The 55,001-nt window shown below is 57.8% G+C and carries 57 protein-coding genes (2 of these 57 running past the window's edge); 30 read left to right on the forward strand and 27 right to left on the reverse strand.

Annotated elements, in window-relative coordinates; all coding sequences use genetic code 11:
- The 8 genes in view from AB5Y73_RS14810 to AB5Y73_RS14845 are tightly spaced (at most 14 nt apart) and all read left to right on the forward strand, a layout consistent with a single transcriptional unit that may run on beyond the window.
- Window positions 1–681, forward strand: partial view of an SDR family NAD(P)-dependent oxidoreductase gene (locus tag AB5Y73_RS14810; protein ID WP_118854232.1) — the 3' portion only. It extends 54 nt beyond the left edge of the window; only the last 681 of its 735 coding nucleotides appear in the window; its start codon lies off the left edge, out of view; the stop codon is at window positions 679–681.
- Complete coding sequence (locus AB5Y73_RS14815) at window positions 678–1,937, forward strand: NAD(P)/FAD-dependent oxidoreductase (RefSeq protein WP_368148168.1); 1,260 nt, start codon at window positions 678–680, stop codon at window positions 1,935–1,937. Before AB5Y73_RS14810 ends, AB5Y73_RS14815 begins: the two co-directional genes overlap by 4 nt.
- The gene (locus AB5Y73_RS14820) at window positions 1,934–2,716 is read left to right on the forward strand and encodes a DUF1365 domain-containing protein (protein WP_107682466.1); all 783 of its coding nucleotides are present in this window, start codon (window positions 1,934–1,936) and stop codon (window positions 2,714–2,716) included. The genes AB5Y73_RS14815 and AB5Y73_RS14820 overlap by 4 nt, the downstream gene beginning before the upstream one ends.
- A complete protein-coding gene (locus tag AB5Y73_RS14825) occupies window positions 2,716–3,972 on the forward strand; it encodes a cyclopropane-fatty-acyl-phospholipid synthase family protein (RefSeq protein ID WP_107682465.1) in 1,257 nt (418 codons plus the stop codon). Before AB5Y73_RS14820 ends, AB5Y73_RS14825 begins: the two co-directional genes overlap by 1 nt.
- 2 nt (window positions 3,973–3,974) lie before the next feature.
- Entirely contained in the window at window positions 3,975–4,451 is a 477-nt protein-coding gene (locus tag AB5Y73_RS14830) for a DUF2878 domain-containing protein (RefSeq protein ID WP_118854231.1), read from the forward strand.
- Window positions 4,448–4,669: a TIGR02450 family Trp-rich protein gene (locus tag AB5Y73_RS14835; RefSeq protein ID WP_005338671.1), complete on the forward strand. Its 222-nt coding sequence runs from the start codon at window positions 4,448–4,450 to the stop codon at window positions 4,667–4,669. The genes AB5Y73_RS14830 and AB5Y73_RS14835 overlap by 4 nt, the downstream gene beginning before the upstream one ends.
- Window positions 4,626–5,168, forward strand: a complete 543-nt coding sequence (locus AB5Y73_RS14840; protein WP_181294855.1) for a chalcone isomerase family protein — start codon at window positions 4,626–4,628, stop codon at window positions 5,166–5,168. The genes AB5Y73_RS14835 and AB5Y73_RS14840 overlap by 44 nt, the downstream gene beginning before the upstream one ends.
- 14 nt (window positions 5,169–5,182) lie before the next feature.
- Complete coding sequence (locus AB5Y73_RS14845; RefSeq protein ID WP_181497534.1) at window positions 5,183–5,722, forward strand: DUF3833 domain-containing protein; 540 nt, start codon at window positions 5,183–5,185, stop codon at window positions 5,720–5,722.
- Between the two features lie 73 nt (window positions 5,723–5,795).
- Here AB5Y73_RS14845 and nqrM read toward each other — a convergent pair whose 3' ends face one another.
- The 9 genes from nqrM to AB5Y73_RS14890 all read right to left on the reverse strand — a co-directional run bounded on the left by nqrM (window position 5,796) and on the right by AB5Y73_RS14890 (window position 13,656).
- Entirely contained in the window at window positions 5,796–6,020 is a 225-nt protein-coding gene (gene nqrM / locus AB5Y73_RS14850; RefSeq protein WP_005338668.1) for a (Na+)-NQR maturation NqrM, read from the reverse strand.
- Window positions 6,021–6,029: 9 nt separating this feature from the next.
- The gene (locus AB5Y73_RS14855; RefSeq protein WP_107682463.1) at window positions 6,030–7,067 is read right to left on the reverse strand and encodes an FAD:protein FMN transferase; all 1,038 of its coding nucleotides are present in this window, start codon (window positions 7,065–7,067) and stop codon (window positions 6,030–6,032) included.
- A gap of 3 nt (window positions 7,068–7,070) precedes the next feature.
- Entirely contained in the window at window positions 7,071–8,294 is a 1,224-nt protein-coding gene (nqrF, locus tag AB5Y73_RS14860) for an NADH:ubiquinone reductase (Na(+)-transporting) subunit F (RefSeq protein ID WP_005338656.1), read from the reverse strand.
- Between the two features lie 32 nt (window positions 8,295–8,326).
- Window positions 8,327–8,923: an NADH:ubiquinone reductase (Na(+)-transporting) subunit E gene (gene nqrE, locus AB5Y73_RS14865; RefSeq protein WP_005338645.1), complete on the reverse strand. Its 597-nt coding sequence runs from the start codon at window positions 8,921–8,923 to the stop codon at window positions 8,327–8,329.
- Window positions 8,924–8,926: 3 nt separating this feature from the next.
- Window positions 8,927–9,559, reverse strand: a complete 633-nt coding sequence (locus AB5Y73_RS14870; protein WP_005338644.1) for an NADH:ubiquinone reductase (Na(+)-transporting) subunit D — start codon at window positions 9,557–9,559, stop codon at window positions 8,927–8,929.
- Entirely contained in the window at window positions 9,552–10,340 is a 789-nt protein-coding gene (locus AB5Y73_RS14875; protein ID WP_005349682.1) for a Na(+)-translocating NADH-quinone reductase subunit C, read from the reverse strand. The genes AB5Y73_RS14870 and AB5Y73_RS14875 overlap by 8 nt, the downstream gene beginning before the upstream one ends.
- Window positions 10,330–11,559, reverse strand: coding sequence for an NADH:ubiquinone reductase (Na(+)-transporting) subunit B (locus tag AB5Y73_RS14880; protein ID WP_005338642.1), 1,230 nt, complete (start codon window positions 11,557–11,559; stop codon window positions 10,330–10,332). Before AB5Y73_RS14880 ends, AB5Y73_RS14875 begins: the two co-directional genes overlap by 11 nt.
- Before the next feature lie 3 nt (window positions 11,560–11,562).
- Window positions 11,563–12,906, reverse strand: coding sequence for a Na(+)-translocating NADH-quinone reductase subunit A (locus AB5Y73_RS14885; protein ID WP_005349684.1), 1,344 nt, complete (start codon window positions 12,904–12,906; stop codon window positions 11,563–11,565).
- A gap of 435 nt (window positions 12,907–13,341) precedes the next feature.
- The gene (locus tag AB5Y73_RS14890; RefSeq protein ID WP_162895395.1) at window positions 13,342–13,656 is read right to left on the reverse strand and encodes a BolA family transcriptional regulator; all 315 of its coding nucleotides are present in this window, start codon (window positions 13,654–13,656) and stop codon (window positions 13,342–13,344) included.
- Window positions 13,657–13,860: 204 nt separating this feature from the next.
- Here AB5Y73_RS14890 and AB5Y73_RS14895 point away from each other — a divergent pair, with 204 nt between their 5' ends.
- The 5 genes from AB5Y73_RS14895 to AB5Y73_RS14915 all read left to right on the forward strand — a co-directional run bounded on the left by AB5Y73_RS14895 (window position 13,861) and on the right by AB5Y73_RS14915 (window position 18,717).
- The gene (locus tag AB5Y73_RS14895) at window positions 13,861–14,994 is read left to right on the forward strand and encodes a methyltransferase (RefSeq protein ID WP_107682462.1); all 1,134 of its coding nucleotides are present in this window, start codon (window positions 13,861–13,863) and stop codon (window positions 14,992–14,994) included.
- A gap of 17 nt (window positions 14,995–15,011) precedes the next feature.
- Window positions 15,012–15,596 (forward strand): YajG family lipoprotein, encoded by a 585-nt coding sequence (locus AB5Y73_RS14900; protein ID WP_005349692.1) that lies wholly within the window; start codon window positions 15,012–15,014, stop codon window positions 15,594–15,596.
- A gap of 2 nt (window positions 15,597–15,598) precedes the next feature.
- Complete coding sequence (locus AB5Y73_RS14905) at window positions 15,599–16,186, forward strand: peptidylprolyl isomerase (protein ID WP_042053243.1); 588 nt, start codon at window positions 15,599–15,601, stop codon at window positions 16,184–16,186.
- A gap of 173 nt (window positions 16,187–16,359) precedes the next feature.
- Window positions 16,360–17,739 (forward strand): MFS transporter, encoded by a 1,380-nt coding sequence (locus AB5Y73_RS14910; protein ID WP_107682461.1) that lies wholly within the window; start codon window positions 16,360–16,362, stop codon window positions 17,737–17,739.
- A gap of 156 nt (window positions 17,740–17,895) precedes the next feature.
- The gene (locus AB5Y73_RS14915; RefSeq protein ID WP_005338635.1) at window positions 17,896–18,717 is read left to right on the forward strand and encodes an outer membrane protein OmpK; all 822 of its coding nucleotides are present in this window, start codon (window positions 17,896–17,898) and stop codon (window positions 18,715–18,717) included.
- Between the two features lie 107 nt (window positions 18,718–18,824).
- Here AB5Y73_RS14915 and AB5Y73_RS14920 read toward each other — a convergent pair whose 3' ends face one another.
- A complete protein-coding gene (locus AB5Y73_RS14920; RefSeq protein WP_005338634.1) occupies window positions 18,825–19,307 on the reverse strand; it encodes a YajQ family cyclic di-GMP-binding protein in 483 nt (160 codons plus the stop codon).
- A 200-nt stretch (window positions 19,308–19,507) separates the two neighbouring features.
- Here AB5Y73_RS14920 and AB5Y73_RS14925 point away from each other — a divergent pair, with 200 nt between their 5' ends.
- Window positions 19,508–20,461, forward strand: a complete 954-nt coding sequence (locus tag AB5Y73_RS14925) for a ketopantoate reductase family protein (RefSeq protein ID WP_107682460.1) — start codon at window positions 19,508–19,510, stop codon at window positions 20,459–20,461.
- A gap of 37 nt (window positions 20,462–20,498) precedes the next feature.
- Window positions 20,499–21,059 carry a DJ-1 family glyoxalase III gene (locus AB5Y73_RS14930; RefSeq protein WP_107682459.1) on the forward strand — a complete coding sequence of 187 codons (561 nt, stop codon included), beginning with the start codon at window positions 20,499–20,501 and terminating at the stop codon, window positions 21,057–21,059.
- Window positions 21,060–21,169: 110 nt separating this feature from the next.
- Here the strand turns inward: AB5Y73_RS14930 and AB5Y73_RS14935 are convergent, their stop codons facing one another.
- Window positions 21,170–21,376: a hypothetical protein gene (locus tag AB5Y73_RS14935; RefSeq protein ID WP_005338629.1), complete on the reverse strand. Its 207-nt coding sequence runs from the start codon at window positions 21,374–21,376 to the stop codon at window positions 21,170–21,172.
- 131 nt (window positions 21,377–21,507) lie between these two features.
- On the opposite strand from AB5Y73_RS14935, the gene dinB reads away from it, so the two are divergent.
- The 6 genes from dinB (at window position 21,508) to rlmM (ending at window position 28,123) form a co-directional block, all read left to right on the forward strand.
- On the forward strand, window positions 21,508–22,563 hold the full coding sequence (gene dinB / locus AB5Y73_RS14940) for a DNA polymerase IV (RefSeq protein ID WP_107682458.1): 1,056 nt from the start codon (window positions 21,508–21,510) through the stop codon (window positions 22,561–22,563).
- Between the two features lie 66 nt (window positions 22,564–22,629).
- Window positions 22,630–24,771 carry a methyl-accepting chemotaxis protein gene (locus AB5Y73_RS14945; protein WP_021230315.1) on the forward strand — a complete coding sequence of 714 codons (2,142 nt, stop codon included), beginning with the start codon at window positions 22,630–22,632 and terminating at the stop codon, window positions 24,769–24,771.
- Window positions 24,772–25,055: 284 nt separating this feature from the next.
- On the forward strand, window positions 25,056–25,976 hold the full coding sequence (locus AB5Y73_RS14950; protein ID WP_005338622.1) for a transcriptional regulator GcvA: 921 nt from the start codon (window positions 25,056–25,058) through the stop codon (window positions 25,974–25,976).
- Window positions 25,969–26,598: an alpha/beta family hydrolase gene (locus AB5Y73_RS14955; RefSeq protein WP_047435531.1), complete on the forward strand. Its 630-nt coding sequence runs from the start codon at window positions 25,969–25,971 to the stop codon at window positions 26,596–26,598. Before AB5Y73_RS14950 ends, AB5Y73_RS14955 begins: the two co-directional genes overlap by 8 nt.
- Before the next feature lie 51 nt (window positions 26,599–26,649).
- Window positions 26,650–27,036: a DUF423 domain-containing protein gene (locus AB5Y73_RS14960; RefSeq protein WP_019445902.1), complete on the forward strand. Its 387-nt coding sequence runs from the start codon at window positions 26,650–26,652 to the stop codon at window positions 27,034–27,036.
- Window positions 27,029–28,123 (forward strand): 23S rRNA (cytidine(2498)-2'-O)-methyltransferase RlmM, encoded by a 1,095-nt coding sequence (gene rlmM, locus AB5Y73_RS14965; protein ID WP_005338617.1) that lies wholly within the window; start codon window positions 27,029–27,031, stop codon window positions 28,121–28,123. Before AB5Y73_RS14960 ends, rlmM begins: the two co-directional genes overlap by 8 nt.
- An 82-nt stretch (window positions 28,124–28,205) precedes the next feature.
- On the opposite strand, the gene AB5Y73_RS14970 is transcribed toward rlmM, so the two are convergent.
- The 7 genes from AB5Y73_RS14970 to queF form a co-directional block, all read right to left on the reverse strand.
- Window positions 28,206–28,664 carry a hypothetical protein gene (locus AB5Y73_RS14970; RefSeq protein WP_118854227.1) on the reverse strand — a complete coding sequence of 153 codons (459 nt, stop codon included), beginning with the start codon at window positions 28,662–28,664 and terminating at the stop codon, window positions 28,206–28,208.
- A 117-nt stretch (window positions 28,665–28,781) separates the two neighbouring features.
- A complete protein-coding gene (locus tag AB5Y73_RS14975; protein ID WP_118854226.1) occupies window positions 28,782–29,789 on the reverse strand; it encodes an isocitrate dehydrogenase in 1,008 nt (335 codons plus the stop codon).
- A 159-nt stretch (window positions 29,790–29,948) separates the two neighbouring features.
- Window positions 29,949–30,749 (reverse strand): flap endonuclease Xni, encoded by an 801-nt coding sequence (gene xni, locus AB5Y73_RS14980; protein WP_107682454.1) that lies wholly within the window; start codon window positions 30,747–30,749, stop codon window positions 29,949–29,951.
- A gap of 135 nt (window positions 30,750–30,884) precedes the next feature.
- Complete coding sequence (gene ppnN, locus AB5Y73_RS14985; protein WP_019445906.1) at window positions 30,885–32,240, reverse strand: nucleotide 5'-monophosphate nucleosidase PpnN; 1,356 nt, start codon at window positions 32,238–32,240, stop codon at window positions 30,885–30,887.
- A 148-nt stretch (window positions 32,241–32,388) separates the two neighbouring features.
- Entirely contained in the window at window positions 32,389–34,005 is a 1,617-nt protein-coding gene (locus tag AB5Y73_RS14990; RefSeq protein WP_118854225.1) for a diguanylate cyclase, read from the reverse strand.
- 95 nt (window positions 34,006–34,100) lie between these two features.
- On the reverse strand, window positions 34,101–36,371 hold the full coding sequence (locus tag AB5Y73_RS14995; RefSeq protein WP_118854224.1) for a hypothetical protein: 2,271 nt from the start codon (window positions 36,369–36,371) through the stop codon (window positions 34,101–34,103).
- Window positions 36,372–36,581: 210 nt separating this feature from the next.
- Entirely contained in the window at window positions 36,582–37,430 is an 849-nt protein-coding gene (queF, locus tag AB5Y73_RS15000; RefSeq protein ID WP_181497532.1) for an NADPH-dependent 7-cyano-7-deazaguanine reductase QueF, read from the reverse strand.
- Window positions 37,431–37,634: 204 nt separating this feature from the next.
- On the opposite strand from queF, the gene syd reads away from it, so the two are divergent.
- Window positions 37,635–38,183 (forward strand): SecY-interacting protein, encoded by a 549-nt coding sequence (syd, locus tag AB5Y73_RS15005; RefSeq protein ID WP_118854223.1) that lies wholly within the window; start codon window positions 37,635–37,637, stop codon window positions 38,181–38,183.
- A 92-nt stretch (window positions 38,184–38,275) separates the two neighbouring features.
- Here syd and AB5Y73_RS15010 read toward each other — a convergent pair whose 3' ends face one another.
- The 5 genes from AB5Y73_RS15010 to AB5Y73_RS15030 form a co-directional block, all read right to left on the reverse strand.
- The gene (locus tag AB5Y73_RS15010) at window positions 38,276–39,061 is read right to left on the reverse strand and encodes a Zn-ribbon-containing protein (RefSeq protein WP_110303303.1); all 786 of its coding nucleotides are present in this window, start codon (window positions 39,059–39,061) and stop codon (window positions 38,276–38,278) included.
- A 3-nt stretch (window positions 39,062–39,064) separates the two neighbouring features.
- Window positions 39,065–39,361 (reverse strand): DNA-binding protein, encoded by a 297-nt coding sequence (locus AB5Y73_RS15015; protein ID WP_005343755.1) that lies wholly within the window; start codon window positions 39,359–39,361, stop codon window positions 39,065–39,067.
- 84 nt (window positions 39,362–39,445) lie between these two features.
- Complete coding sequence (locus AB5Y73_RS15020) at window positions 39,446–39,682, reverse strand: DUF2789 family protein (RefSeq protein WP_005338602.1); 237 nt, start codon at window positions 39,680–39,682, stop codon at window positions 39,446–39,448.
- 74 nt (window positions 39,683–39,756) lie between these two features.
- Window positions 39,757–40,056, reverse strand: coding sequence for a DUF3301 domain-containing protein (locus AB5Y73_RS15025; RefSeq protein ID WP_005338600.1), 300 nt, complete (start codon window positions 40,054–40,056; stop codon window positions 39,757–39,759).
- A 111-nt stretch (window positions 40,057–40,167) separates the two neighbouring features.
- On the reverse strand, window positions 40,168–41,208 hold the full coding sequence (locus AB5Y73_RS15030; protein ID WP_103251461.1) for a DUF3549 family protein: 1,041 nt from the start codon (window positions 41,206–41,208) through the stop codon (window positions 40,168–40,170).
- 276 nt (window positions 41,209–41,484) lie between these two features.
- Here AB5Y73_RS15030 and AB5Y73_RS15035 point away from each other — a divergent pair, with 276 nt between their 5' ends.
- The 6 genes from AB5Y73_RS15035 to ptsG all read left to right on the forward strand — a co-directional run bounded on the left by AB5Y73_RS15035 (window position 41,485) and on the right by ptsG (window position 47,850).
- Window positions 41,485–41,820 carry a YqcC family protein gene (locus AB5Y73_RS15035; RefSeq protein WP_005338596.1) on the forward strand — a complete coding sequence of 112 codons (336 nt, stop codon included), beginning with the start codon at window positions 41,485–41,487 and terminating at the stop codon, window positions 41,818–41,820.
- Window positions 41,817–42,590 (forward strand): tRNA pseudouridine(65) synthase TruC, encoded by a 774-nt coding sequence (gene truC, locus AB5Y73_RS15040; protein ID WP_041202291.1) that lies wholly within the window; start codon window positions 41,817–41,819, stop codon window positions 42,588–42,590. The genes AB5Y73_RS15035 and truC overlap by 4 nt, the downstream gene beginning before the upstream one ends.
- 90 nt (window positions 42,591–42,680) lie before the next feature.
- Window positions 42,681–43,121: a flavodoxin gene (locus tag AB5Y73_RS15045; RefSeq protein ID WP_019445214.1), complete on the forward strand. Its 441-nt coding sequence runs from the start codon at window positions 42,681–42,683 to the stop codon at window positions 43,119–43,121.
- A gap of 542 nt (window positions 43,122–43,663) precedes the next feature.
- Window positions 43,664–44,926: a maltoporin gene (locus AB5Y73_RS15050; protein ID WP_042081112.1), complete on the forward strand. Its 1,263-nt coding sequence runs from the start codon at window positions 43,664–43,666 to the stop codon at window positions 44,924–44,926.
- A 77-nt stretch (window positions 44,927–45,003) separates the two neighbouring features.
- Window positions 45,004–45,996 carry a MalM family protein gene (locus AB5Y73_RS15055; RefSeq protein WP_181294854.1) on the forward strand — a complete coding sequence of 331 codons (993 nt, stop codon included), beginning with the start codon at window positions 45,004–45,006 and terminating at the stop codon, window positions 45,994–45,996.
- Between the two features lie 423 nt (window positions 45,997–46,419).
- A complete protein-coding gene (gene ptsG / locus AB5Y73_RS15060; RefSeq protein ID WP_005338586.1) occupies window positions 46,420–47,850 on the forward strand; it encodes a PTS glucose transporter subunit IIBC in 1,431 nt (476 codons plus the stop codon).
- Between the two features lie 278 nt (window positions 47,851–48,128).
- On the opposite strand, the gene AB5Y73_RS15065 is transcribed toward ptsG, so the two are convergent.
- From AB5Y73_RS15065 to map, 4 genes are all read right to left on the reverse strand, one after another.
- Window positions 48,129–48,512 (reverse strand): DUF3461 family protein, encoded by a 384-nt coding sequence (locus tag AB5Y73_RS15065; protein ID WP_005338583.1) that lies wholly within the window; start codon window positions 48,510–48,512, stop codon window positions 48,129–48,131.
- A gap of 126 nt (window positions 48,513–48,638) precedes the next feature.
- On the reverse strand, window positions 48,639–49,466 hold the full coding sequence (dapD, locus tag AB5Y73_RS15070; RefSeq protein ID WP_005338581.1) for a 2,3,4,5-tetrahydropyridine-2,6-dicarboxylate N-succinyltransferase: 828 nt from the start codon (window positions 49,464–49,466) through the stop codon (window positions 48,639–48,641).
- Between the two features lie 174 nt (window positions 49,467–49,640).
- Window positions 49,641–52,289: a bifunctional uridylyltransferase/uridylyl-removing protein GlnD gene (gene glnD, locus AB5Y73_RS15075; protein WP_019445217.1), complete on the reverse strand. Its 2,649-nt coding sequence runs from the start codon at window positions 52,287–52,289 to the stop codon at window positions 49,641–49,643.
- Between the two features lie 86 nt (window positions 52,290–52,375).
- Window positions 52,376–53,164 carry a type I methionyl aminopeptidase gene (gene map / locus AB5Y73_RS15080; protein WP_005338579.1) on the reverse strand — a complete coding sequence of 263 codons (789 nt, stop codon included), beginning with the start codon at window positions 53,162–53,164 and terminating at the stop codon, window positions 52,376–52,378.
- Window positions 53,165–53,535: 371 nt separating this feature from the next.
- Between map and rpsB the strand changes: the two genes are divergently transcribed.
- Both rpsB and tsf read left to right on the forward strand, forming a co-directional pair.
- Window positions 53,536–54,264, forward strand: a complete 729-nt coding sequence (rpsB, locus tag AB5Y73_RS15085; RefSeq protein WP_005303470.1) for a 30S ribosomal protein S2 — start codon at window positions 53,536–53,538, stop codon at window positions 54,262–54,264.
- A 104-nt stretch (window positions 54,265–54,368) separates the two neighbouring features.
- A protein-coding gene (gene tsf, locus AB5Y73_RS15090) for a translation elongation factor Ts (RefSeq protein ID WP_005338578.1) crosses the window boundary here: on the forward strand, window positions 54,369–55,001 show its 5' portion. The gene runs 249 nt beyond the window's last position; only the first 633 of its 882 coding nucleotides appear in the window; its start codon is at window positions 54,369–54,371; the stop codon falls past the right edge of the window.

The following is a 55,001-nucleotide window of genomic DNA, read 5'->3' on the forward strand; positions in this document are numbered from 1 at the left end:
GCGCTCGATTACCGGCGGGCAGGCTGGCAGGTGTGGGGTTGTGGTCGCGATGGTGAACGGCTGCAGGAGCTGGGGCTTGCTGGCATCACGCCGCTGCAGTTCGATGCCCGGGATCTGGCCGTGATGAGCGGGGTAGCTGCTACGCTGCCATCCCTCGACCTGCTGATCCTCAACGCAGGCAACTGCGAGTACATGGATGTCGGCGATGGGTTTGACAGCGAGCTGTTTGCCCGTGTCATCGACACCAATCTGACCGCTACCGGCCATGCTTTGGCCGCCTTCTTGCCGTTGCTCGGGGCTGGGTCACGGCTGGCCATCGTCAGCTCGTCGGTGAGCTGGCTGCCACTGCCGCGAGCCGAGGCCTATGGCGCCTCCAAGGCGGCCCTCGACTATCTGGCAGATACCTTGCGCCTCGATTTGGCCAGCAAAGGGATCGGGGTGACCCTGATCCGCCCCGGCTTTGTCCAGACGCCGCTGACCGCCAAAAATGATTTTCCCATGCCCTGTCTGGTGACGGTGGAGCAGGCCTCCCGCGCCATCATGGACGGGCTGACCGCTGGTCGTCACCAGATCCACTTTCCCCGCCGTTTCATCTGGTTGCTGCGCCTGCTTGGTGCGCTGCCGGTGGGGCTCTGGCTGCGCCTTGGCCGCGCACTCGTATCGAAAGGAAGCCATTCATGAAGAAAAAGATCGCCATCGTCGGTTCAGGGATCTCGGGGCTCACCGCCGGTTTTCTGCTCCACAAACTCCATGACATCACCCTGTTCGAGGCGGCGCCGACTCTGGGCGGTCACACCGCCACTGTCGATGTGAATCAGGCTGGTCGCAGCTATGCCATCGACACCGGCTTTATCGTCTTCAATGATCGCACCTACCCCAACTTCTTGAAGTTGCTGGCACGGATCGGCATGGCGCGGCAACCGGCCGAGATGAGCTTCTCGGTGAAGAGCCCGGAGGGGCTGGAGTATAACGGCCACAATCTCGACACCCTGTTTGCCCAGCGCAGCAATCTGTTGAGCCCCCGTTTCTACGGCTTCGTCGCCGAGATTTTGCGGTTCAACCGCGAGGCGCGGGCCTGGCTGGCGGATGGTCAGCATCAGGGGGCTGGTCCCGAGCTGACCCTGGGGGATTTTTTGCTGGCGGGGGAGTTTAGTGACTACTTCGCCCGCCACTACATCTTGCCGATGGGAGCGGCGATCTGGTCATCGACCCTGGCCGATATGCGCGCCTTCCCCCTTGGCTTCTTCCTGCGCTTTTTTGCCAACCATGGCCTGCTGGATGTGGCCAATCGCCCTCAGTGGTACGTGATCCCGGGTGGCTCGCGGGAATATATCGGCCCCCTTACCGCGGGTTGGCAGTCGCAGATCCGCCTCGCCTGTCCGGTGCAGAGCGTACGGCGGGACGCGGATGGCGTGGTGATCCAGAGCAGTTACGGCGAGGAGCGGTTTGACGAGGTGATCTTCGCCTGCCACAGCGATCAGGCGCTGGCGCTGCTGGCGGATCCCGGCGAGCGGGAGCAGGCTATTCTCGGCGACATGCCCTATCAGGCCAACGATGTCTGGCTCCATACCGATGCTCGCGGCCTGCCCACCCGCCGCAAGGCATGGGCCAGCTGGAACTATCAGCTCGATGGCAACGACGAGGCGAGGCCGCTGGTGAGCTACAACATGAACATCCTGCAGGGGGTGAACTCGCCGGAGCCTTTCTGCGTCAGCCTCAATCCCAAGGGCAAGGTGGATGAGAGCAAGGTGCTGCGTCGCTTCGTCTACCACCATCCGGTGTTCAATCAGGCCTCTATTGCCGCCCAGCAGCGGCGCGCGGAGATCTGCGGCCAGCAGCACACCCACTTCTGTGGTGCCTACTGGTACAACGGCTTCCATGAGGATGGGGTGCGCAGCGCGCTGGATGTCGCCAGGCGCTTCGGAGCCGAGCTATGAACGGCGCCACCGTGGCCACCGAACATGAGCGTACAGACGAACTGGCTGGCGTCATCAGCGCCATCTGGCAGGGCTCGGTGCGCCACCGCCGTTTTGCACCGCGGGCTCACACCTTCTCCTACAGCCTCTTTATGCTGGGACTGGATCTCGACGAGCTGCCACAGCTCGATCAGGGGCGCTGGTTCGGTGTGGATCGCTCGGGGCTGCTCTCGTTTCACCGCCATGACTATCTCAAGGGGAGTGAGGGAAGCCTCAAGCAGGCGGTGTGGCAGAAGGTGAGCGATCTGGGTGGCGATGCCGAGCCCGATGGGCGGGTACTGCTGCTCGGTAATGTGCGCTGTTTGGGGTTCTACTTCAGCCCGGTCAACTTCTACTTCTGCTACCGGCAGGGCGAGGCGCGCTATCTGCTGGCAGAGGTGTCGAACACTCCCTGGAACGAGCGTCACTACTACCTGCTGGATCTGGCGGCGCTGGCCCCCCATGACAAGGATTTTCACGTCTCCCCCTTTATGGGGCTGGCGATGCGTTATCACTGGCGGATCAGGCCGCCCGCGCAGGAGACTCTGATCCATATCGAGAGTCATCCCGTATCCGGTGAAGCCAAGCTGTTTGACGCCACCCTGGCGCTCACTCGCGAACCCTTGTCGCGCAAGGGGTTGGTGGCCCTGCTGGCCCGCTGGCCCTGGATGACCATGAAGGTGCTGCTCGGGATCTACTGGCAGGCACTGCGTCTATTTATAAAACGAACCCCGATTTTTACCCATCCGGAGAGCCGCTAATGGAACTTGCTCAATCAACCCTCTCTGCCTCTTTCATCGACAAGGGGGCAAGACAACTGCTGCTCAATCTGCTGGGTCGCCTCGAACATGGCCAGCTGCTGCTGCGGGATGGCGGTGAGCGCCACAGCTTTGGCGTTGCGGGCACCGATCTGCATGCCGAGCTGATAGTGCAGGATCCTGCCTTCTATCGTCGCCTGTTGCTGGGGGGCAGTATTGCCGCCGGAGAAACCTGGGTGGAGGGGCTCTGGACCAGCCCGGATCCGGTGGCGCTGGTGCGGCTGCTGGCCCGCAACCTGACCCTGCTTGACTCCCTCGAGCGGCGCCTCGGTTGGCTCAGTTTCCCGTTCAACAAGGTGCGCCACTGGCTCAAGCGCAATACCTTGACCGGTTCGCGCTCCAACATCGCCGCCCACTACGATCTCGGCAATACCCTATATCAGGGTTTTCTCGACAGCCATATGCAGTACTCGAGCGCCATCTACCCGAGCGCCGATGCCACTCTGGAAGAGGGGCAGCAGGCCAAGCTGCGCACCATCTGCGAGCGGCTCGAGTTAGGGCCTGACGATCATCTGCTGGAGATCGGCACCGGCTGGGGCGGCCTTGCTGTCTATGCCGCCCGCCACTATGGCTGCCGGGTGACCACCACGACCATCTCCCGGGCCCAGCATGACTACGCCAAGGAGTGGATTGCGCGGGAGGGGCTGGGGGATCGCATCACCTTGCTGCTGGAGGATTACCGCAAGCTGGAGGGCACCTATGACAAGCTGGTCTCCATCGAGATGATCGAGGCGGTAGGCCACGCCTTCCTGCCCGACTATTTCCGCCAGTTGTCACGGTTGCTCAAGCCCGGTGGCCGACTGCTGATTCAGGCCATCACCATCGCCGATCAGCGCCATGCCCAGTATCTGCGCGGAGTCGATTTCATCCAGCGCTACATCTTCCCCGGTGGTTGCCTGCCGAGCGTCTCCCAGATGGCGGGGCTGTTGGCGCGGGAGACCGACATGCAGCTGGTGCGGCTGCATGATCACGGCCATCACTATGCCCGCACGTTGGCTCACTGGTGCGAGCGGTTTCTGGCGCTGGCGCCCGAGCTGCCCAAGCTCGGTTACAGCCAGGATTTCATCCGGCTGTGGCACTTCTACTTCGCCTATTGCGAGGGGGGATTCTGGGAGCGCACCATCAGTCTGGTGCAGCTGGAGGCCGCCAAGCCGGGGCCTGCTGGCTGGTCGGGTGATGTGCCAGTAAGCGGTCACTGACCATGTGGCAGTGGGCTCACCTGCTGGGGTTCAACCTCTACTGGTTGCTGGCGGTGAAGTGGCAGCAGCCGGGCCCGCTGCTGGCAATCTTGCTGCTGCACTTTCTCTTCTCACCCAGCCGCCAGCGTGACTGGCGGCTGCTCCCCATCGCGGTTGCTGGCTGTCTGCTGGATGTCCTGTTCTGGCAGCTCGGCCTGTTCCGGTTCCCGTCCGGTTTTCCCCTCTGGCTGGTACTGCTCTGGCTCGGTTTTGCCCTGACGCTGGCCCACGGTATGCGCTGGCTGCTGCGCTTGCCTCGCTGGCAGCAGGCGCTGTTTGGCGTATTTGGCGGTGCCTCCTCCTATGTGGCGGGGGCTGCCATGGGGGCAGTAAACTTACCTTGGGGCATCTGGATCAGTTCGGCGCTGCTGGCAGTGATCTGGATGTGGTGGTTACCCGTACTCCTGTGGGTAATGGTCAAGCTGGAGGGTGAGTCATGACAAACACCTTTTCGACCGACTCGTTGCTTTTTTCCAAATGGACCAAAGAGAGCCAGCATGAGCTGACTGATCGCTTCTATCTGGTGGTTGCCTGCCAGCGGGATGCGCAGGGGCAGCTGGTGCAGGTGGTGATGCAGGATATCAACACCCTGCAGGAACAGGAGATGGACTGGCATGAACTGGAAGACCCCAATCACTGGCATATGGGGTGGAATTAACCCGCTACTGCTGGCGTTTACGCTCTTTGCTGCAACCGAAGTGCAGGCTTCTGCCTCCCCCTGGCAGCAGCTGCGCCCGGTCGGGCAGGGGGAGATGAACTGGCTCTGGTTCAAGCTCTACGATGCCACCCTCTACAGTGAAAGCGGGCACTATCAGCCCGGTCACTATCCGCAGGCCCTGACCCTCACCTATGCCAGAGCCATCGAGCGGGAAGATCTGCTGAGCGCCACTGCTGCCGAGTGGCAGCGACTCGGTCTTGGCTCTGACGCCGAGCGTCAGCGCTGGCTCGGCCAGCTCGCTGCACTCTGGCCCGATGTGCAGGCAGGCGAGAAGCTCACCTTCTATGTCGACAAGGGCGGGGCAGGCCACTTCTGGTGGCAAGAAAAACCCCTCGGCACTCTGGCCGATCCGCAATTCTCGGCCGCTTTTCTCGCCATCTGGCTGGCTGACAACAGCCGCGATCCCGCCCTTACCCGCCGCCTGCGTGGCCAACCCTGAACATGGAGTTTCCAATGTTTTTCTATCGTGCATACCGCTGGTTGCTGTTGCTCCCTTTTTTGCTGCTGAGCGGCTGTGGTGCCAGTCTCGATGACTATCGGGGGCAGGGGCCAAACTGGGATCTCGCCCGTTTCTTCAACGGTAAATTAGTGGCTCACGGCCTGGTAACCGACCGCAGCGGCGAAGTGACCAGTCGCTTTCGGGTCGAGATGGTGGGTCGTTGGAAGGATGGCAAGGGAGAGCTGTTCGAGCAGTTCTACTTTGACGATGGCCGCCAGCAGACCCGTACCTGGTATCTGAGCAAGGGGGTTGACGGTCACTGGCGAGGTACTGCTTCCGATGTGGTGGGAGAGGCGGTGGGTAAAAGCGAAGGGTTCGCCCTCAACTGGCGTTATCAGCTCGATCTGGCGCTACCGGATGGCGAGGTTGTGCGGGTGAGCTTCGATGACTGGATGTACCTGCTGGACGAAGATCGTCTGATCAATCGTGCCGAGATCAGCAAGTTCGGTATCCATCTGGGTGAAGTGATCCTCTATATCGAACGTCAGCCCTGACCGTTAACGCAAGATAACGGCCAGTAAAAAGCGCGCCGATGGCGCGCTTTTGTTTACCGAAAAACCAGAGTCATCAGATGATGCGGTTCTCTTCCAGCATCTTGCGACGGGCCTCTTCCTTGGCCATCTTCTTCTTGCGGTTGTCGCAGGGTTCCGGGCAATCGCACTCTTTCTCGATGCCGACGCTACCCAGACCGCCACAGGAGCCGGAGATGGTCTTCTTCTGGAAGATGTAACCGATAGCCATGGCGGCTATCACCAGCATGAATACCCCGAAGGTGATCAGAAAAATCTGCATCTCTACCTCTTACTTCTTGACCAGATAGGGCTTGAAGGCATCGGAGTAAGCCTCTTCAAAGCCGTTGTCCGTCTTGGTGATCACGAAGATCGCCAGGCCGCGCTCGTTGGCATAGGCCAGGCTTTTCTCGGTCCCCATCACCATAAACACGGTGGCCAGCCCGTCTGCGGTCATGCAGGAGGGGTGGATCACGGTGACCGACACCAGACGGTGCTGAATCGGCTTGCCGCTGCGCGGATCTATGGTGTGGGAGAAGCGCTGACCATCCAGTTCATAGTAGTTGCGGTAATCGCCGGAGGTGGCTACCCCATTGTCACCGGGCACGATCACCTCTTGCACCGTGCCGGTGCCTGCGGTGGGCTTCTCGATGGCCACGCGCCAGGGGTGACCCTTGCCGTTGACGCCATTGATCCGCAGCTCGCCGCCAATCTCCACCAGATAGTTACGCGCACCCAGTGACTCCAGATACTCGGCTACCTTGTCCACACCAAAGCCCTTGGCGATGGCGGAGAGATCGACGTAGAGGTCCGGAATATCTTTTTGCAGGGTGTCGGCATCTACCGAGGTGATGACGTGCAGGTTGCCCAGACCGGTCTTCTGGCGAGTCTGGGTGATCAGCTCGTCGGAAGGGACCTTGGTCGGCTTCTTGTCCGGGCCAAAGCCCCACAGATTGACCAAGGGGCCAACGGTGACGTCCAGCGCCCCCTGGCTCTCACGGCCAATGTGAATGGCCTCTGTGACGACCCGTGCGGTATCGCGGGAGACCACTACCGGTTTGTTGTCACGGCTCTGGTTGAAGCGCGACAGTTCGGAATCGGGGCGATAGGTCGACATCTGATCGTTGACCCGCTCCAGCAACACATCCACCTCAGCTTGAAGCTTGGCCGGATCGTTGATGGCGCTGTCCGCCACCTTGATGGAGTAATAAGTGCCCATGGTGCTGCCGGTGATGTGGATCTCCGGTTTGGATTGGACCGTCTCCTGACCGCACCCAGTCAAGAAAAAGGCTAGCCCGAAGGCTAGCCAGGTCTTTACAACACTGTGCATGGATTAACCACCAAAGTCATCCAACAGGATGTTTTCGTCTTCAACGCCCAAGTCTTTGAGCATGTTGATGACGGCAGCGTTCATCACCGGAGGTCCACACATGTAGAACTCGCAATCTTCCGGTGCTTCGTGGTTCTTGAGATAGTTCTCGTAGAGCACGTTGTGGATGAAGCCGGTGTAGCCGTCCCAGTTGTCTTCCGGTTGCGGATCAGACAGGGCGACGTTCCAGGTGAAGTTCTCGTTCTCTGCGGCGAGCATGTCAAAGTCTTCGACATAGAACATTTCGCGCTTGGAACGGGCACCGTACCAGAAGCTCATCTTGCGCTTGGACTTCAGGCGACGCAGCTGGTCAAAGATATGGGAACGCATTGGCGCCATACCTGCACCACCACCGATGAATACCATTTCGGCATCGGTGTCTTTGGCGAAGAACTCACCGAATGGACCGGAGATAGTCACCTTGTCGCCAGCCTTCAGGCTGAAGATGTAGGAGGACATCTGTCCCGGAGGGGCAGTCCAGTTGCTCGGGGGCGGGGTCGCGATACGCACGTTCAGCATGATGATGCCGAACTCTTCCGGATAGTTGGCCATGGAGTAGGCACGGATGATCGGCTCATCGACCTTGGACTCCAGCTCAAAAATCTTGAAGCGATCCCAGTCACCGCGATACTCCTCGGGAATATCGAAGTTCTTGTAGTGCACGTGGTGAGCCGGGGCTTCAATCTGGATATAACCACCGGCGCGGAACGGTACGCTCTCGCCATCGGGGATCTGCAGCTTGAGCTCCTTGATGAAGGTGGCCTTGTTATCGTTAGAGATAACAGTACATTCCCACTTCTTCACCCCGAAGATCTCTTCCGGCAGTTCGATATCCATGTCGGAGCGAACGGTAACCTGACAGGCCAGGCGCTCGCCATGACGGGCTTCGCCCTTGCTGATGTGATCCAGTTCGGTCGGCAGAATGTCGCCGCCACCGGATTTCACCCGTACCTTGCACTGGCCGCAGGAGCCACCGCCGCCACAGGCGGAGGAGACGAAGATACCGCTGCCAGCCAGCACGCCGAGCAGCTTGCCACCGGCCGGGCTGGTCACAGCCTTGGCCGGGTCACCATTGATGCTGATTGTCACGTCGCCCGCGGTCACCAGCTTGGACTTGGCGAACAGAATGACTGCCACCAGTGCCAGCAGGATCACGGTAAACATGACCACACCCAAAATAATTTCCATCTATCGTTCCTTTCTGATTGCAGGAAAGCCGATTACAGGGAGATACCAGAGAAGGACATGAAGCCCAGCGCCATCAGACCGGCGGTGATGAAGGTGATGCCCAGACCGCGCAGGCCTTCCGGAACATCGGAATACTTCATCTTCTCGCGGATACCAGCCAGCGCAACGATCGCCAGCATCCAGCCTGCCCCTGAACCCACACCGTAGACCACAGACTCCATGAAGTTGTAGTCACGCTGCACCATGAAGGAGACGCCACCGAAGATGGCGCAGTTCACGGTGATGAGCGGCAGGAAGATACCCAGCGCGTTGTAGAGTGCCGGGAAGTACTTGTCCAGCGCCATCTCCAGGATCTGTACCAGTGCTGCAATCACACCGATGAAGGTGATGAAGCTCAGGAAGCTCAGATCCAGACCGGATACCAGAGCGCCATCTTTAAGCACGTAGTTGTAGATCAGGTTGTTGGCAGGAACCGCGATGGTCTGCACCACAATAACGGCAATACCAAGACCCATGGAGGTCTTTACCTTCTTGGACACCGCCAAGAAGGTACACATCCCCAGGAAGAAGGAGAGTGCCAGGTTTTCGATGAAGATCGATTTAATCAACAGACTCAGATAGTGTTCCATACCTTAATCCTTCGCCTCCACCTGCTTGGGATCCTTGGTGCGAACGCCCCAAATGATCAGACCAATGATGAAGAATGCACTCGGCGGCAGCAGCAGCAGGCCGTTGGGCACATACCAGCCACCGTTGTTCACCAGCGGCAGCAGCTCGATGCCGAACCAGGTGCCGGAGCCCAGCAGTTCACGCACGGTCGCGACACTCAGCAGAATGGCACCATAGCCCAGACCGTTGCCGATACCATCCAGGAAGGAGGGCAGCGGGGCACTCTTCATGGCGTATGCTTCAGCGCGGCCCATTACGATACAGTTGGTGATGATCAGACCCACGAAGACCGACAGTTGCTTGGAGATGTCATAGGCGTACGCCTTGAGCACCTGGTCAACCACGATAACCAGTGAGGCGATGATCGCCATCTGCACGATGATCCGGACGCTGTTCGGGATCTGGTTGCGGATCAGGGAGATGAACAGGTTTGAGAAGGCGGTGACCGCCATGACCGCGAGGGTCATTACAAACGCTGTCTTCATCTGGCTGGTAACCGCCAGTGCAGAACAGACGCCCAGCACCTGCAAGGCGATGGGGTTGTTGCCCAGCACAGGCGTCAACAGCAACTTCTTCATTTCGCTCTTGTCAGCCATTGTTGATTTCTCCTGCACGAACCTTGGCCAGGAAAGGACCGAAGCCCTTGGGACCCATCCAGAAGTCGAAGGTATGCTGTACGCCGTTACCGGTCAGAGTGGCACCGGAGAGACCATCGATCTCGTGCTCGGAGCCCGCCGGAGCATGGCCCTTGATGACGCGCAGCGCCGGCATGCCATTCTGGTCGAACAGTTTCTTGTCCTTGAACAGCGCCTGCCAGGCCGGGTTTTCGATCTCGCCACCCAGACCCGGGGTTTCACCGTGGTCATAGTAGGTGATGCCCTTGATGGTCTGGCCATCAGCGGCAACGGCGACGAAGGCATACATGGTCGACCACAGACCCTGACCGTAGATGGGCAGGATGATGCTGTCGATCTTGCCTTCGGCATCCTTGGCGAAGAATACCGGGATCTGCTTGGAGATCTGACGCAGGCTGGCCTTGTCGTCAGCGGCGGCAAGACGGATGCTGCGGGCCGGATCTTTGGCTGCCAGCTTGGTGTCGAAGTTGTCGGCATCGCCGTCAACAAAGTCACCGGTCGCCAGATCCACCAGACGGGCTTCGATCTTCTCGCCGTACAGTTTGGCCAGGTCGCGTTTGGCCACTTCGCTCACATCCACACCGGCTACGGCGAGAATGTTGCTCTGCTTGTCCAGCGCCTTGTTTTCCTGCTGGGTAGAACGCAGGCCCACGGCGGCAACGGATACCACGATGGAACAGGCCAGACACAGGCCGGTGACCACGCTGACGGTGCCGAGGGTTGAATCTTTATTAAACGCCACGAGCAATCCTCCGCTTGATGTTTGCCTGAGCGACGAAGTGGTCAAACAGGGGAGCAAACAGGTTCGCAAACAGAATGGCCAGCATCATGCCTTCCGGAAACGCAGGGTTGACCACGCGAACCAGCACGACCATTACGCCGATCAGGGCGCCGTACCACCACTTGCCTTTGTTGGTAAAGGCTGCGGAGACAGGGTCGGTTGCCATGAAGGCCATACCGAAGGCGAAGCCACCCAGTACCAGATGCCAGTGCCACGGCATGTTGAACATGGGGTTGGTATCGGAACCGATGACGTTGAACAGCAGGGAGGTGGCGATCATACCGATCATCACGCCGGCGATGATGCGCCAGGAGGCGATGCGCATGTAGACGATCATGGCCGCACCCAGCAGGATCATCAGGGTAGAGACTTCACCGATGGAACCCGGCAGGTTACCCAGGAAAGCGTCCATCCAGCTGATAGCCTGGCCGGTTGCACCGTTGATCAGCGCCATCTGGCCGCCTTGGGCCCACTGGCTCAGGGCAGTCGCGCCGGAGAAGCCGTCAACGGCAACCCACACGGCGTCACCGGAGATCTGGCCCGGGTAGGCGAAGAACAGGAACGCACGACCAGCAAGCGCCGGGTTCAGGAAGTTCTTGCCGGTACCACCGAACACCTCTTTGGCCATCACCACACCGAAGGTGATACCCAGCGCAGCTTGCCACAGGGGCAGCTCGGGCGGCACGATCAGGGCAAACAGAATTGAGGTTACGAAGAAGCCTTCGTTGATCTCGTGTTTGCGCACCATGGCGAACAGCACTTCCCAGAAACCACCGACAAAGAAGACGGTGATGTAGATCGGGAAGAAGTGGGTGGCGCCGATCAGCATCTTGCTGCCGATACCGGCTACAGCCGGATCGAGGGAGGCGCCCAGCATGGTAGCCAGGGCATATTGCCAGCTGCTGGCACCAGCAGCCGAGCCCATGTGGGCAATGGCGGCAATCGCCTGGTTACCAACGTTGTACATGCCCCAGAACATGGCCGGGAACACGGCCAGCCACACCATGATCATCATGCGCTTCAGATCGAGCGCATCACGAACGTGGGAGGCGTTGCGGGTAACGCTACCCGGGGTGTAGAACAGGGTGTACGCCGCTTCGAACAGGGCATAGTACTTGGCGTACTTTCCACCCGGTTCGAAGTGGTGTTCCATATTTTCAAGAAGTTGCTTGAAACTCATCGCTTAACCTTCCAGTTCAATCTTGGTCAGGCACTCACGCAAGATCGGGCCGTACTCTGTCTTGCCAGGGCAGACAAAGGTACAGAGCGCCAAATCTTCCTCATCCAGCTCCAGGCAGCCCAGCGCTTGCGCACCGTCGGTATCGCCGGAGACCATGTCCCGCAGCAGCAGGGTTGGCAGGATGTCGAGTGGCATCACCCGCTCATAGTTGCCGATAGGCACCATGGAACGGTCACTACCGTTGGTAGTGGTGGTGAAGTTGATCAGCTTGCCCTTCATCAGATGAGAGAGGGTGGTACGGGTGATAGAGAACTTGTTTGCGCTGGGGTTGATCCAGCCCAGGAACTCTTTCTCGCGCCCTTCACCCAGCACGCAAACCTGATTGTGGTAGCGGCCCAGGTAGTCGTGAACACCTTCGGCTTTGGCACCACTCAGGATAGAACCGGAGATGATACGGTTTTCGTCGGCACGCAGCTCATTGTTGGTGAGCTGGCTGATGCAGGCGCCCAGACGGGTACGCAGCAGACGCGGCTTGAGCACGTTCGGGCCAGCCAGCGCGATCACCTTGTCAGTGAAGATCTGACCGGTGGTGAACAGCTTGCCGAATGCAATCACATCCTGATAGTTGATGTGCCACTGCACCTTGGTGCTGCTGACCGGATCCAGGAAGTGGATATGGGTACCCGGCAGACCGGCAGGGTGCGGACCAACGAAAATCTCTTCCTTGACCTGAGCCAGCGGAGAGTGGGGCAGACTGCCTTCGCCTTTACAGACGTAGACGGCGCCGTCGGTCAGGCGGGTCAATACGGCCAGACCATCGAGGAAGGCCTGCGGCTGTTCCTTGATAATCAGCTCGGCATCGGCTGCCAGCGGGTTGGTGTCCATTGCAGTCACAAAGATGGCGCGCGGGGCAGACGCTACCGCGGGGACTTTGCTGAACGGACGGGTACGCAACGCAGTCCACTGACCTGATGCGACCAGGATCTCTTGCACCTTGCTGCGCTCGAGCTTGGCCAGCTCGGCAGAGGCAAAATGCTCAAACGTCACCTGTTCATCGGAACCGTCGAGGTCGATGACCACAGACTGGAGAACACGTTTGGCACCACGGTTGATCTCTGAAACCACACCGGTGGCAGGAGCTGTGAATTTAACGCCCGGATTCTTCTTGTCTTCAAAAAGATCCTGACCTTTGATGACGCGATCACCTACTTTGACGAACATAGTAGGTCGCATCCCCACAAACTCCTCGCCCAGTGTCGCAACACGGGTGATGGCGGGGCCATCGTAGATTACTTGCTCTGGCGCACCCAGCACGGGGATGTCCAGTCCTCTTTTGATTGTAATCATACTTACTTGCACTACCGTTACGGGAGAGGTTGGTTAGCGCCGAGAAATACATCACGACGGGTGGTTGAATGAGTCGATGTTGTAGTTGCGCCAGGTGGGCAGGCTCAACAATTATTCAACATGCAGGCTCACTCAAAAGCGCTTGAGTTTACCACTTAAGGTGCATTTTCTGCCATGCCAAATGGGCAAAATCCCCGTGCCATCACAAAATTAACCTGCAATGAATAAGCCCCTGACACCTTGTAAGTAGTGGTTTTAAAGGTTTTTTTATTTCGATACCTCGATGGGGGTATTTGCCGTTGTCTCCACTATCAGCAAAAAAGCCTTGATGCCGAAATATACCCCCTTGGATGTAGCCTTTTCGGGGTCAATGGGGGAAATTTGTTTAATTTTTGTTGGCAGGTTCTCGAGGGGAATCCTGTGGTACAACCGGTTTCAGGAGAGTGACGGTTTGCCAACGCAGCTCGGGGTGCGCGGGGCGTGGCCTTTTTCCTGCCACTCGCTCTCTGTGTAGGTATGCAGCGCCAGTGCATGAACGGCACCGGCCAGCTCGTCGGCCAGTACGGCATTGACCTGACGATGACGGGCCAGCAGCCGCTGCCCTGTAAATTGCTTGCTGACGATCACCACCTTGAAGTGGCTCTCAGATCCCGGTTCCACACGGTGCATGTGGCTCTCGTTGATCACCTCCAGCACGGTGGGGGAGAGGGCGGCGGTCAGCTTGGCTTCAATCAGTTGTTGGATGGTCATCGGATCAGCTTCCAGAGTGAATGTCGGGCCATTCTATCGGCAGTCGCGGGATGGAATAAGCCCCCGTAAGAGGGAAATCACCCGTCAGTTGCTCCCTTGATGCGCATCGAACTGGTGAAATTCCTGCTCCTCGCTAGAATAGCGCCACTTTGCGTCGCCCCTGGCGCCTGTATACACGAATAAAGCCGAGGTTGGACTCTTCTTATGCAAACCCTTCTCGACACTCCCCATTGCCAGCTCACGCTCTACCGCTATCCGCGCCAGAGTCAGGAGACCCTGCAAGCCTGGGATGCGGCTGACGAATATCTGATCAATACCCTGGCGGAGTCTCCCCTCGAGCAGGCGGGCCCCGTCATCATCATGAATGATGGCTTTGGCGCGCTGGCCGCCTATATGCATCCGCACTCCCCCTGCTGCGTCACCGACTCCTACATCAGTGAGCGGGCGACCCTGGCCAATCTGGCCGAAAATGGGCTGGATGCAGGCGGGATCCGCTTGCAGGATGCGCTGGCGCCGCTGCCCGATGCCCCTGCGCTGGTGGTGATCAAGGTCTCCAAATATCAGGCTCTATTGGAGCAGCAACTGCTGGCGCTGCGTGCGGTGGTGACACCGGCAACCCGCGTTATCGCTGCCGGCAAGGCGAAGGATATTCATACCTCAACCCTCAAGTTGTTCGAGAAGTATCTGGGACCTACCCATACCTCGCTGGCCTGGAAAAAGGCGCGTCTCATTCACTGCGAGCCGCAGGCAGAACGTCCCGCGCTGGCCAATCCCTTCCCGACAGTCTGGCCGCTGGAGGGGAGTGGCATGCTCATCCACAACCATGCCAACGTCTTCTCGCGCACCAGTCTCGATATTGGTGCCCGTTTTATGCTGGACAACCTGCCCATCCACAGTGCCCGCAAGGTGATCGATCTGGGCTGTGGCAACGGGGTGCTGGGTCTGTCGCTGCTCGCCAAAGACAGCGAGGTGGAGGTGACCTTTATCGATGAATCCTATATGGCGGTTGCCTCGGCACAGCTCAACGTCGAGCACAATCTGCCCGATGCACTGCCGCGCGCCCGCTTTATGGTCAATAACTGTCTCGACGGGGTGGCGGTCGGCTCGGCGGATCGGATCCTCTGCAACCCTCCTTTCCATCAGCTGCAGGCGATCACCGATCATATCGCCTGGCAGATGTTCAGCGATGCGCACCGGGTGTTGCCTCAAGGGGGTGAACTCTGGATAGTAGGCAACCGTCATCTGGACTATCACAACAAACTCAAGCGCTTGTTTGCCAACGCACAAGTCGTTGCGTCGAACAGCAAATTCGTTATTTTGAAAGCCATCAAACGCTAAAGCCAAAGGAAACCATGATGAAAAAGTCACTCTTGCTGCTGGCCGCCCTGATGCTGGGCGGGTGTGCCACTCATTGGCCGGAGACGGCGCTGCTCAATCCGCAGGTGATCCCCGCCAACCAGCAATACTACTCTGGCAATCGCATCACCATGGAAGGGGTAGACAAGCGTGAGGCTGCCTACGTCTTCTCTATCAAACATAAAGAGAAAGCCCCCGTGTTGGTCAACAGCGAACGTCCGCTCAACCTGCTGATGGCCGAGCGGCTGGCCGAAGGGTTGCGCAGCCAGGGTCTGGAAGTGGGTAACAGTGGCACCACCAACCTGACGCTGGTGATCTCCAACGCCGCAGTCAATGTGGAAGAGAAGACCTTTACCTATGTCACCAAGTCCCGCGTCAGCCTGCAGGTGATCGCCGATTTCCAGGGCAACCGTCTGACCAAGCAGTTCAACATGTCCTCCAGCAAGGAGAGCCCGAGCGAGCCAAGCATGGCCGACCTGGAGTCTACATTGAACCTGCAACTGGGTAGCGTGCTGCAGCAGATCATGGCGGATGATGCGCTGCGCGGTTACCTGAAAGGTCAACCGAACGGTGCAGGGGTCTGATGATGAAAAAACTCTGGTTGCTGGCCATGCTGATCGCCCCGCTGGCGTTCGCGGGCCCGAAAGTGAGAATGGAGACCAACCACGGCAATATCGTGGTGGAGCTGGCGTCCAAGCAGGCGCCCCAGACGGTGAAGAACTTCCTGCGTTACGTGGCTGATGGCAGCTATGACGGCAGTATCTTCCACCGGGTGATCCAGGATTTCGTGGTGCAGGGTGGGGGCTACAACCAGCAGTTCCAGCAACTGCCAACTTATGAGCCTGTGGTCAACGAGTCGCGTGGCGGTCTGCCCAACAAGCGTGGCTCCATCGCCATGGCTCGCACCCAGGCGGTCGACAGCGCTACTCGCCAGTTCTACTTCAATCTGGTCGACAACAATAACCTAAACGCCGGTGGCTCTGCGGGTTACACCGTGTTCGGTCAGGTGGTTCAGGGGATGGAGGTGCTGGACAAACTGGCTCAGGTACAGACCGGTTACAGCCCCATTCTGCGCGCCAACGATGTGCCGACCAGTCCCATCATTCTGAAGAAGGTGGTCTTGCTGGCAGAAACTCCGGCAGACAAGAAAGTCGACAAGAAAGCGGGCAAGTAACTCTCGCCGGACGCGGTTCGTCACCTCGCCCTCGTCAGGTCACAATACAAGGCTTATCCCGTTCAGGATGGGCCTTTTCTCTATCCGGACTTCTTTTGCCTATCTCTTTGCTCGCCTTGGCTATCTGCCATCAACCTGCCAAAATGACGCACTTTTCCAAAGTCGTCAGGTAGTTGAACATGATCCGCAAACCAAGCTGGAGAGAGTCCCTCGCCGTCTATCTCGAATTTCGGGTGTTTATTCTCTTTGCCATGGGTTTTTCATCGGGTCTGCCGCTGCTACTGGTGTTCGGTACCCTCTCATTCTGGTTGCGCGAGGCCGATGTCAGCCTGACCGATATCGGCTATATGAGCTGGGTGGCACTCGCCTATGGCTTTAAATGGCTGTGGTCGCCGCTGGTGGATCGCATGCCGCTGCCGTTGCTCTCCACGCTGCTGGGGCGTCGCCGCAGCTGGATGTTCTTCTCCCAGCTGCTGATTGCCGCCGCGCTGGTCGGCATGGCGTTCTGCGATCCCAAGACCGAGCTGGCCCAGCTGGCTATGTTTGCCCTGCTGGTGGCCTTTGCCTCGGCCACGCAGGATATCGTTATCGATGCCTATCGCATCGAATCTGCCCCCGAGCGGCTTCAGGCGGCGATGGCTGCTTCTTACATGACTGGCTACCGACTGGCGATGATCATGGCGGGCGCCGGTGCGCTGGCGCTGGCAGCCTGGTTTGGCAGCAACAGCGGCTATGACTATCGTGGCTGGCAGATTACCTATCTGGTGATGGCGGGTCTGATGTCACTCGGGGTTATCACCACGCTGTTTTGCCACGAGCCGGATATCGATCTGGCCGAGCAGGGCAAACAACAGGCCGAACGCAAGGCGCAGCTCCTAGAAAAAGGGTGGCCTGCGCTGCTGGCGAGTGCGGGGGCCTGGGGCTATGAGGCCGTCTGGTGTCCGTTTGCCGACTTCTTTCGTCGCTATGGCAGCTCGGCGCTGCTGATCCTGGCTCTGATCGCCTGCTATCGGGTTGCCGATGTGGTGATGGGGGTGATGTCCAACAGCTTCTATGTGGATATGCAGTTCAGCAAAACTGAGGTTGCCACCATTACCAAGGTGTTTGGCGTCATCATGACGCTAGTGGGAGCGGCGCTGGGGGGCGTGCTGGTGATGCGCTTCGGCACGCTGCGCATCCTGTTCTTGGGGGCGCTGCTCACTGCCAGCACCAACCTGCTGTTTGCCCTGCTCAATCAGGTTGGTCACAATCTGGAACTTCTGACGCTCATCATTTCCCTCGACAACCTCAGTGCCGGTATCGCGACCGCGGCCTTCGTGACCTATCTCTCCAGCCTGACCAATGTGGCATTTTCGGCCACTCAGTACGCCCTGTTCAGCTCGGTAATGTTGCTGCTACCCAAGTTGCTGGCCGGTTTTTCCGGACAGGTTGTGGAGCAGATTGGCTACAGTGCCTTCTTTGTCGGAACCAGTTTATTGGGCTTGCCCGTGTTGTTGTTGATTGTGCTTGTCGCCAGAAAAGGGAGTGAGTTGTTCTCAACGGCTGACAAATAGCAAGCGTTTGCGTAGAATCGGGGGTGATTAGATTCACACTTCCGGATAAAGTTCCCGAGAAGTTGTTTCACCCCCAATTTTATTTGATTAGAATCCCTCTCGCTCCTTGTGGGCAGGCTACGGAAAACCTCAACTAACGCACAAGAGACCAATAAAATGGCCAAATTTACCAAGACTCTGATCGCTGCCGGTCTGCTGGCTGCTGCCGCTACCCCGGCCTTCGCTGCTGACTACAGCGGTGATATCCACAAGAATGATTTCAAATGGATGCAGTTCAACGTAATGCATACCATTGACCAGCGTCCTTACATGGGCAGCGACTACAACGACACCTACCTGGAAATGGAATTCGGTGGTCGTTCCGGTATGTTTGATCTGTATGGCTATGTCGATGTGTTCGATATTTTCCAAAGCAGCCATAGCGACAAACACAATGGCCAGAACATCTTCATGAAGTTCGCCCCGCGTCTTTCTCTGGATGCCCTGACTGGTAAAGATCTCTCCTTCGGCCCGGTACAAGAGCTCTACATCGCTACCCTGAACAACGTTGATGACTCCATGATGGAGAACATGATCGGTCTGGGTGCTGATGTACAGGTGCCTTGGTTCGGTAAAGTTGGCATGAACCTGTATGCTCGCCATGCAACCGAAAGTGGCTTCAAGGCCGAAGAGGGTGACTGGAACGGTTATCAGTTCTCCATGAACTGGTTCAAGCCTTTCTATACCTTCTCCAACGGCAGCTTCGTCTCCTATCAGGGCTACTTGGATTATCTGTTTGATAAAGATATCCATGGCGACAACAACCAGAGTGCTAACGGTTTGGGTACTTTCCACGGTATCTACTGGCACTCCGACCGTTACGCAGTTGGTTACGGTCTGAAGTACTTCAACGAAATCTACGGTATCAACAATGGTGCCTTTGGTGGTCTGAACACTACCGGTTTCGGCCACTACTTCTCTGTTACCTACAAGTTCTAATAAAACTTGGGGTACAAAAAACCGGAGCATCTGCTCCGGTTTTTTTATGGCCGCGATTTAGATAGCGTGGCGCGAGTCATCAAGTGCGCCACCGCTGAGTGGATAAATCAGTCGCGGAAGTTCTGGAACTGCATCGGTTGACCCAGTTCGGCGCCACGGACCAGTGCCATGGTCTCTTGCAGATCGTCACGCTTCTTGCCGGTGACACGTACTTCATCACCCTGGATGGCGACCTGTACCTTGATCTTGGAGTCCTTGATCAGCTTGACCAGCTTCTTGGCGATCTCTTTCTCTATCCCCTGTTTGAACTTGACGGTCAGGTGGAAGCGTTTGCCGGAGTGAACGGAGTCACCCACTTCCATGGAGCTGTTTTCGATGTTGCGCTTGAGCAGGGCACCGCGCAGGATTTCGACCATCTGCTTGAGCTGGAAATCGGCATCGGCTTCCAGTTTTACCTCTTCCTTGTTCAACTCGAAGCTGGCTTCTACCCCACGAAAATCGAAACGGGTGGCCAGTTCACGATTGGCGTTGTCGACTGCGTTCAACACCTCGTTCATTTTGACTTCAGAGACAATATCGAATGACGGCATAGCCAAAGCTCCTCATGTTGCGTTATCGGGGGGCAAATCTACCAGAAAACGGGCAAATTTGCTGATTTTGATGGGGTTGCTCTGCTAGAATCCCCTGCGCACAGGACGGGTGGACCCGTTAGTGTCCACCAGCGACATCTTCACTTATCCCCGGTAACAGGTTGAGAGGATTGCAACCCTTACCCTGACAGAGTCACACCATGCCAAGCGGATTAAAAAATTCCCGACAGCCCGTTATTCCACCCGTTACTCCGAAGTGGTCACTGTTGGGTTGTGGCGCCCTCGGCGGCGTTTTTGCCTCCCTGTTGATCCAGAGTGGTCAATCCACCCGTGTCTTGTTGCGCGAACATCATAAGTCCACGCTCCATCCGGGGATCGATTTCACCTCGCTGGAGGGGCATGTTCAGTTGCTCAATATCGAGCGCGGATTTGTCAGCAAACCCGGCAAGATCCAGCGTCTGCTGGTGATGACCAAGGCCAGTCAGGTGATTGCCGCACTGACGCCGCTGGTGGGTAAGCTGGATGCCGGCGTGCCGATCGTGCTGCTGCACAACGGGATGGGCATTGCCGAGCATGTGGTCGAGATGTTCCCGCAAAATCCGGTGATTGCCGGTGTCACCAGCCATGGCGCCATGCAGTGCGGCCATTTTGTCTTCCGTCATACTGGCAAGGGTGAAACCTGGCTTGGCCCGATCAACGACGCAGCCAAGGCCCATGCTGCGCTCGCGGACGAGCTGGCGCTTGCACTGGGGCAGGCTGGCTGGGATGAGCAGGTATTGACGCGCCAGTGGCAAAAGCTGGCCATCAACTGTGCCATCAATCCCCTGACGGCTCTCTACAAGCTGAAAAATGGCGAGCTGGCTGGCCCCCGTTTTGCCGATGCCATGCAGCAGATCTGCGTGGAAGTGGCGGATGTGATGTGTGCCGAAGGGATTGCAACCACGGCAGAGGAGTTGCAACGCCGGGTGATGACAGTGGTGGAACTGACCGCTGACAATTACTCCTCCATGCATCAGGATATGGAGCTGGGACGCGAGACCGAGATTGAGGCCATCACCGGCTTCCTGTTGGCCAAGGCTGCCCGGCATGGCATTGCAGTACCGGTCAATCATGGTCTCTATCAGGCGATCAAAGAGAAGAGTCAGGCCGTCTGACCTTTTACATGGCAGAGCAAGCAGCAAGGAGGCGAACGTGAGTGTACTGGTGCTGGTGGCCCCCGGGTCGGAAGAGATAGAGACGGTCGCCATTGTCGATACCCTGGTGCGCGCCAGCATCGAGGTGGTGCTGGCCTCTTGTTGCCCTGCCGGATCGCGGCAGGTGAAAGCATCGCGCGGGGTACAGCTGGTGGCCGATTGTCATATCGACGAGCTGACCCGTCGGGACTTTGAAGCCATCGTGGTACCCGGTGGTCTGCCCGGCAGCGAAGTGATCCGCGATACCCCGCTGGCCATCGATCTGCTCAAAGAGCAGGCCGCTCTTGGCCGCTGGCGCGCTGCCATATGCGCCGCCCCTGTGGTGCTCTTGCAACATCACGCGCTGCTGGATGGTGCCATCGTCACCTGTCATCCCGGCTTTCAGCCCCGACTGTCGACATCGCAGCTGTCACGTGAGCGGGTCGTCAGGGATGAGGCTCATCGCCTTATCACCAGTCAGGGGCCGGGCAGCGCCATCGAGTTTGCGCTTGAACTGGTCCGGGTGCTGCGTGGGGATGAGGTGGCGGCCACTGTCGCTGGCCCTATGGTGCTGCCTTGAGCGCACTCTGCTGCAGAATCAAGCTGGCCATGCTTTGAAAACGGGCCCCGGTCATCTTGATCGGGGCCCGCTTGTTATCTGCCGTTGTCGGTCACGCCATCTTGTCCGGCTCAGTAGTCGTACTGTGAGCACTGTTTTTTGTTGTACTCAGTTTTCCAGCGTGCCAATTCTTGCTCTGTGCCTAGCTTGTCTCCTTTCTTGATAGCCTGTTCCAGTATCTCAATCCGGTCGTACAGCCAGCGGCACTCTGCCGTCGGGTTGTTCTTGCCGATGCCGGTCAACGGTAGCAAACAGAGTCCCAACCAAAGATATTTCATCCCGAACGCTCCTTGTCATTGTGGTAGTAAAGGTCTCCTTGGAGTCTACTATTTTAGCCGCAACGAGAGAGATAGAGCTGGGGTTATCCTTGGGGTAAGATGGTGCCATGTCTGTTTATTTATACAGTAGTATGCGCAAGATCATCCATATCGACATGGACTGCTTTTTTGCCGCGGTGGAGATGCGGGACAATCCGGCGTTGCGGGAGGTGCCGCTCGCCATCGGTGGGGCCTCCGAGCGGCGCGGCGTCATCTCGACCTGCAACTATGTGGCGCGCCGATTCGGGGTGCGCTCCGCCATGCCGAGCGCACTGGCGAAAAAACTCTGCCCGCCGTTGGTACTGATCCCTGGGCGAATGGCGGTGTACAAGGATATCTCCCGTCAGCTCAGGTCCATTTTCCTCCGCTATACCGATCAGGTTGAACCACTGTCGCTGGACGAGGCTTACCTCGACGTGACCCACAGTCGTTGCTGTGGCGGTAGCGCCACCCTGATGGCGCAAGAGATCCGGCAAGCCATCGTCACCGAACTGGGATTGACCGCCTCGGCCGGAGTGGCTCCCAACAAGTTTCTCGCCAAGCTTGCCTCGGAGCAGCGCAAGCCTGATGGTCTGTTTGTCATTCGTCCCGACGAAGTGGCCGAATTTGTCTGCCAGTTGCCCCTCGGCAAACTGCCCGGGGTGGGGCGCAAGACTGCCGAGCGGCTGGAGGCGCAGGGGCTTTACACCTGTGAGGATGCGCGGGCCTTGTCGGCACAAGAGCTGTGCAGCCGTTTTGGCAAGCTGGGGGAGATGTTGACGACCCGGATCTGGGGGCTGGATGAACAGCCGGTGCAGGCGCACCGGATCCGCAAAACCATCGGGGTGGAGACCACCCTGGCGAGCGATGTTTGTGACGAAGCCGCCTGCCTGACGGTATTGCAGCAACTGTTGCCGGAGCTTGAGCGGCGATTTCAGCTGGCGTGCCCTGCCGAGCAGGTGATGGGGCAGGGGATTAAACTCAAGTTTGCCGACTTCCACCAGACCACCGTCTATCGCAGTCAGGGTGGCTATCAGCCAGCCTTGTTCGTTCCCCTGCTCAAAGAGGGGCTACAGCGGGCACAAGGGCGTTCGGTTCGCCTGCTGGGCTTGGTGGTGGGTTTGCCAAAAGAGGGTGAAGTTAATCAACTCTCGCTGGATTTGCTGTGAGGGAGTTAAGTTTTTGTTTATAAAGTCGATAATCTATCCATATCTGTATGACGTAGGAATATTGGCATGAGCGCTCTTTCTGTCCAGGGTCGGATTACCCTGATCGCCGGTTGCTGTCTGTTGGTGACAGCCGCCGCTCTGGTTGCCTCTTCGATTTACAACGCGAACAAGATGCAACAGCAGGTGCGGCAAGCCACCATGCACGAGGCGCAGCAGTCTGCCGAGAACTGGATGAAGGCGATGGGCTCGGAGCAGGCGGCCAAGGTGACCAGCTATCTCGATGAGGCCTATTTCCGCGCCAGTTTGCTGGCGGAGAGCGTGTTGTTCCAGCGCAAGAATGCGGCCGAGAACTTTGTCCATTCGGAGGCGCTGCGCAGCGCCGTCAATCAGCAACTGCACGATGCCGTTGCCTCATCGACCAATCTGCTTGGTGTCTATGCGGTGTTCGAGCCTGATCAGCTGGATGGGGAAGACAGCAACTATCAGGGCTCAACGGCGCTGGGTTCCAACGACAAGGGGCGTTTTTCCAGTTACTGGGCCTATGACAACGGCAAGATAGAGCCGGAAGTGCAGAATGAGGATGTACTGGCCGATGAGAGCCCGACCGAGGCTGGTGGCATCGAAAACGAGTGGTATCGCTGCAGCATTCGCACCCGTGCCCTCTGCCTGCTGGAGCCCTATCTGGACGATGTGGGCGATAAACAGATATTGATGACCTCGGTGACGGTCCCGCTGCTGGAGCAGGAGACCTTGCTGGGGATGGTCGGGGTCGATATCTCGCTGGCCACTTTGCAGAGTCTGGTCAGTACCATGGACAAGGAGCTCTATGACGGCAAGGGCAGAATCTTGCTGGTCAGTCACGAGGGGCGCGTGGCGGGAGCCGATGAGTTCGATGTGACCATGGGACGCGGGCTGGATCAGAAGTATCAGGGGCTGGCCAGCGAGCTGAAAGGCTGGCTCAGTCAGGGTCAGGAGCTGACTCGCTGGAGCAGCGATGGCACCCTGTTGCAGACCTTTGTCCCGGTATCCATGCGTGGCACCGACCGTAAATGGGGCATCTACATTGAATTGCCACGGGCAGTAGTACTGGCTTCGGCCCAGCAACTGCAAGATGAGCTGGCCAGTGAAGCCAATCGCAGCGTAGTCTCGCAGCTGTCAATCGGGGTGCTGATCTCGCTGGTGGCCCTGAGTTTTATCTGGTTGATGGCGCGCCAGATTGTGGCGCCCATCCGCGCTGTAGTTGCCCGTCTCAAGGATATCGCCAGCGGCGAGGGGGATTTGACCCAGCGTATCGAGATCCAGCGGCAAGACGAGATCGGCGAGCTGGCCAAGTGGTTCAACAGCTTCCTCAACAAGTTGCAATCCACCATCAGTCAGGTGATTGATACCGTCTCCGGTACGCGCAACAGTGCCGAGCGAGCCGCGCAGGTGGCCGAGCGCACCAGCAGCGGCATGCAGGCCCAGTATCAGGAGATCGATCTGGTGGCGACGGCATTTGAAGAGCTGAGCGCCACGGCGTTGCAGGTCTCCGGTAATGCCGGCTCGGCGGTGGCAGCCGCCAACACCACTGACGCTGCAGCGCAAGAGGGCAAATATGTCGTTGCCGACACCCAGGAGGCGATGCGCAAGCTGATGACCATCATCAACGATGCCCAGCCGGTGGTTGAGCGACTCTCCGCCAACAGCGACAACATCAATGACATTCTTATCGTGATCCAGGGAATTGCCGAGCAGACCAACTTGCTGGCGCTGAATGCGGCTATTGAAGCGGCGCGGGCCGGTGAGCAGGGCCGTGGCTTTGCCGTGGTGGCCGATGAGGTGCGCAATCTGGCCGGTCGCACCCAGAATGCCATCGTCGAGATCCAGACCCTGATCAGCCAACTGCAATCCGGTACCGGCGCCGTGGTCAAGGCTATCCGCGATGGTCATGGTCAGGCTGACGAGACCCTTGCCAAGGTGGATCTCTCGGTGCAGGTGCTGGAGCAGATTATCCAGTCGGTCTCCACCATCCATCAGATGAACGAGCAGATTGCCCGGGCGGCGCAGGAGCAGAGCCGGGTGGCGGACGAGATCAACCGCAACGTCAGCAACATTCGCGATGTGAGCCACACCATCCGGGCTGAGGCGGCGACCTCCGCCGAGAATGGTCGCGAGCTCTCTGCGCTGGCGGACAAGCAGCAGCAGCTGGTGGGGCAGTTCAAGGTATAGAAGGGATGAAAAAAGGCGCCATCCAGCTGGAGGCGCCAAACACATTCAGATGACAGACTGGGTCAAACCGGTGAGATTTGAGCCCCTCTTCCCGCAGAGGAAGAAACACAACACCACAATCGCAGTCGAAAGACTCACTAAAAACACATGTAAACCAACACGTAGTAGAAAATGTGAGCCATATGACGACTGATTGCTGGGCGAATTATGTTTATTCACTGGTCGACCCGCAACCGACAAATTATAATGCGCCCCATTAGAAAAACTCATCGTCGGCTGGTGTCATGTCTCGTCGTTTACCCCCGCTCAATGCCCTCAAGGCGTTTGAAGCTGCGGCTCGTCACTTAAGCTTTACCCGCGCAGCAGAAGAGTTGTTTGTGACTCAGGCTGCCATCAGTCACCAGATCAAGGCGCTGGAGGAGTATCTTGGCATCAAGCTGTTCCGCCGCAAAAATCGCTCCTTGTTGCTGACCGAAGAGGGGCAGGGTTATTTCCTGGATATCAAGGACATCTTTGCCTCTATCTCTGAGGCGACCGACAAGCTGCTGGCTCGCAGTGCCAAGGGGGCGTTGACTGTCAGTTTGCAGCCGAGTTTCGCCATCCAGTGGCTGGTGCCGCGGTTGGTCAAGTTCAGCGAGCGCCACCCTGATATCGATGTACGGATCAAGGCGGTTGACCTCGATGAAGGGTCGCTTACCGACGATGTGGATGTCGCCATCTACTACGGCCGCGGCAACTGGCCGGGTCTGCGCTCGGACAAGCTGCATACCGAATACCTGATCCCGGTCTGTTCCCCCTTGCTGCTGACCGGGCCCAAACCGTTGCGTACGCCGCAAGATTTGACTCTTCATACCCTGCTGCACGATACCTCCCGCCGCGACTGGAAGGCCTGGTTCCGCCAGCTCGATATCGATGCACCCAACGTCAATCAGGGGCCCATCTTCAGCCACTCCACCATGGTGATCCAGGCGGCGATCCACGGCCAGGGGGTGGCGCTTGGCCACAGCGTGCTGGCACAACCCGAGATTGAGGCCGGCCGCCTTATCTGCCCATTCGAGCAGGTGCTGGTGAGCAAAAATGCTTTCTATCTGGTGTGTCAGGAGCAACAGTCGGATCAGGGCAAGATCGTTGCCTTCCGCGACTGGATGCTGGAGCTGGTGGAGCAGGAAGAGGCGCGTCGCAGGGCAAGGCTCGCCGATGCCTGATGTAATCCGCGAGGGGGCAATTGATGCCCCCGTTCGCATTTTGCTGGCCCACGGGGCAGGCGCGGGGATGGATCATGCCTTTCTTACCGAGTTGTCACGTCTGCTGGCTGGCCCCGACATCGAAGTGGTGCGCTTCAACTTTCCCTACATGACAAAGCGTGCACAGGATGGCAAGCGCCGCCCGCCGGACAGAGCACCTGTGCTGCTAGCCCATTGGCGCGACATGATCCGCGAGTTTGCCCATCCACGGCTGTTTCTGGCGGGCAAGTCGATGGGCGGGCGGATGGCGGCGGAACTGTACAGCGAAGGCGAGGGTGAGATGAATGCTGCAGGATTGCTCATTCTCGGGTATCCTTTCCACCCTCCGGCCAAGCCCGACAGCTGGCGAGGCGAGGTACTCAAGCATATTGCAGTACCAACCCTGCTGTTGCAGGGGGAGCGCGATACCTTCGGTAGTCGCGCCGAACTGGCCGATTTCCCCTTCTCACCCGCCGTATCGGTCCATTGGTTGACCGATGGTGATCATGGTTTCAAACCGCGTAAAGCCAGTGGCGTGAGTGAGCAGGATAATATGCAGCATGCAGCGGCGGCCATCAGCCATTTTGTGGCCCGGCATGGATAGCACGAGAGGGTTGGCTTTATTGCCAGCCGCGATGAGAGAGGGAGAGTGAGGATGCAGATCCATCGACATTGGCTGATACTAGCCGGTCTCTTCGGGTTGACGGCCACCATGCTGGGGGCTTATGGCGCCCATGGATTGGCGGCGACCGGCATTACGCCCGAGCGTCTGGCGGCATTCAATACCGCTGTGCAATATCAGTTTTTTCACGCATTGGCCCTGCTGGTTCTGGGCTGGTGTGGTGTGCGCAGCAGGGTGATCCACCTGGCTGGCACCGCTTTTGTGCTGGGGATCATCGGATTCTCCGGCAGTATTTACGCCATGGTGCTGCTTGGCAGCAAGGGGCTGGGATTGATTACCCCAGCCGGTGGCCTCTGTTTTATGTTGGGATGGGCGGCCCTCTGCTGGGCTGGCTGTCGTCTTGGAGGAAAAAATGAATAATCTGCTGCTTTATTGCCGCCCCGGTTTTGAGAAAGAGGCGGCTGCAGAGATCACCGAGCGTGCCGGTAACATGCAGTGCTACGGTTTCGCCCGGGTCAAGGACGACAGCGGTTATGTGATCTTCGAACTGTATGACGAGGAGCAGGCGGACCTGCTGGCTCGCAAGCTGCCATTCCGGGAGCTCATCTTCATCCGCCAGATGCTGGTGGTCACCCATGAGCTGAAGGATCTGGATGTCGCGGACAGGATCTCCCCCATCCTTGAGGCGGTGAGTGACTACACCATTTGCGGTGATCTGCGGGTCGAAACCGCGGACACCAACGAAGCGAAAGAGCTGTCAGCCTTTTGCCGCAAGTTCACCGTGCCGCTTCGTCAGGCGCTGCGCAGCAACGAGATCCTGACCAAGAAGGAGACGCCGAACCGTCCGGTGTTCCACGCCTTCTTCATGGCCAATGATCACGTGTTGCTGGGCTACTCCTATTCGTTCAACAACTCCGGATTCCACATGGGGATCCCGCGCTTGCGCTTCCCGGCCGATGCGCCGAGCCGCTCCAGCCTCAAGCTGGAGGAGGCGTTTTACGTGTTCGTGCCGCGGGAAGAGTGGGATGTGCGTCTCTGCTCCGGCATGAAGGCGGTGGATCTGGGTGCTTGCCCGGGCGGCTGGACCTATCAGCTGGTGCGCCGTGGCATGATGGTGACGGCGGTCGACAACGGCATGATGGCCCAATCCCTGATGGATACCGGTCAGGTCAAGCATATCCGGGATGACGGTTTCGTCTGGCGTCCGAGCAAGAAGAACACCTACTGGCTGGTGTGCGACATGGTCGATAAACCGGCGCGGGTCGTTCACATGATTGCAGACTGGTTCCGTGAGGGCGACTGCCAGGAGGCGATGTTCAACCTCAAGTTGCCGATGAAGAAGCGTTATGCCGAGTCGGTGCACAATATCGAGGTATTGCGCGAGATGCTCAAGGAGATCGACAACGCGTTCGTGATCCAGGCCAAGCAGCTCTATCACGATCGAGAAGAGATCACCGTGCATGTTTACAACAAGTACTGGGTCTCCAAACTCGAGCCCAAGGCGTGATGTAGCCGTTCAGCCCGAACGATAATTACCAAGGCCGACAGGGAAACCTGTCGGCTTTTTGCTATCAGGCTGTCGGAAAATATCAGAAACGGTAATCGAGACGCAGGGAGGATTCGTCGTCGGTCACCTTGATCTCTATCTGCAGCGGGATGGTTTTGTCGACCGGATTGAATTGCATCTTTATCCCGTCTCCTCTCAGCCTGAGGGCGGTGTTCATTCCGCCAGCCTTGAACTTGACCTTGGGTCTGAAGCGTTCAACCGACAGACTGACGCTCTTTTCCGGGGTTAGATTAAGCTGTGGGTAGGAGGTGATCTTTTGATTACCAAAGTTGTCGGTGGAGACTTCAATACCAAACGACAGGGGTTTGGGTGCCTTGAGCAGGTCGTTGGTATTCAGGCTCGAGCGCCATACCTCGGTGGCAGTCCGTTTTTCCTGCTGTGGCAGTTTGGCGGTTAGGGTCTGTTGATCCTGCTCGAAAGCACTGGCAGTGCCACAAACCAGCAGCAGACCCGACACCAGATAGCCCCCGTATCCCTTCATGAAAAACACTCCCTGTTCTTCTTCTCTATTGAACATAGTTGCTGTTCGGGGAGTGGCAAAGGATTCGGAAATATAAAAAAGGGAGCCGAAGCTCCCTTTTAAAATCAATGAATTAACTCACAGACGATCGATGATGGCCTGGGTGAATTCGCTGGTGGAAGCCGCGCCGCCCAGATCGCGAGTGACCCGATCACCGGATTCGATGGTGGCTCGTACTGCCTCGCGGATCCGCTCTGCTTTATCCTGCATGCCGAGGTACTCCAGCATCTGGATGGAGGCGAGAATCACCGAGGTCGGGTTGGCAATGTTCTTGCCTGCAATGTCGGGGGCAGAGCCGTGGACCGCTTCGAAGATGGCCGCGCCATCGCCGATGTTGGCGCCGGGCGCCATGCCAAGGCCGCCAACCAGACCGGCGCAAAGATCCGAGAGGATGTCGCCGAACAGGTTGGTGGTGACCATGACATCGAAACGCTCCGGGTACATCACCAGATTCATGCAGGCGGCATCGACGATCATCTCTTCGCTCTGGATATCCGGGTAGTGGCTGGCGATTTCACGGGCTACTTCGAGGAACAGGCCGGAGGTCGACTTGAGGATGTTCGCCTTGTGGATGATGGTGACCTTCTTGCGCCCTTCCTGACGAGCCAGCTCGAAGGCAAACTTGACGATGCGCTCGGCCCCTTCGCGGGTGATGATGCTCATCGCCTCGGCACTCTTGTTGTCATCACTGCGCTTCTGACCTGCACCCGAGTACATCCCTTCGGTGTTTTCACGCACCGTGATGATGTCGATGTTGTCGTAACGGCTTCTGGTGCCCTTGAAGGAGATGACCGGGCGCACGTTGGCGTAGAGGTTGAACTTCTTGCGCAGGGAGACGTTGATGGAGGTAAAACCGCCGCCGACCGGTGTGGTCAATGGCCCTTTCAGGCTCACCTTGTTCTTCTCAATCAGATCCAGGGTAGCCTGGGGCAGCAGCTCGCCATGCTTCTCGAGGGCAACCAGACCCGCATCAGCGTATTCGTACTCAAAATCACAGCCCGCATAGGTCAGGATCTGGATGGCTGATTCAATGATGCTGGGGCCGATGCCGTCGCCGGGGATCACGGTAATTTTTCTTTTGGACATGAGAGGGTTCCACTTCCAGGGTATAGGGGAGGATGGGGCTGCTTTATAGCATTTACTCAGCAAACCAACCACATTCCTTTACATTCTACTCACTTTTATCAACAGCGAGGGTGAGTCTCGTCATGGTTCACGCCCTTACCTGCATTTTTGTTCGGCACTTTAGTCTGGCTGGGGCGGGTAGCGGATGTCCCGCAGGTTGAATCCCAGCGGAATATCCCGCTGCAAGTGCACCAGCCGCTGGGCCAGCAGGGCCTCATCCTGATGTTGGCGCAGCTTGAGCAGTGGCTTGGCTGCGTCCTCTTGCTGACAGGCTTCGAGCATGGCTGCCAGATTGCCATATTGCTGCAACAGTTGGGTGGCGGTCTTGGGGCCGATCCCCGGAACTCCCTTGATATTGGAACCGCTGATACCGGTCAGGGCCCAGAAGTCGACCAGCTGAGCAGGGGCTACCCCATATTGCTGCTGGACGAAGGCCGCATCCAGCCAGCGCTTGTTGAAGTAGTCGCGCACCCGGATCTGCGGGCAGATCAGTTGGCAGAAGCCCTTGTCGGTGGAGATGATGGTCGCCTGATGGCCATGGCTGGCGATGCCGCTGGCGAGGGTGGCGATGAGATCATCCGCTTCATCGGTCTCGGAGAGCAGGGCATCGACACCGCACTCCCAAAAGGCATCCTGCAGGGTCGCCAACCCCTCACGCAGTTCAGGGGGCATGGGGGTTCGCCCCTCCTTGTAGGCCGGATAGACCTCTTTGCGCCAGCTATGCACCTCGCCATCAAACACGGCAATGACATGGGTCGGCTCGCTATTGGCCAGCAGCTTGCGGCAGGTATTGATAAGGTTGGCTCGGGTGGCAACCAGCGACTGGGCAGGGGTCAGTGCCTGCTGGGCCTGTACCGCGTGCAGACGGCGAATGAGATTGAGGGCATCGATGATGAGCAGGTGTGGCCGGATAGTTGACATGGGGCACTCTTGGCGGTCGGGACGCCCCATTGTAACAAACCGCTCGCCTTATGGGGGATTGATGGCGGTCGGGAAGGCATAGCGCCAATCAAGAGGGGCGCCGCTGCGCCCCTCTGTCGATGATGTATCTGTACCCTAGCGGACGATTTCGTAGCAGGGCACATACTGGCTGCCCGGCAGCTTCATCCGCTGCTGCTTGACGAAGCTCTCCAGCAGTTTGTCCATCAGGTGCATCAACTCCTTGTCTCCGTGCAGCTTGAAGGGGCCCTTCTTCTCGATGGCGCGAATGCCCCCTTCCTTGACGTTGCCAGCGACGATGCCGGAGAAGGCACGACGCAGGTTGGCGGCCAGCAACTGGGGCGGCTGGTTGCGGTGCAGATCCAGACTGGCCATGCTGGCGTGATCCGGTTCGAAGGGGAGCTGGAACTCCGGCTCAATCTTGAGGGACCAGTTGAAAGAGTAGGCATCACCGACCGATTTGCGATATTCGCGGATTTTCGGCATCGCCTCCTTCATCACCCGGGCCACTTCCGGTGCATCGCCGACAATGATCCGGTAGAGCTTGGTCGCAGGTTCACCGAGGGTCGCCTTGATGAAGTCGTCGATGGCACGGAAGTAGTCGGCACTCTCTTTCGGGCCGGTCAGGATGATGGGCATCGGCTGCCGCTCGTTGGCCGGATGCATCATGATGCCGAGCAGATAGAGCAGCTCTTCGGCGGTGCCGACCCCGCCCGGGAAGATGATGATGCCATGGCCCAGACGCACGAAGGCTTCCAGCCGTTTCTCGATATCCGGCAGGATCACGAGCTCGTTGACGATGGGGTTGGGCGGTTCTGCCGCAATGATGGAAGGCTCCGTGAGGCCGATGTAGCGGCCGTTGCGCACCCGCTGTTTGGCATGGCCGACGGCGGCCCCCTTCATCGGGCCCTCCATGGCACCCGGGCCACAGCCGGTACAGATGTTCAGCTCACGCAAGCCCAGCTCGCTGCCCACGGCGCGGGTGTACTGGTACTCGATCTCGTTGATGGAGTGGCCACCCCAGCAGACGATCAGGTTGGGATCGGCGCCGGGCAGGATCACCTTGGCGTTGCGCAGAATGGCGAACACCACGTTGGAGATGTGAGTGGAGTTGGTCAGATTGACCAGGCGGTTGGACTCGAGCTGATTGGAGACATAGAGAATGTCGCGCAGCACCGAGAAGAGGTGCTCCTGAATGCCGCGAATGATCTCGCCATCGACAAAGGCGTGCTCGGGGGCATTGAACAGTTCCAGCTTGACCCCGCGCTCGCGCCGGATCACATGAATATCGAACGATTTGAAGCGCTCCAGGATCTCCTTGGAGCTGTCGGTATGGCTACCTGAATTGAGCACTGCCAGCGAGCAGTTGCGAAACAGTTGATAGATATCGCTGGAGGCAGTCTGCTTGAGGCGATCCACCTCAAGCTGTGACAGCAAATCCATGCTGCCAACGGGATTGATGTGCGTAATCATAGGTTCCCCTTTACTCACTTGTTATCGTTGTGTTTTTCCCTGGGGAGAAAAGGGGACGCTATGTTGCATCCCCTGAGATCGATAGTAGTGGTAACAGAGGGTGGAGGGAAATAGGGCGCCGACTGTTCGCTGTTTTTTTAGCCGCTTGTCAGGCCAGAGTCACTTGATCCCGACCGGTGTGCTTGGAGTGGTAGAGCGCCTTGTCCGCCCGTTCAAACACATCTGACGGGTTGTCCCCATCCTTGAACAGGGTTGCACCGATGGAAATGGTGATCTCCACCTTGGCATCGCGAAAACGGAACGGGATGCTCTTGATGGTCTGGCGCAGGGTCTCCAGCGGCTTCTGGAACTTGTCCGGGTTGATGTTGGGCAGCAACACCACGAACTCTTCTCCACCAAAACGGGCGATGAAATCTGTATCACGCAGCGCGCTTTGCAGCGCCTTGGCGACTACTTTCAGCGCCTTGTCACCCGCCATATGGCCGTAGTTGTCATTGATGTTCTTGAAGTGATCGATGTCGATGATCGCCATGCAGAGCGGAGTGCGGTAACGAAGCCAACGTTTGTACTCCTGCTCCAGCCGTTCATCGAGGGCAGCCCGGTTGTGCACCTGGGTCAGGCTGTCGAGGAACAGCTTGTGTTTTTGAATGGTCAGCCGCTTCTTGTACTCGGCGGTCTCCTCCTTCATCAAGCGCAGCTTGGACTCCATGGTGGAGAGGCGGGTGAGCAGGTGACGCTCCCGCGCCGCCGTGCTGTCACGCTCCTGCAGCAGCAGGTTGATGGCGCCCATATGGCCGGAGATGGCGCGCTTGAGCGCATCGATGGAGTTATGGCTGGCCAGGGAGTGATCGATCGCCTGCAACTCGTTGACCAGCGCCTCGCGGGTCTCGCGGGTTTCGTTTTGCAGTGCACGCCCCTCATCGAGGGATTCGGTAAACCCGACATGTACTGCGGAGAGGCTTTCGTTGAGGGAGCTGAGGAAGGCGCGGGAGGCTTTGCGTTCCTCACGGGTGCCTTCGATGATGAGCTCGATCACCTGCAGGCAGGTTTCCGCCAGCAGGGCAGGGTTGATCCCGATCAGCAGTTGGCGGCGAATGTCGCTCAGGCTCTCGCCGATGGCGCCGGCAAAGTCGAGTTCGGTGATAAGCCGCTGCAGCTCATCGGCGATACGGGCGTGATCCTTGAGATCAAACGGGTCGACATCGGGCTGGCCATCGTTGCTGGCAGTATCGCCTTCTTGTTGAGTTGCACCTGAAGGTGCCAACAGGGGTTGGCTTGGCAGCAGCTGGATCTTGATCGCCTGCTGGTAGAACTCCAACAGCTTGATCACCTTCTTTTGGTGATCGGCAATGCCGTAACCGGCGGGACTTGCCAGAAATTCCTTGAGAGACTTGCGGGTCTCTTCCGGGAAGCCCTTGATGTTTTTCAGCTGTTTGGATCCAAGCTCGATGGCGGTCTGGGTCAGGGTGATCGACTCTTCCAGCACATTGCTGTGCTGCTGCAGCAGTTTTTCAATGGCCAGCAGATCCTCGTCTAGCGCGGTAAATGCGGGATTGTTATCCAGTTTCTGCTTGAGCTTGGCGAAGCGATTGTCCAGCTCGCGGTCGAAGCCACGGCAGGAGAGCATCAACTTGTTGATAAACTGAATACCACGGGCACGCTCTGCATCGGAAAACGACAGTACGCCGTCGAGTTCCAGCTGTTTCTGCTGAAGGGATTCCCTGAGTCTTGCCAATTGTCCTGCTACGGCAGCGATGTCATTCATTATCAGGTCGCCCTGTTGTCATTATTGTTTTTGGTGTTGGATAGCAACAGTGGTCGAACCTGGTTTCGATCCTCGCCTGTTATCTACATTATTTCCTAGTGGTTATCGGCTGCCGGCTTCCTTGCAAGGCTGGGCCAATTAACCCATTGCTTTTCATGAGAAGAATTGACTTTTACCAGTCCCTTGTCAATTGCCATCAGGCCGCATTGCCACACATCTCCATTAAAAAATGCCGCTTGTTGGCAATCGATCGCAGCCAGCTCCAACCAGGCGTTTTGCTGGCATTTTTCACTGAGCTGAATGGCTCCCGACAGGGCGAGATAGCAGAGGTCAAACAGGCCATTGTGATCGAGCGCGGTCGCCGCTTTCGGCAGGAAGGGGTGACTGACAATCCCGAGGCTGATCCGGCGATCCAGCGGATAGTTGCAAGGGAAGGCGGCGATGGCGGTCAGCAGGTCTCCCGCCAGTTGATGCAGGTTGGTCACATGGCGCTGTGGCACCACATAGAGCATGTGTCCTTCACGCAAGTCATAGATACGGCCATCTTGCGGGGTCAGGGTGTCCATATAGGCACCAAAGGCCTGCTCGATTTCTCTGCTGGCCTGATAGCCGTGGCGCTCCAGCGTGTTGACCAGGAAAGGCACCCGGAACAGCAGATAGTGCAGCTTGTCATCGAACTCGCTTGAGGGCTGTTCACTGAGGTACCAGCGATCCGATTTCAGCTGGCGCTTTGCCATCTCCCGCGGCCAGCGGTTCATCAGCCGCTGCCAGTTGGCCAGCCCCGAGCGTGGCTCGATCAGCAGGGCCTCATTGGTCCGTTTCAGTTGCAGGCGGGCGGTACGCAGCTTGAGCCAGAGGGTGAAGAAGAGGTAGATAAAGAGCGCCAGCAGCAGGCTGGTGGTGATGCTCGACCAGAGATAGCGCTCCTGCTGATGCTGGCTGTTGTTAAGCCGCTGCTCCAGCTCCTTGATATGTTGCACCCGCTCGACCTGGACATAGTTGTCACGGATCGCCGCCTGCTCCATGGCCTGCTCCTGCTGGCGCACCTCCTCGCCAAGTCGGTGGAAGCGCTTGTAGCTGTCGAGAGCCTGACGCAGATACCCCTTCTGCTCATAGGCCAGCGACAACAGGCGGAATACCTCGTACTGGCGGCGGGTATCGCCGAGCTGATTGGCCAGTGCGCGGGCGTTCTCCAACTGCAGGATGGCGATGGCGGCCTCCTGTTTCTTCAGATAGAGCTCGCCGAGCAGCAGCAGAGTATCGATCAGCGGCTCTTTGGCATCGCTCAGCTCATGGGACTGACGAGCCGCATTGAGGTAGTTGCTGGCCAGCGAGAGGTTGCCGCTTTGCAGGTAGGTCTTGCCGATTTCGTATTTGAGCAGGGAGGCTTGCGGTCGGTTGCTCCCCTCATCGAGCAGATCCAGCGCATTGAAGAAGTAGACCAGCGCCATATTGAGGTCGCCCTGCTCGCGGTTGAGTCGCGCCAGCACCATGAGGGAGTCGCACAGCAGGGAAGGGTTGCCGATGGAGTGGAAGTAGTTGGCCGCCTCATTGGCATACTGCAGCGCTTTCTGGGGCTCTTGTTCCTGCTGGTAGAGTTTGACTATCTGGTTCGACAGCAGGCCGAGAAAGAGCGGGTCATTGAGGCTTTTGGCCTGTTGCTGGGCATCGATATATTCCCCCAGCGCCAGCTGTGGCTGCTGCAGCGCGCGATAAAGGTCGCCGCTGATGGCGCTGACCCAGGCACTGGCGAGGGGATTGGGGGTCTTGGCGGCCCAGATCCGCGCATCTGCCAAGTGGGCCTTGGCATCATCGAAGTGCTGGTTCTCGATGTCGTAGCTGGTGCGTTGCAGGCGGCCATAAATCTGGAGCTGGCTCTGCTTGAGCGTGGGGACGGCCAGTTGTTTGTCCAGTTGATCCATCAGGGCGCGGCTGGTGCTCTGGTTATCCGGTTTGAGGGCCTGACTGCGGATCTTGAGATAGAGGCCGTGGGCCTTGAGTTCCGGTTGCCGCTCTTTGTCTGCCAGCGTCATCGCCTTGTCGAGCGCTTGCTGGGTGGCCTGATATTGGCCCAGTTGCAGCAGACACTCCCCTTTGAGCAGGTGGGCGCCTATGGTCTGGGCCGCCGTGCTGTAACTCAGGATGGGTTCGCGATAACCGAACTCCTGGCGATTGCTGATGATTTGCTGGGGATTATTGGCTGCGCGCGTCAGGAAGGCGGTGGTGATCTGGACGCATCTGGCAGGATCGGTCAGTACCATCGATTGCGCTTGTTGCAGATCGATAGAGAGTTGCTCCTTGTCCAGATCCAGATTCGGAGCTGACAGGGAGGACATCATCATGGCCAGAAAAAACAGTTGATTCATTGGATTAAGGACGGCGCAGAGGTGTTGGCATGTTATCCAAGCCCCCCCCTGCGAGTCCAGCGTTTACTGTGGTTTGCTGGTGGCCGGCAAGTGAGTTTCGTCTGGATTTTATTATCCAGCCCCCTTATCCCAGCTGCGCAAAGCATCGATTGAAACCTTTTTACCAGTCATGGAGGGCAGTGCGACTGCCCTCTCTGTCGCAGCCCGACTTTATTGGCGGATCAGACGCAAGTTGGCGGGCACGGCTTCGAAATCGGAGCGGAACGGGTTGATGTCGAGGCCGCCGCGACGGGTATAGCGGGCATAGACGGTCAACTGCTCAGGCTGGCAATAGTGCTTGAGGTCGATAAAGATCCGCTCGATGCACTGCTCGTGGAACTCGTTGTGCTGGCGGAACGAGATGAGGTAGCGCAGCAGCTTCTCCCGATCGAGTTTCGGCCCCTTGTAGCGGATCACTACAGAGCCCCAGTCTGGCTGGCTGGTGACCAGACAGTTGGATTTGAGCAGGTGGCTGTGCAGGGTCTCTTCTACCTGTTCGCTACCGGCCGCCCCTTGCAGCAGGGACGCATCAAACTCGTAATTGTCTACCTCGATATCCTGCTCGTCGATGCACTCGCCGGGCAGCTGGGCAATCTGGTGCGGCGCCTTGTCGAGGGGGAACAGGGTCACCTTGACGGTCTCACCCGCACAGGCACTCAGATCCTTGGCCAGCATGGCGGCGACTGCCTCGATAGAGTCGCAACGGGTCTGGTTGAAGGAGTTGAGGTAGAGCTTGAAGGATTTGGATTCGATCAGGTTCGCACTGGTGGCCGGAATGGCCACTTCACCCACCGCCACCATCGGCTTGCCCCTGGCATTGAGCCAGGAGAGCTCATAGAGGGTCCAGACATCACAACCGGTAAAGGGGAGATCATCGCCCAGCTGGAGATCATCCCGGTTCAGGCTGCGGGGAACCGGCTGCAGCAGGGAGGGGGTGTACTGGCTGATGTAATCGGATTGCTGGCCCAGGCTCAGGCCGGTCAGGGCGCTGGCCCCGGCGTATCTATCTTGTTTGCTCACAGGGTTGCTCACGTAATGTGTTCATGATGAGTGGAATGAAACGGGCCATTGCAGGGCCGGATGGTTGCAGCCGTCTGGCTTGGGCGTCGGCCTCTCTGTATCCCGGGTTCTGTTTCTCGGGTCACTAGGTCGGCTGGCAACCTTGTCTGTTACCGGGTTTGGTGGTGCAATAGCGGACTTTGCCAGCAATTGTGGGGATTTTCGATGTCGGATCAAGTTTTGTCTGCCCTGGAGCACTTTTTTGCCCGCTGGCAACGGGATGGCGAGGCCAGACGAGGCCTGCCCCTGTGCGAGTGGGAGGCGGACTGGCGTTCCCCCTGCCAGCTTGGTGAGCCCGCCGATGGTCGGGTGGCCTGGCGCCCTCACCAGCGCTCCGAGCCCGGCGATTTCACCGCCATGAACGAGGCGCTGGAGCTGCAGCTTCATCCCGCAGCGACCACCCTGTTTGGCCACTGGTTCAGTCGCCCCATCCCCTGCCTTTTCAAGGGGCTGCGCCTTGAACTGATCTTGCCGTGGAACGACGGGGATCTCGACCTGCTCAGGGAGAACCTCATCGGCCACCTGCTGATGCTGCGCAAGCTAAAACGAACCCCCTCCATCTTTATTGCCACCACCCGTAACGAGATGACGCTCATCTCGCTGGATAACGAGAGTGGTCAGGTGTGGCTGGAGTGGCTCGATTCCGGCCGCCGTCTGACGTTGGCGCCCTCCTTGCCGGCGTTTCTGGAACGGCTTGAGACGTTGCCGCAATAGCACCTGCTCGAGCCAAGGTTACCCATCGGAACGAAAAGAGCCTTGCCATGCGGCAAGGCTCTTTTTTATGGCATCGCGTACAGGGAACGCGCTTAATCCTTGAAATCCCAGGAGAGGTTGGAGACCAGACGGCAGCTGTCGCACTTGAAGTCGAAGATCTCGTGCAGTGGCTCTGCCAGCGCCCACTCACCGCCGCAGCTGGGGCAGGGGCGCGCCTTCTCCTCGGCGGCGCTCAGCCCGCCCACCCGATAGAGGTAGTAGTAGGTGGGGATGCCGCTCAGCACTTCCAGCCGTTTGGCCAGATCGCTGCCGCGCCGGTAGAGGCGGCTGCCCACTTCGCCGATTTCGTGCAGCGCCGCATGTTCGGCGATGGAGCCGTTCATCTGCAACTGATCGCACGCCTCCCAATCCTCCTGCCACTTGATGATCTGTTTCTGATCGCCGTTGGCGACCGCGGGCAGTTGGTAGAGCGGAATGGGGGCGAAGTGGTCGCCACAGCGCAGAGGCGAGCAGGTGTGCAGGAAGCTGGTGTAGAGCATCATCCAGCTCGGTCGCTCGCCCTGCTGGCCGCAAGGATCTGTGCTATCGGAGAGCAGATCCGCCCCCTGCAGCTGGAGTTTTGGCGCTAGCAGCCCGGCCTGATTGAGCTGCTGTTCGGCCAGTTTGACCTGCTCGCTCTGGTTGTCGGGGTGCAGGCTATCCTGCTCCGGGCAGACTACCCGACTGACGAAATAGCCGTCATGCATGCTGGTGGGGAACTCCCGCCCGAGGATCTGACCCTGATAACGCAACATGTCGAGGTAGTTGACGATGGCCCGCTCGGCTTCGCCAAGGGAGGTATCGCGGTAACACTCAAAGCAGAGTTCGACGATATACATGGCTCAGCCTTGCCCCTGCTGGAGGAGCAGGTCGGTCAGGCGATCCACCTTCTGTTCGATGCGCGCGAGCTGTTCGGCGAGTTGCTGCAGGGTGAGCTCCGGTGCTGGCTGAGGCACAGCCTCTGGCAGGATCTCGCTCTCGGCGGTCGCAACTGGCTGCTGCTTCCACTGGCTCAGCACTTTCAGCAGCTCGGCCATCGGCACAGGCTGGGTGAGGCGGGCCTTGATCATGGCGGTGGTGGGCGTCAGGCCCTTGGCGGCCAGCTCGTTGGCAATTCGGATGATCTCGTGGGCGGACATAAGCATGCTCTGGGTGAGAAGGGGGGATCGATATCGGGGCGGGATCTTAACCAAAGCCAGCAGGGGAGGAAAGGGGCGGGCGGCTTAGCGGGGCTGGCGCAGCATCACATCGAGCTGGTCGATCGCCTCGCACCAGTCGGAGTCGTTCCACAGGGCATCGCGCAGAAAGCTGGCCTGGGCGGCGTTCCAGAAACCGGCCTCCGGCAGCAGGGTTTCATTGTCGAGGTGATGGTCGTGCACAAAGCGGTGCAGGCTCAGCTCGTCGTTGGCCATCCCGAGCTGGGCAAACAGGGCTGGCAGATCGTGGACAAGGGGTTCCATCTCGTCTCTCCCTTTGTTTAATCCCTGAGATTATAGACAGGCACAGCCATCGGGCGCAGAGACGAGATTGGGGATCAGGCAGAGGGAATTCGATGGGGGGGCAGATCAACACCCACGACGTGCAGCCCCTGCATCTTGAGGGTGCCCTGATAGTGGCTCTCGCCATCGCTGGAGAATTCAAACTGATAGTGGGTCAGCAGCCGCAGGGGATTATGTGCCAGCTCCCGCCGATGGCGAGCCAGTGACAGCAGTTGCAGATCATGGTGCTGGCAGTAGCGGCGCATGTATTGCCAGGCCACTTCTGCCTGTTGGCGTTGCAGCCAGAACAGGCCGGCTACGGCAATCAGCAACAAAATTCCGAGCATCTCTCCCATAGGCGGGCTTCCTTATCGTGATGTCGATAACCGGGAGTCCTGCTCGGCACTCCCGATCTCCTTTTCTATTTCCCGCCGTGTTGCCTCGTGGCGTGAGGGGGAGGCGAGGGATCAGGCCGAGGCAAACAGACGGCCGATGGCCTTGCCCAGCGCATCGCTGCGGTCGGGGTCACGCAGTCTGGCCAGCATATCATTGCGCAGGGCCGGTAAAGTGACCAACTCGGCAAAAACCTGATTGAAGAACTGGGTCGGTTGCAGTGCCAGCTGTTCCAGATAGTGGCTGAGCAGATTGGCATCTTTCAGATCGGGCCAGAGCCGGCCCGCAATGGCGAGCAGCAGCGCCGGGCTTGGCTGGGTTTGCAGCAGGGTCAGCAGCTTGTTGGTGCGCAAAGTGCTGCCGGGGCAGGAGGCCATGGCGCGGCAGAGGTAGGCCAGGGTCTCAGGGTTGGGGGCGGCGCACTCCTGCTCCTTGCCGATCCGCTCAAGCAGGGCGCCTTGTACTGCTGGCGGCAGCGGGGCGTTTTCAAGGCTCTGGCAGAGGGCATAGAGCGGCTCCTGCGGCAGTTTGGGCAGCGCCTTGCAGATCAGCGCCAGATTGCGCTCATCATGTAGCCGTTCGGCCAGGTCGGCAAAGCCCTGCAGCCCCAGAGTCTGCCAACCGGTGTCGTTGGGGGCGGCCAGATAGTGGCAGAGGGCATCGTAATAGGCAGAAGGGGCCTGTTCCAGCTGGCGCGCCAGTTTGGCGTGCAGACTGGCCATCTTGGCCTCCGCCGGGCGGAAGGTGTAGGGATTGTCGGCCAAGCGCTGGGCTTTTTCCTCGTCCAGATCGCCGGTGAGCTTGTAGCCCAGGGTCTCCACCACCTGATCCATGAACAGCTTGGGACCATTTGACATCAGCAGGCCGCGCTCATCGAGGGCGAATTTGAGGAACCAGAGGTAGTGGCGAGACTCGCTCGGCTGGAAGAAGTGCACACCCAGCCAGGCGTGCTGTTGCAGCGGCCAGGGATAGGGCTCCTGCTGCTGTTCGATGCGCACAAAGGTATCGCTTGCCAGTGGCCGCACCTGGCGGCCCATGTCAAACAGCTGGAACTGGGTGCCAGCCTGAGTCAGAAATTCGGTCAAGGTATTGATGGCAGTAGGCGTCGCAGACATGGTGAGATCCGGCTAATGGTGATGCGGGCCGATTATAAGGCCCTTGCCGAGGATAGCCAGTGGCAGCAGACGTGCGCTGCGGCAGATATCAACATGGCAGCCATGCGGGGGGAGGTGTATAGTATCGCCCTTTTTTAAAGGCGGCAGGCCGCGCTGGCTGCCGTGTATGTCGATGAGCCGGCTGAATCGCCGGTGCTGCGCGACCGAATGTATCGGCATTCTGGCTGACCCTGTCGGGTCGGCGGATCAATCTGTGGTTATGAGGAAGAGAGCGAGATGAATCAATATTTGCTGGTAGCTGGCCTGTTGGGGGAACTCACCGCCGAGTTGCAGCGCCTTGAGCGCTGGCAAGCTGACCATCCCGGTGACGAAGCCCTAGCAAGCACCCTGCCTTTTTGTGTCGATACCCTGAGCTTTGATCAGTGGCTGCAGTTCGTGCTGATCCCGCGCATGGAGCAGCTGGTGATGTTGCAGGCGCCGTTGCCCACCAGCGTCTCCCTTTATCCCATGGCCAGCGAAGTCTACAAAGAAGATCTGGCCGAAGCAGAAGCGCTGCTGCGCCTGATCGCCCGCTTCGATCTGCTGCTCTCCGGCAAAGTGATCGAACAATGATGCCAGATCAAACCCGAGAAGAGAGTGACTTGAAGCTGACCCTGCTCTATCAGGATGAGTGGCTGGTGGCGGTCAACAAGCCGTCCGGTCTACTGGTGCACCGCAGTTGGCTCGACAAGGGCGAGACCCGTTTTGCCATGCAGATGACCCGGGATCTCATCGGTGGTCGCCATGTCTATCCGGTGCATCGCCTCGACCGACCCACCTCCGGTGTGCTGCTGTTTGCGCTCGATCCGGTGATTGCCCGCGCACTCACCGAAGCCTTCACCCAACGTCAGGTGCACAAGGAGTATCTGGCATTGGTGCGCGGTTGGGCGCCCGAGCAGGGGGTGATCGACTACCCCCTCAAGGAGCAGCTGGACAAGATTGCCGATGCCATGAGCAACCCGGATCGTCCGGCGCAGGATGCCGTCACCACCTTCCGGCGCCTGCATCAGGTCGAGCTGCCCCACGCGGTCTCCAAGAAGCACCCCACCAGTCGCTACAGTCTGGTCAGATTGTTCCCGAAGACCGGCCGCAAGCATCAGCTGCGCCGCCATATGGATCACCTGTTCCACCCCATCGTCGGGGATACCACCCACGGGGATGGTCGTCACAACCGTTTCTTTCGCGAGCACTTTGGCTGCGAACGGCTGTTGCTGGTGGCCCGCACCCTGAGCTTTACCCATCCGGTGCTCAAGGTGCCGATGCGGATCCAGGCTCCGCTCGGTCAGGATGTGTTGCGCTTGTTTGCCGAGCTGGGCTGGCCCGCCAGCGAGAGCGACTACTAAGCGCCTGATCTTCAGCCTTGAACCGGTGGCATCTGACGCCAGCTTGCTGATAGAGTTGCTCAAAAGAGTGACTCAAGCAGGGAGAGGAGAATGGCGCAGATCGATATCGTGGTAGGAACTGTCTACGGCGCAGCCATGCTGGTGGCCGAGACCTTGGCAGATGAGCTGGAACGCAAGGGGCATCACTGTTCTCTGCACGAAGAAGCACGGCTGGCGGACATTGACCCCGGCCGTTTTTTATTGCTGGTCAGTGCCACCACCGGGCAGGGGGACATTCCTCCCAATCTGCAGCCCTTTGCCAGCGAGCTGGCTGACAAGGCGCCCTGGCTCAAGGGGCTGCGGTATGCCCTGATTGCCATGGGTGACAGCAGCTATGACCATTTTTGTGGCGCGGGCCGTCGGCTGGACGGGTTGCTGCAAGAGCTGGGCGCCACGCGAGTGATGCCCCCGCTGGAGCTGGATGCCACCGTGCACGATGAACCCGAACAGGTGGCACTCAGCTGGCTGAAAAAGTGGGATATTCAGCCCTGAATATTCTTTGAAATAGAGCCATATCAATCCCCTGATCCTTAACTGGCAGGGGATTGTTATTTGCACAAATGTCATCTCACTCAGCAAGCATATTTCCCACGCTTATTGTCGATAGTGGCGGAGGGATATTTTCCCCTTTTGGCATTCCATCGGCGTAATGGTTTCAAGCGCACCGCAGACCCGTTCTCCAAATAAAAGTTCAATCTTGAAAGCGATCTCAGTCATGTTTTTGTCATTCGAACGTAAAATAATGACTTTGGTTCAGTCGCAAATTAATTGCTGGTAACGCTTTCAAGTTTGGTGCGATCGCTTGTTCTGCGATTTTATTGGTTAATTGTTGCCTTGTTGGACGTTTTTTTGCTAACAGGTGTTGTGGCGATCGTTTGCCGAGCGATTTGTCGCCATTTTGTGAGTCGCTTCATATTTGTCGTGAAATACGCTCCCTATAATCAACCTCGGTTATCACCAACAGGATTACATGGTGATAAGAAGTTGAATATTCAGGATCACACTCCTCACTGCGGGAAATAAGGAATATGACAATGAAAATGAAGTGGCTCCCGATTGCAGCAGCTGTTACTGCCGCCCTGGCTTCCCAAGCCGCCTTTGCCGTAGATTTCCACGGTTACTTCCGTTCCGGCGTCGGTGTTTCCGATAACGGCGATATGCAAAGTTTGGGAACTGCGGGTAAAAACCGCTTGGGTCGTCTTGGTCAAGAAAATGACACTTATGGTGAAGTTCAGCTGGGCCAAGAGGTTTACAACAAGAACAACCAGACTTTCTATGTCGACTCCATGTTTGCCATGACCTCAAACCAGAAGCGTGACTGGGAGAGTGTTGATGGAAAAGATGCAGACTTTGCTCTTCGCCAGTTCAATGTGCAGGCTAAAAACCTGTTTGGTGGGAACGAAACCCTGTGGGCGGGTAAGCGTTACTACCAACGTCATGACATCCATATCTCCGATACCTACTACTGGGATGTTTCCGGTGCCGGTGCTGGTGTAGAAAATATTGAGGTTGGTCCTGGCAAGCTCTCTGTTGCTGTACTGCGTAACGACCCATGGGATGCAATTACTGGTGATCCATCAGCAAAGACAATGGATACCAACGTATTTGATATCCGTTATGCCGGTATCCCGTTGTGGACTGATGCATCTCTTGAAGTTGGTTATGACTTTGCCATGGCCAACCCGACTGATTTGCAAGACAAGCAGAATCCTAATATCAACGATGGACACATGCTGACCGCCGAGCTGACCCAGTCAATGTTGGGTGGTTTCAACAAGACTGTAGTTCAGTACTTTATGGATGGTCTGGCTGCTCAAGGTGTTAGCTATGGTGCCGGTTCAGGGAGTGGTCTGCAGTCTAACTCCAGCAGTGGTGATGGCTTCCGTCTTATCAACTGGGGTGTATTGCCAGTTGGTGACAAGGTTGAATTTGGCCATCAGTTGATTTATGCACAGGCCAAAGACTTTACTGAGTGGGGCACTCAGTATGACGATAAAGATACTTTCTCTGCAGTAGTTCGCCCGATGTACAAATGGAATGATGTAATGAAGACCATCGCAGAGGTGGGTTACTTCAAGGATAACCAGACCAAGAAAGGTGGGGTAGAGTCCTCCACTGATGGCACCAAGTATACTTTGGCTCAGGCTTGGTCTGCTGGTTCCGGCTTCTGGGCTCGTCCTGAAATCCGTGTTTTCGCCTCCTATGTACAGCAAGATGGGGCTTTCCGTGCAGATAGCAACGGAGTTAACCAAGACGATGCTTGGAACTTCGGTGTACAAGCTGAAGCTTGGTGGTAATCTCTCCATCACCTGATTTCAAGTCGCCCCCGCTTGTCGGGGGCTCTTTTTTTCAAGATGGCGTGTAGGGTATGCAGATGAAATATAGCAAGGTAGCGTTGACGATTTTGTGTTCCACTCTGATGACGGCATGTGCGTCGCTTGAGGCAACGGTGGCTCCGACTCAGGAGTACAAGAGCATCCTCGATAGCCGTGCCAGCGCACTTCAGCAGCTCGGCTCAGCCACCGTATGTTGCACTAATATCAACGAGTTGCAGTATCAGCCGTTGGCTGCTGAGCAGAAAAGAGTGGTTGCCATAGATGGCAGCTCTCCGGCATTCAACTTCCCGGAAGGCAAGAGCTATTACGCCGCCTTCAAATTGCCGACCAATTCCGGTGATCTCAAGATCACAGTTGCGGGTCTGATTGACAAGACATTGTTTAACCCCACAGTGTTGCTGCTGGATTCCCAGTTCAAGCCGACCCGCACCATTGGTGCTGACATCATTACCTACAAACCAGCGCGTATGTTGGATGGCGATCGGGTTGAAGGCGTCTTTACCATCGACCGTTCCTATGTCGGCAATCCGAACAATGAAACCTATATGGTGATTTACACCACTCAGGCAACCTTGAGCCAGACCACCCAAGCCATGAGTCCTTCCAAGATGATGGCCAAGTCCTTGAGCGTGCAGGATTATGGTGCCAAGGATCCGTTGATCCCGCACTCTGCATGGGGTGTGGTCAAGATTGATGTGGAAGATATGAGTGCCAGTGCACTGGGGGATAACTTCTACAAGCCGGTTTACCAGGAAGCGATCGATGCCAATACACCGATCGTGGATGCGACCCCTAACAAGTTGGTTGTGCCAGTTGCTACCGCTGCAACTGCAGTGGCTGGGGCAACCGCAGCCAAACCTGCTCCTGCCATGTTGAGTGAAACAGAAGCCTTCTACCAGAGTCAGATCGAAAAAGCGGTCAAGGCGGGGGATATCGACAAGGCGATGAAGCTGGTGAACGAGGCCGAGCGGGCCGGTTCAACCAAGGCAAAAAGCGTGTTTATTGATGCGGTCAAGCGCTCGCAAAAATAGAATAATACGACCATTTACTGGTCAGATATATTTATTGAGGCCTCCCTTGTTGGAGGCCTTTTTAATCGGTAGACTGTAATAAATAAAAATCACGCCGTTACATTAGGTTACAGTGAGTTGCTTTTTGATGTAAACAGTATTATTAAAATACAAAGTGAAACTGCTATTTATATGTCTTTGTAATAAAGTGATAATGCAGATTATTAACTTGTATCAGATGCGTTTTTTAGCCGCTAAACAAGTTGTGATCTTCCCTCCAAATTCAATATTCCCCCGCCTTCGAAAGCAGCAATTTATGACCCGCTGGGTTATATTCTGATGGTCAAAATAAACAAGCCCGACTCGAAGATATCTGAATGAATCAGTGCTTATTTCATCCAGATAGATCGTTCAGGGACGACAATCCATTCAGGAGCGCACACAATGTTCAAAAATGCTTTCTCTAATCTGCAAAAGGTTGGTAAGGCGCTGATGCTGCCAGTATCAGTCTTGCCAGTCGCAGGTATTCTGCTGGGGGTGGGTGCTGCCCACTTCAGCTGGATGCCGGAAATTGTCTCCCAGTTGATGGAGCAAGCCGGTGGTTCCGTATTTGGCCAGATGGCCCTGCTGTTCGCAGTGGGTGTTGCTCTGGGCTTTACCAATAACGACGGTGTATCCGGTCTGTCAGCCATCGTTGGCTACGGCATCATGGTTGCAACCCTGAAGGTCATGGCACCTGTGATGGGTGTTGAAACCATCGAAACCGGCGTGCTGGGTGGTATCCTGGCCGGTGGTATCGCTGCTTGGGCCTTCAACCGTTTCTACAAGATCCAGCTGCCAGAGTACCTGGGCTTCTTCGCGGGCAAACGTGCCGTACCCATCATCACCGGTTTCCTCTCCATCGGTCTGGGTGTGATCCTGTCCGTGATTTGGCCGCCAGTGGGTGGCGCCATCGGCGCCTTCTCTGACTGGGCTGCCAACCAGAACCCGGTACTGGCCTTCGGTATCTACGGCGTGGTTGAGCGCTCCCTGATCCCGTTCGGTCTGCACCACATCTGGAACGTACCGTTCTTCTATCAGGCTGGTACCTGCGTCAACGGTGCCGGTGAAACTGTTCACGGTATCATGACCTGCTTCCTGACTGCTGATGACGCTTCCCGCGCTGCCGGTAACGGCTTCGGTCAGCTGGCTGGTGGCTATCTGTTCAAAATGTTCGGTCTGCCTGCTGCTGCGTTCGCCATTGCTCACGCTGCCAAGCCGGAAAACCGTGCCAAGATCGTTGGTATCATGGCCTCTGCAGCCCTGACCTCTTTCCTGACCGGTATCACCGAGCCGATTGAATTCTCCTTCCTGTTCATCGCTCCGGTTCTGTACGCAATTCACGCTGTACTGGCTGGCCTGGCTTATGTGCTGACCAACTCTCTGGGTATCGTACACGGTCACACCTTCTCCAACGGCTTTATCGACTTCGTGGTGCAATCACCGCGTGCCGACAACATGCTGCTGCTGGTTGGTCTGGGTCTGGTTTACGCGGCCATCTACTACGTGGTATTCAGCTTCGTTATCCGTGCCATGAACCTGAAAACCCCGGGTCGTGAAGACGAGACTGCTGAAGAGGCCGTTGGCCAAGGCAAAGACGAGATGTCTGCTGCTCTGGTTGCCGCCTTCGGTGGTAAAGAGAACATCGCTTCTCTGGATGCCTGCATCACCCGTCTGCGTGTTGGCGTGAAAGATGTTGCCAAGGTTGACCAGGCTGGTCTGAAGAAACTGGGTGCTGCCGGTGTGGTAGTGGCTGGTTCCGGCGTTCAAGCCATCTTCGGTACCAAGTCCGACAACCTGAAAACCGACATGGACATCTGGATGAAGAGCAACTAATTCTGTTGCCTGAATACCAGAGTTCTTGAAGAGGGAGGCGAAAGCCTCCCTCTTGCTATTTTTGGTTGCTTGTAGCGTGCGAGTCGCTGTAGATCGATCTCGGCAGGAGTCTCTTTGCCCAAGATGCGATATGTAACGGGATGCCCTCTGTCGGCATTGTGCCTCGCTCGCCTTATCGCACACAATCACCAGATCAACCTTATAGCCAGATAAAGTCATCCAGTAATCAGCCAATAAAAAGAGCGCCACCTGGGCGCTCTTTTGTCGAGTCGAGGGGATTAGAGTTTCTCCAGATCCCGTTCGATTTCGCTGATCTTGTTCTGTACCACTTTTTCCAGATGGCGCAGGTCGCGCAGGATCTTCTGCTTGATGTCCGGGTCGGCCTGCTGATGGACGCCCTGGGTCAGGTTATCCAGCTCATCCACCACATATTTGAGGTTGGCGTTGATCTCGGTGACATCCTTGTACTCATGGGTACCGGAGTCGACCAGCATGGTCTTGCGCTGGCGGGGATACTTGAATTTGACACTCTTGGCGAAGAACTCGCCCTTCTGCTTCTTGAAGTAGATCTTGAGGATGTCGTGGTTGGCCTCCTGGCGCAGGGTGTAGCTGTCGACGGAGGCGGGATCCTGGATCCCCAGGCTCTTCAGATTCTCGTACATCAGGCTTCCTCGGTTTGAAACGATCCTGTCCCATCCATCTTAACCGATGCCTCATGGCTTGCCTGTGACAGGGGCGCCAAAATGAAAAGGGCGCCATCAGGCGCCCTTTCATCACAACAATGCTGATTACTCGTCGATGGAGCGCAGCAGGGCGTTGATGCCGACTTTGGCACGGGTTTTGGCATCGACCTTTTTGACGATCACCGCCGCGTAGAGGCTGTACTTGCCGCACTTGGAGGGCAGGGAGCCGGAGACGACCACGGAGCCAGCCGGTACACGGCCGTAGTGGATCTCGCCGGTTTCGCGGTCATAGATGCGGGTGGACTGACCGATGAAGACGCCCATGGAGATGACGGAACCTTCCTCGACGATCACCCCTTCAACAACTTCGGAGCGGGCACCGATAAAGCAGTTGTCTTCGATGATGGTCGGGTTGGCCTGCAGCGGTTCCAGTACGCCGCCGATGCCGACGCCGCCGGAGAGGTGGACGTTCTTACCGATCTGGGCGCAAGAGCCGACAGTGGCCCAGGTATCGACCATGGTACCTTCGTCAACGAAGGCGCCGATGTTGACATAGGAGGGCATCAGCACGGTATTGGGGGCGATAAAAGAGCCTTTGCGGGCTGTTGCCGGCGGCACCACGCGCACACCCGCTTCCTTGAACTGCTCAGCGGTGTAGTTGGAGAACTTGAGGGGAACCTTGTCGTAGTATTGGGCATCGTCGCCCTTGATGATGCCGTTGTCGTTGATGCGGAAGTAGAGCAGTACCGCTTTCTTCAACCACTGATGGACAACCCACTCACCGGCGATCTTCTCGGCAACCCGTGCTTTGCCGGAGTCCAGCAGGTCGATGGCTTGCAGGATGGCGGACTTGGTGGCGCTATCCACGGAGCCCGGAGTAATGGTGTCGCGGCGCTCGAAGGCCGCTTCAATGATCTGTTGCAACTCGGTCATGACAGGTTTCCTTTAAAAAATTCTGTTTGTTGTATCACACTTTTCCGACCCTTTTTAAGGGGTTGACCGGAATTCTTCCGGCCAGCGACCATTTCTTCATCCGGTGTGCGCCAACCAGTTGTTTGGTATGGCAAAAAACGCCCGACAATCAGCCTCTTTCGAATCACTCTTCGCTTAATCCAGTACCGACTGTTGGGGATTGAGTTGGTGTACCAGTCGCTCTTCGAGCTGTTTTTGCTGCTCGGCGGTCAATGGTTCGCCATCGAGGCTGGTCAGGCTGAAAAAGTCCTCGACCCTCTCACCGAAAGTGGCGATTTTGGCGGCGTGGAGCGACAGCCCGCACTGCTGGAAAACGGCACCGATCCGGGCCAGCAGGCCGGGGGTATCGAGGGCCGTCAGCTCCATCAGGGTGTGACGGCTCTCCCCTTTAGTGGGCGAAGAGCGGGGCAGGAAGACCACCCGGGTCGGCACGCTGAACTGACGGTGGCGCCGCGACAGCGGCTTGTTGCGCAGCACCAGCTTGCCCGGCTCCTGCAGCGCCTTCTCCAGCGCCTTCTTGATGGTGGCGGTACGGTTGGGGCTGATGGGTTCGCCGCTTGGCTCCAGTACCACGAAGGTATCGAGCACATAGTTGCTGCGCGAGTTCATGATCTGGGCGTCGTGGATGTTAAGGTTCTTCTGATCCAGCGCCGAGGCCACGGTGGCAAACAGATTCGGCGTGTCGCGGCAGTAGATAAACACCTCGCTGCCGCCGCGGGTCGGGTGTTTGCCGATGATCACCAGCGGTGCCGGATTGTCGCCATGCTCGATGATGTGGCGGCAGTGCCAGGCGATCTGCTCCGGGCTGTGGCGCAGGAAGTAGTCGGCCTTGAAATCGGCCCAGAGCTGATTGATCGCCTCTTCCGATACATCCCGTTGCGCAAGCAGTTGCTTGGCCTGACGCTGGTTTTCGCGAATGCGCAGCCGCATGTCGGGCGGGTTCTCCAACCCCTGGCGCAGCGCCTTCTGGGTCGCGAAGTAGAGCTCCCGCAGCAGGGTGCCCTTCCAATCGTTCCACAGGGTATCGTTGGTGGCGCAGATATCGGCCACGGTGAGGCAGTAGAGCAGGTCGAGATGCTGCTCGTCGCGCACCTTCTGGGCAAAATCGGTGACCACGTCGGGGTCATAGATGTCGCGGCGCTGGGCGGTAACCGACATCAGCAGGTGATGGCGCACCAGCCAGGCGACCAGTCGGCTCTCGTAGCGATCCAGACCGTGCAGCTGGCAGAACTCCAGCGCATCGACGGCGCCGAGCTCCGAGTGATCGCCACGCCGCCCCTTGGCGATATCGTGGAACAGGGCTGCGATGCTGAGTAGCTCCGGTTTGCGCAGCCGGGTGAAGACCTCGTGGCAGAGCGGGTGGCTCTGGCGACTGGCCGGATTGGGAAACTGATGAATGTTCTTGAGCAGCCGATGGGTGTGCTCATCTACCGTGTAGGCGTGGAACATGTCGAACTGCATCTGGCCGACGATCAGGTTCCATTGGGGCAGATAGGCGGCGAGGATGCCGTATTTGTGCATCAGGGTGAGCGGCAGGCCGATGCCGTTGGGGTGGCGCAGCAGCGCCATAAAGAGGCGACGGCAGTCGGGCAGATCCTGCAACCAGCAGTTGAGTTTGCGGCGCGCCTCGCGCAGTTGGCGCAAGGTGGCGGAGTGGATCCCTGCAATCTCGGGATGCTGGGCCATCTGATAGAAGAGGCGCAGGATAGCGGCCGGTTCACGGCTAAACAGCTCCGCATCCACCGCATCGATGAGGCGGCCACGGAGCTGGAACTCGTCGGAGAGGCGGCGCACATCCATGGCGGTGTTGCCGAGGATCGCCTCGTCAAACAGCTGCAGCAGCATCTCGTTGAGCTCGGAGACCCGCCGTACCGTCTGATAGAAGCGTTTCATCATCTGCTCGACCGGAGTGTTGCCTTCCCCCTCGAACCCCAACATCTGGGCCACGGTGCGCTGGCGATCGAACAGCAGGCGGTTATCCCCCTTATTGATGGCCATGTGCAGGGCGAAACGCACCTTCCAGAGAAAATTCTGGCAGTCGAGCAGCTCGCGGTACTCGGCGCGGTTGAGAAAGCCGTGGCTGGTCATCTCGAACAAGGTAGTGGCGCCAAAGTGGCGGCGGGCGACCCAGGCGAGGGTTTGAATGTCGCGCAGGCCGCCCGGATTGCTCTTGAGATCGGGCTCCAGCTTGTAGGCGGTGCCGAGAAACTGTTGATGACGCTCCGCCTGCTCCTGGCGCTTGGCGCGAAAGAAGGCTTCGCTTGGCCAGAAGTGCTGGGGGCCGGTGGCCTCTTTCAGTTGCCGGAAGCCCTCCTGGCGGCCTGTGATGTAGCGGGCCTCGATGAGGTTGGTGGCGACCGTGATATCGGCGCGCCCCTGCTCGAGGCACTCCGCCACGTTGCGCACCGCCTGACCCACCTCCAGCTTGAGATCCCACAGCAAGGTGATGAACTCGCCGATGCGCAGCCCCAGCACTTCGTCCAGTTCGTCGCCATCATAGAGGATCAGCAGGTCGATGTCGGAGTGGGGGTGCAGCTCGCCACGGCCATAACCGCCTACCGCGATGAGGGTGAGGTCGCTCTTGTCGAAGCCGAACTTCTGCCACAACCGGCAGAGCAACTGATCCATGTACTCGGAGCGGGTGGCGACCAGCTCGATGATGTTGTCGCCGGCATCGAAACGGGCGTGCAGCCAGCCGAGAAAGCGGCTCAGGTACTCTTTGCAGTTGTCGCGAGTGAGCTGGTCATCGGGTAACAAATGGGGGGAAAGCAGGCTGGCGTCCATGGCATCTCACACGCAAGTGGCAGGCAAACGGCTGAAACAGAAGTAAAAACCCCGGCGCTTTGGAAGTTCAGGGCCGGGGTTCGATGTTAGCTGTGTTTGATGAAGCGGTCGATAGTGTCATCGGGGCGCAGGGTGAGCACCTCGCAGCCATCCTCGGTCACCAGCAGGGTGTGTTCCCACTGGGCGGAGTCGCCGCCATCCTTGGTGGTTACGGTCCAGCCATCCTTCGGATTGACCTTGCAGTGATACTTCTTGCTGTTGACCATCGGTTCGATGGTGAAGCACATGCCCGCTTTCAGCTCCAGCTTGCCGCTGTTGCGGTAGTGGAGGATCTGCGGCTCTTCGTGGAACTCGGCACCGATACCGTGACCGCAGTAGTCACGCACCACGGAGAAGCCGGCCTTCTCGACGATGGGCTGGATCACTGCGCCGATTTCGGTGATACAGGCACCCGGACGCACCTTCTTGATGGCGGCGTAGAGGCTCTCTTGCGCAACCTTGCAGAGCTGGCGGCGCAGCGGGGTGGTTTCACCCACGATGAACATGGCCGAGGTATCGCCGTGGTAGCCATCCTTGATGACGGTGATATCCAGGTTGATGATGTCGCCATCACGCAGCTTCTTGTGATTCGGGATACCGTGGCAGATCACATCGTTCACCGAGGTGCAGATGGATTTGGGGAAGCCGTGGTAGTTGAGCGGAGCTGGAACCGCCTGTTGTACGTCTACAATATAGTCGTGGCAGAGGGTGTTCAGTTCGTCAGTGGTGACGCCAGCTTTGACATGGGGCGCAATCATGACCAGCACATCGGCGGCCAATTGGCCGGCAACGCGCATCTTTTCAATCTCTTCCGGTGTCTTGATTTTAATGGACATGGGATCTCTCTTGCGGCCTGCCACTGGGCCTGCGAGGGCAGACAGGACAGGTAATGAAAAATAGATGCGTTTGCAATCAGGGCAAAATTTTATCCGCAACCCCCGCGTACTTCCAGTGTGATTGTCATCACAACGTCAAATCAGCGTCGCAGCATCCTCTGGCGCGATCCATATTTACACCTGTTTAGGGTGTCGGCCGGTGGTGTCCTGAACAAAGTTATGGTATAAAGCGCGCCGGAATGGGGAACTTGCGTCCCGATTTCATCACCCTTACTTAAACAACACACACACATCGACACATATGCCGGGGTGCCTTAACAGGTCGGTTATATGGGATGTGTGGAGGCCTAACCCCAATACAGAGGTATAAAATGGCTAAAGTTTCTATGCGCGACATGCTGCAAGCCGGCGTTCACTTCGGTCACCAGACTCGTTACTGGAACCCGAAAATGAAATCCTACATCTTCGGTGCCCGCAGCAAAGTTCACATCATCAACCTGGAAAAAACCGTTCCGATGTTTGACGATGCCATGAACTTCATCAGCTCCGTAGCTGCCAAGAAAGGCAAGGTACTGTTCGTTGGTACCAAGCGTGCCGCGTCTGAAGCCGTAAAAGAAGCCGCTGAGCGTTGCGACCAGTTCTATGTAAACCACCGCTGGCTGGGCGGTATGCTGACCAACTGGAAAACCGTTCGTCAGTCTATCAAGCGCCTGAAAGATCTGGAAACCCAGAGCCAAGACGGTACCTTCGACAAGCTGACCAAGAAAGAGGCGCTGATGCGTACTCGCGAAATGGAAAAGCTGGAGAAGAGCCTGGGTGGTATCAAGAACATGGGCGGCCTGCCTGACGTTCTGTTCGTTGTCGATGCCGACCACGAGCATATCGCTATCAAAGAAGCCAATAACCTGGGTATCCCGGTAGTTTCCATCGTTGATACCAACTCCAACCCGGACGGCGTTGACTATGTCATCCCGGGTAACGACGACGCTATCCGTGCCGTACAGCTGTACCTGAATGCTGCTGCTGACACCGTACTGGAAGCTCGCGCTCAGGACATCGTTGTTCAAGCCGAACAAGATGGCTTCGTTGAAGCTGAGTAATTGATAAGGACTGTAAAGCCCTTATTAACCAAGCTGATGTAATTGGTTAGCAGGGGCCCTTGTGGCCCCTGTTTCTTGTCAATTCAAGACCGAGGATACTGGACATGGCTAACGTTACTGCCGCCCTGGTAAAAGAACTGCGCGAGCGCACTGCCGCTGGCATGATGGATTGCAAAAAAGCACTGGAAGAAGCTGCTGGTGATATCGAGCTGGCAATTGAGAACATGCGCAAATCCGGTCAGGCCAAAGCCGCCAAGAAAGCTGGCCGTATCGCCGCTGAAGGCGTTATCTTTGCTCGCACCGAAGGCAACGTTGCCGTCATGATCGAGCTGAACAGCGAAACCGACTTCGTCGCCAAAGATGCCAGCTTCATGGCAATGGGCCAGAAGATCGCTGACATCGCTGCGACCCAGAAAATTGCTGACGTTGACGCGCTGAAAGCCGCTGACTTCGGTAACGGCGAATCCGTCGAGCTGACCATCACCAACCTGATCGCCAAGATCGGTGAGAACATGAACCTGCGTCGCGTGATGCTGGTTGAAGGTGACAACCTGGGTACCTACGTTCACGGTTCCCGCATTGGTGTTATCACCAAGCTGACCGGTGGTTCTGCCGAGCTGGCCAAAGATCTGGCCATGCACGTTGCTGCCAACAGCCCGCAATTCGTCAAGCCTGAAGACGTGTCTGCTGAAGTCGTTGCCAAAGAGCGCGAAATCCAGATCGACATCGCCATCAAC

The sequence above is a fragment of the Aeromonas sp. s7(2024) genome, from assembly GCF_040907825.1.
GTDB classification, from domain to species: domain Bacteria; phylum Pseudomonadota; class Gammaproteobacteria; order Enterobacterales; family Aeromonadaceae; genus Aeromonas; species Aeromonas veronii.

Bases quoted from the DNA above. Each gene is read 5' to 3' on its own strand.
- AB5Y73_RS14830 (WP_118854231.1), top strand. From the start codon at position 3,975: ATGTGGCAGTGGGCTCACCTGCTGGGGTTCAACCTCTACTGGTTGCTG.
- AB5Y73_RS14905 (WP_042053243.1), top strand. From the start codon at position 15,599: ATGAAAAAACTCTGGTTGCTGGCCATGCTGATCGCCCCGCTGGCGTTC.
- map (WP_005338579.1), bottom strand. From the start codon at position 53,164: ATGTCCATTAAAATCAAGACACCGGAAGAGATTGAAAAGATGCGCGTT.
- glnD (WP_019445217.1), bottom strand. From the start codon at position 52,289: ATGGACGCCAGCCTGCTTTCCCCCCATTTGTTACCCGATGACCAGCTC.
- truC (WP_041202291.1), top strand. From the start codon at position 41,817: ATGATGCCAGATCAAACCCGAGAAGAGAGTGACTTGAAGCTGACCCTG.
- rpsB (WP_005303470.1), top strand. From the start codon at position 53,536: ATGGCTAAAGTTTCTATGCGCGACATGCTGCAAGCCGGCGTTCACTTC.
- AB5Y73_RS14915 (WP_005338635.1), top strand. From the start codon at position 17,896: ATGGCCAAATTTACCAAGACTCTGATCGCTGCCGGTCTGCTGGCTGCT.
- AB5Y73_RS14925 (WP_107682460.1), top strand. From the start codon at position 19,508: ATGCCAAGCGGATTAAAAAATTCCCGACAGCCCGTTATTCCACCCGTT.
- AB5Y73_RS15010 (WP_110303303.1), bottom strand. From the start codon at position 39,061: ATGTATATCGTCGAACTCTGCTTTGAGTGTTACCGCGATACCTCCCTT.
- AB5Y73_RS14900 (WP_005349692.1), top strand. From the start codon at position 15,012: ATGAAAAAGTCACTCTTGCTGCTGGCCGCCCTGATGCTGGGCGGGTGT.
- AB5Y73_RS15020 (WP_005338602.1), bottom strand. From the start codon at position 39,682: ATGGAACCCCTTGTCCACGATCTGCCAGCCCTGTTTGCCCAGCTCGGG.
- AB5Y73_RS14975 (WP_118854226.1), bottom strand. From the start codon at position 29,789: ATGTCCAAAAGAAAAATTACCGTGATCCCCGGCGACGGCATCGGCCCC.
- AB5Y73_RS14955 (WP_047435531.1), top strand. From the start codon at position 25,969: ATGCCTGATGTAATCCGCGAGGGGGCAATTGATGCCCCCGTTCGCATT.
- AB5Y73_RS15025 (WP_005338600.1), bottom strand. From the start codon at position 40,056: ATGGGAGAGATGCTCGGAATTTTGTTGCTGATTGCCGTAGCCGGCCTG.
- dinB (WP_107682458.1), top strand. From the start codon at position 21,508: ATGCGCAAGATCATCCATATCGACATGGACTGCTTTTTTGCCGCGGTG.
- AB5Y73_RS14885 (WP_005349684.1), bottom strand. From the start codon at position 12,906: ATGATTACAATCAAAAGAGGACTGGACATCCCCGTGCTGGGTGCGCCA.
- ptsG (WP_005338586.1), top strand. From the start codon at position 46,420: ATGTTCAAAAATGCTTTCTCTAATCTGCAAAAGGTTGGTAAGGCGCTG.
- AB5Y73_RS14890 (WP_162895395.1), bottom strand. From the start codon at position 13,656: ATGACCATCCAACAACTGATTGAAGCCAAGCTGACCGCCGCCCTCTCC.
- AB5Y73_RS14995 (WP_118854224.1), bottom strand. From the start codon at position 36,371: ATGAATCAACTGTTTTTTCTGGCCATGATGATGTCCTCCCTGTCAGCT.
- AB5Y73_RS15065 (WP_005338583.1), bottom strand. From the start codon at position 48,512: ATGTACGAGAATCTGAAGAGCCTGGGGATCCAGGATCCCGCCTCCGTC.
- AB5Y73_RS14970 (WP_118854227.1), bottom strand. From the start codon at position 28,664: ATGAAGGGATACGGGGGCTATCTGGTGTCGGGTCTGCTGCTGGTTTGT.
- nqrM (WP_005338668.1), bottom strand. From the start codon at position 6,020: ATGCAGATTTTTCTGATCACCTTCGGGGTATTCATGCTGGTGATAGCC.
- AB5Y73_RS14920 (WP_005338634.1), bottom strand. From the start codon at position 19,307: ATGCCGTCATTCGATATTGTCTCTGAAGTCAAAATGAACGAGGTGTTG.
- syd (WP_118854223.1), top strand. From the start codon at position 37,635: ATGTCGGATCAAGTTTTGTCTGCCCTGGAGCACTTTTTTGCCCGCTGG.
- AB5Y73_RS14825 (WP_107682465.1), top strand. From the start codon at position 2,716: ATGGAACTTGCTCAATCAACCCTCTCTGCCTCTTTCATCGACAAGGGG.
- AB5Y73_RS14895 (WP_107682462.1), top strand. From the start codon at position 13,861: ATGCAAACCCTTCTCGACACTCCCCATTGCCAGCTCACGCTCTACCGC.
- AB5Y73_RS14815 (WP_368148168.1), top strand. From the start codon at position 678: ATGAAGAAAAAGATCGCCATCGTCGGTTCAGGGATCTCGGGGCTCACC.
- nqrF (WP_005338656.1), bottom strand. From the start codon at position 8,294: ATGGAAATTATTTTGGGTGTGGTCATGTTTACCGTGATCCTGCTGGCA.
- AB5Y73_RS14845 (WP_181497534.1), top strand. From the start codon at position 5,183: ATGTTTTTCTATCGTGCATACCGCTGGTTGCTGTTGCTCCCTTTTTTG.
- AB5Y73_RS14990 (WP_118854225.1), bottom strand. From the start codon at position 34,005: ATGAATGACATCGCTGCCGTAGCAGGACAATTGGCAAGACTCAGGGAA.
- AB5Y73_RS15055 (WP_181294854.1), top strand. From the start codon at position 45,004: ATGAAATATAGCAAGGTAGCGTTGACGATTTTGTGTTCCACTCTGATG.
- AB5Y73_RS15015 (WP_005343755.1), bottom strand. From the start codon at position 39,361: ATGTCCGCCCACGAGATCATCCGAATTGCCAACGAGCTGGCCGCCAAG.
- AB5Y73_RS15035 (WP_005338596.1), top strand. From the start codon at position 41,485: ATGAATCAATATTTGCTGGTAGCTGGCCTGTTGGGGGAACTCACCGCC.
- AB5Y73_RS14840 (WP_181294855.1), top strand. From the start codon at position 4,626: ATGAACTGGAAGACCCCAATCACTGGCATATGGGGTGGAATTAACCCG.
- AB5Y73_RS15030 (WP_103251461.1), bottom strand. From the start codon at position 41,208: ATGTCTGCGACGCCTACTGCCATCAATACCTTGACCGAATTTCTGACT.
- AB5Y73_RS14870 (WP_005338644.1), bottom strand. From the start codon at position 9,559: ATGGCTGACAAGAGCGAAATGAAGAAGTTGCTGTTGACGCCTGTGCTG.
- ppnN (WP_019445906.1), bottom strand. From the start codon at position 32,240: ATGATTACGCACATCAATCCCGTTGGCAGCATGGATTTGCTGTCACAG.
- AB5Y73_RS14945 (WP_021230315.1), top strand. From the start codon at position 22,630: ATGAGCGCTCTTTCTGTCCAGGGTCGGATTACCCTGATCGCCGGTTGC.
- AB5Y73_RS14855 (WP_107682463.1), bottom strand. From the start codon at position 7,067: ATGCACAGTGTTGTAAAGACCTGGCTAGCCTTCGGGCTAGCCTTTTTC.
- rlmM (WP_005338617.1), top strand. From the start codon at position 27,029: ATGAATAATCTGCTGCTTTATTGCCGCCCCGGTTTTGAGAAAGAGGCG.
- dapD (WP_005338581.1), bottom strand. From the start codon at position 49,466: ATGACCGAGTTGCAACAGATCATTGAAGCGGCCTTCGAGCGCCGCGAC.
- AB5Y73_RS14950 (WP_005338622.1), top strand. From the start codon at position 25,056: ATGTCTCGTCGTTTACCCCCGCTCAATGCCCTCAAGGCGTTTGAAGCT.
- AB5Y73_RS15045 (WP_019445214.1), top strand. From the start codon at position 42,681: ATGGCGCAGATCGATATCGTGGTAGGAACTGTCTACGGCGCAGCCATG.
- AB5Y73_RS15050 (WP_042081112.1), top strand. From the start codon at position 43,664: ATGAAAATGAAGTGGCTCCCGATTGCAGCAGCTGTTACTGCCGCCCTG.
- AB5Y73_RS14960 (WP_019445902.1), top strand. From the start codon at position 26,650: ATGCAGATCCATCGACATTGGCTGATACTAGCCGGTCTCTTCGGGTTG.
- nqrE (WP_005338645.1), bottom strand. From the start codon at position 8,923: ATGGAACACTATCTGAGTCTGTTGATTAAATCGATCTTCATCGAAAAC.
- AB5Y73_RS14935 (WP_005338629.1), bottom strand. From the start codon at position 21,376: ATGAAATATCTTTGGTTGGGACTCTGTTTGCTACCGTTGACCGGCATC.
- AB5Y73_RS14820 (WP_107682466.1), top strand. From the start codon at position 1,934: ATGAACGGCGCCACCGTGGCCACCGAACATGAGCGTACAGACGAACTG.
- AB5Y73_RS14835 (WP_005338671.1), top strand. From the start codon at position 4,448: ATGACAAACACCTTTTCGACCGACTCGTTGCTTTTTTCCAAATGGACC.
- xni (WP_107682454.1), bottom strand. From the start codon at position 30,749: ATGTCAACTATCCGGCCACACCTGCTCATCATCGATGCCCTCAATCTC.
- AB5Y73_RS14880 (WP_005338642.1), bottom strand. From the start codon at position 11,559: ATGAGTTTCAAGCAACTTCTTGAAAATATGGAACACCACTTCGAACCG.